Origin of the sequence: Spirillospora sp. NPDC029432, assembly GCF_040703975.1 — a bacterium.
Taxonomy (GTDB): Bacteria; Actinomycetota; Actinomycetes; order Streptosporangiales; family Streptosporangiaceae; genus Spirillospora.
The window spans coordinates 71,691-127,397 of record NZ_JBEZWH010000019.1; the positions used below are offsets into that span (position 1 = coordinate 71,691).

Below are 55,707 nucleotides of genomic sequence, written 5' to 3' on the forward strand. Positions count from 1 at the left end.
GGCGTCGGCGGCGCGCTCCTCGGCCTGGCCGAACGGCGCGCCCGCGAGGCGGGCGCCGGCGAGATCCGCCTATACACCAACGTGGCGATGACCGAGAACATCGCGTACTACGGCCGCCGCGGCTACGTGGAGACCCACCGCGAGGAGGGCGAGGGGCTGCGCCGGGTGTTCTTCGCCAAGCGGCTCGGTCAGGAGTAGAGGTAGGCGAGGACGGCCAGCACGCGGCGGTGGCCCGAGTCGGACGGCGGCAGGCCGAGCTTGGCGAACACTGCGCCGATGTGCTTGCTCACCGAACGTTCGGTGATGACCAGCGTGGTGGCGATGGTGGAGTTGTCCAGGCCCTGCGCCATGAGGCCGAGCACCTCGCGCTCGCGCGGGGTGAGGGAGCTGATCGGGTCGTGCCGGCTGGTCATGAGCTGCGCGACGACCTCGGGGTCCAGGGCGGTGCCGCCGGCGGCGACGCGCCGGAGGGCGTCCAGGAACTCCTCCACGCGCCCGACGCGGTCCTTGAGCAGGTAGCCGATGCCGCCGGCGCCGCCGGCCAGCAGCTCGGCGGCGTAGGTCTCCTCGACGTACTGCGACAGGACGAGCACCGGCAGGCCGGGGATCTCCTTGCGGGCGGCGATCGCGGCGCGCAGCCCCTCGTCGCGGAAGCCGGGCGGGAGGCGCACGTCCAGGACGGCGACGTCGGGCCGGTGCTCCAGCAGGGCGGGCAGCACGCCGGGGCCGTCCTCGGCGACCGCGGCCACCTCGTGCCCGTCGGTGGTGAGCAGCAGCACCAGCCCCTCGCGCAGCAGCGCGTTGTCCTCGGCGATCACGATCCGCACGGCAGCTCCACTTCGAGCGTCGTTCCCTGTCCGGCGGGGCTGTCGATCCGGGTCGTCCCGTCGAGCGCCGCGACGCGCCGGCGGATCCCGGCCAGGCCGCTGCCGCCGGCGGTGCCGGCACCGCCCTTCCCATCGTCCCGTACCAGGACGCGCAGGGACGAATCGGCGCGGTGCAGCACGACCTCGGCCTTCGTGGCGCCGCTGTGCCGGGCGATGTTGGTGAGCGCTTCGGCGACGACGAAGTACGCGGCGGCCTCGACGGCGGCGGGCACCCGCGCCTCGGCCTCGCCGGGCAGCTCCAGCCGTACCGGGATGTGCTGGCCGGCCGCGAGCGTGCGGATCGCGCCGGGCAGGCCGCGGTCGGACAGGATCGGCGGGTAGATGCCGCGGATGACGGCGCGGAGCTGGGTGAGCGCCTCCTCGACGCCGTCGCGCGCCTGGAGGAAGAGTTCGCGGGCGGCGTCCGGGTCGGCCTCGAACCGGCGGTCGGCCAGGCCGAGCCGCAGCGCGACGGCGACGAGCTGCGCCTGGGTGCCGTCGTGCAGGTCCCGCTCGATGCGGCGCAGCTCGGCCCCGTGGGCCTCCAGCGCCTCGGCGCGGGTCTCGGTCAGCCGCTCGACCCGTTCGGTGAGGCTGGACCGCCGCGACGGCCCGAGCAGCCACCCGGCCAGCCGGGCCTGGAAGCGCGCCAGGTGCGGCAGCAGCCAGATCAGGCAGGCGGCGTTGATCGCGGCCTGCAGGAACGGCATCGTCAGCGCCTTGGGCCAGCTGTCCAGGACGATGAACGCCGACATCGACCCCTCGGGCGCCGCCCACCACCACAGCGGCATCGACAGCGCGAACAGGATGGACGGCCACAGGCCGATCGCCAGCACGCCCATGAGGAACCCGCTGAGCCCGTGCAGCACCATCCACGCGAGGTCGCGCCAGGTGGACGGGTCCCGCAGCAGCCGGACGACCCGTTCCAGGGAGGGGCCCTCGACCGCCGGGTACGGCTCGGGGATCTCGCGGCCGAGCGCCCGCCCGGCCCGGCGCCGCTCGATCCCGGCCAGCGCGCGGACGGGCCGCAGCACGTCGGGCAGCCAGGGCACCAGGACGAACAGCATCGCGAGCAGGCCCGCGAACGGCAGCAGGTAGAGGCCCAGCATCGAGGGCAGTGCGGTGCGCAGGCCGACGACCAGGTAGACCGAGGCGGCCGCGCTGCGTCTGAGTGCTCTGTACATGTTCGCTATGAACCGTAGAGCACCCGTGGGCCGGCTCGCGGTGTAGCGGGCTACACCATCTATTCGGGAGCGCGCGCCCATGTGCCGGCGCGCCCGCGAGCCTACGTTCGACCAGGTGAGAGTCGATACCACCAAGGTGAAGTCCCGGCACGGGGTGTTCGTGGCGCTGGCGTTCGCGGCCATGCTCGCCGGGGCGTGCGGCGTGCTGCTGGAGACGGCGCTGCGCGTGCACGCGCCGGTCGAGCGGTACGCGCCCGCGGCGGCCGTGGTCAGCGCGCCGCAGAAGGTCTCGACGCGGATCGAGTCGGCGGGGTCGAAGCCGGAGACGCAGACCCGGCCGGCGGCGGAGCGCGCGCGGGTGCCGGCCGCGGCGGCCGAGCGGCTGCGCCGGGTCCCGGGCGTGCGGGACGTGGTCGCGGACGTGTCGTTCCCCGTCACGCCCGCCGGCGGGCGGCCGCTGACCGGCCACAACTGGAGCCGGCTGGCCGACCTGCGCGCGGGCCGCGCGCCCCGGGCGGCCCACGAGGTCGCGCTGCCCGGTTCCGCCGGGTTCCAGGTGGGGCGGTGGGCGCGGCTGCAGGTCGACGGCACCCCGCGCCCGTACCTGGTGACCGGGCTGGTCTCCGACGGCGGCTACTTCGCGCTGCCCCCCGCCCGCGCCGACGCGCTGCTGGTCTTCGGGACCGGGGTGGACGAGGACGCGCTGCGCGCCGCGGCACCCGGCCTGAAGGTGTCGACGGGCGACGACCGCGGGGACGTGGAGAACCTCGCCGTGCCCGCCGCCCGGCCCGGCCTCATCGAGATGACGCTGTCGTTCGGCGGTGTGGCGATCATGACGGCGCTGATCGTGGTGGGCGGGCTGATCGCCCTGTCGATCCGCGAGCGCGCCCGCGAGTTCGCGCTGCTGCGGGCGATCGGCGCGACGTCCGGGCAGGTGCGCGCCGCGATCGTCCGGGAGAACGCGCGGACGGCGGTCCGGGCCGGCCTCGTCGGCGGGCCGCTGTCGCTCGCCCTCGGCGCCGCGATGCACGCGGCGATGGTGCGCAACGGGGTCCTGCCCGAGGGCTTCGGCCTGTCACTGAGCCCCGGGCCCGCGGCGGCGGGGTTCCTGGTCGCGCTGCTGGCGGCGGTGCCGGCCGCGCTGCTGGCGTCGCTGCGGCTGGCCCGGATCCGGCCCGTCCAGGCGCTCGGCGAGGCGGCCGTCGAGCCCGCGGAGCTGCCCCGGTGGCGGCGGATCACCGGCGTGGTCTTCCTCGTGATCGGCGCGAACGCGCTGGGCGTGTCCGGCCTGACCTCCGGTTCCACCGCGGCCGCCTCCGTCGGCGGGCTGGTCCTCTCGCTGATCGCGGCGACCGCGTTCCTCGGCCCGGTGATCGCGCGCTTCGGCGCCCGCACGCTCGGCGGCGCGATCCGGCGCCTGGACCCGCGGATGGGCAGGCTGGCGGCGCGCGCCGCCGGCGCCGCCGCGATGCGGGCGGGCGCGATCCTGACGCCGGTGGCGCTGGCGGTCGCGTTCGCCGGGACGCAGCTGTTCGTGCAGTCCACGCTGGCGCGCGCCACGCAGGTGCAGGCGCGGGAGGCGACGCGGGCGGACCAGGTGCTGGTCGCGTCCGGCCCCGGGCTGCCCGCCGGCGCGGCACGGGACGTGCGCCGCACCCCGGGCGTCACGGCCGCGACCGCGGTGAAGCGGACGACGGTCGTCATGGCGGTCAGCGAGCTGGGCGACAAGCAGCTGCGGTCGCTGCCCGCGCGCGGCGTGAGCCCCGAGGGCCTGGAGCGCACCACCGACCCGGGCGCCACCGACGGCCGGCTGGCCGACCTGCGCGGCACGGCGGTCGCGCTCAGCCGGGACGTGGCCGGCGGCACCCGGGTCGGCGCGATCAAGCCGCTGTGGCTCGGCGACGGCACCCGGATCAGGCCGCGGGTGGTCGCGATCTACGAGCGCGGGCTCGGCCTCGGCGACGTGCTGCTGCCGCGCGACCTGGTCGCCGCGCACGCCACGTCCCCGCTGGACGACCACGTCCTCGTCGCGGGCACCGCCGACCTGCGGCCGGTCGCGGCCCGCTACGCCGGCGCCCGCGCGCTGCTGGCCGGGGCGCTGGACGGGCGGCTGTCGCAGGAGCTGCGGCTGCAGAGCTTCATGAGCCACATCGTCGTCGCGGCCATCGCCGGCTTCATCGTCATCGGCCTGGTCACCACGCTCGCGCTGGCGACCTCCGGGCGCGGCCGCGAGCTGACGCTGCTGCGGCTGGCGGGCGCCACCCGGCGCCAGGTCCTGCGGGCGGTGCGGCTCGAGACCGCGATCGTCCTCGGCACCGGGCTGGCGGCCGGGACGCTCATCGCCGCCGTGACGCTGATGGCGTTCGCGACGGTCGTGACCGGGCTCCCGCTGCCGTCCGTGCCCCTCGTTCCGGCGGCCCTGATCGTGCTGTTCATCGCGGGCTCGGGCACCGCCGCCACCATGCTCCCCGCGCGCCTGCTGCTGCGCCGGGGCCGTCCCACCGTCCTCTGAGTCCCACTCCTCTGAAACGACAGAAAGGCAGTCCCGTGGACAACGGCAAGCGCTGGAGCCTGTTCATCCTCCTGCTCCTGGTCAACGTCACCTTCAACGTGCTGGCGAACGGCACCTGGTACCAGATCGTGATCGGGGCGCTGACCGGCGCCGGGATGCTGGCACTGGCGGTCGAGTACCTGGTGCGGCGGCGCCGCGACGGCTGATCCGCGGGCGGCGGTCCCAACGAACCCGGCAGGACCTTCCCCCGGGCCGGGCCGTCGCCGTTAACATCTCCGGAGTGCCAAGATCCCTGTTGGCATGATCTGTACCGGAAACGGCGGGAGATGGACGATCTAGAGCTCCGGCACGGCCTGCCGGGCCACCTTCCTCAGCTGTTCGCCGACGGAGCAGCCGAGCGGACGCTGTCGGCCGAGCTGCCCGACGGGGACGTGGTGTGGCCGGACCCCGGCTACCCGCAGCACCAGCTGGTGCGGCGCCCCGCGTTCTGGGTCAGCGACGACCCGGTCGGCGGGGACCTGTGGGCCCGGCTGCGGGCCGAGCATCCGCGGTCGGGGCTGTGGCCGCTGCTGCTGGACGAGTCCGACCAGCCGTGGGCGGCCGGGCAGGTGGCGCCCGAGCCGGTCGCCGACGTCGCCAACTACGCGCCCGGCGCGTTCATGTACGAGGTGTGGGCCGACTGGTCGGAGCAGGCGTCCGAGGACGACATCGACGACCTGGCGCCGTTCGGGCTGCACTGCCCGGGCCCGGCGGCGCCCGGCCCGCCGATGCACGATCCGGAGGCGCTGGCCGACCGGCACGCGCGGGTGCTCGCCCGGCGCGGCCTGTCGCTGGGCCTGGCGGCGGTGGATCGGGGCGCCGACGCGCTGGCCGCGATGGGTTGGCAGGGCGCGCTCAACCACAACGAGTGGGCCGCCCCGCTGGCCGCGGTCGTGCGCGGCTGGGAGGAGCGGTTCGGGGCGCGCGTCATCGGCCTGGGCTTCAACACCCTGGAGCTGAGCGTGGCCTCTCCCCCGCTGACGACCCGGCACGCGGTCCACGTGGCGGCCGAGCACTGGACGTTCTGCCCCGACATCCTCTTCCAGGGGCCCGGCACGCTCGCCGGCTACGCCGAGGAGATCCGCGGCAAGACGTCGTGGTCCTTCTGGTGGGACTGACCTTCCGGTGGGCCTGAGCGGCGGCTCCTGGCCCTGGCCCTAGCCGTTGCCGGTACCGAGCATGCGCAGGGCCAGGTGCGCGTACAGCGCGCCGATCTCCTCGGGCGTGCGCGGGCCCTCGGGGCGGTACCAGCGGCAGACGTCGATGGCCAGCGAGGCCAGGGCGCGCGCGGTGCCCTCGACGTCGGCGACGTCGAACTCGCCGGCGGCGGCCCCCGCCCGGATCTCGTCGCGGAGGAGCGCCCGGACCGTACGGCGCAGCCCGGCGATCCGCTCGGCGTGCTCCGGCTCCAGCGCGCCGAGCTCGTTCTGGATCACCCGGGCGGCCAGGTGGTGGCGGGCGTGCCAGCCGGCGAAGGCGTAGACCAGGGCACGGACGCGCGGGGCGTGCCCCTCCCCGCCGGCCGCCGCCAGCGCGTCCCTGAGGGCCGCCAGGACGGACTCGTGGACGGCGAGGGCGATCTGGAAGAGCAGGTCCGCCTTGGTCCTGTAGTGGACGTACAGGGCGCCCGCGCTCATCCCGGCGGCGGCCGCGATATGGCGGGTGGACGTGCCGTGGTAGCCGACCCCGGCGAACGCGTCGACGGCGGCCGTCAGCAGCCGCCGCGGCGAGCCGGGCGGGACGGCGGCCCACATGTCTTCGGTCACGTGGAGATCCTAAGCGACCGCTCAGTAGACTGGCGCGCAATCGACTGGGAGGTTCTGGTGCGCCGTACTGTCTTCGAGCCCGATCACGAGCTGTTCAGGGAGTCCGTCCGGGAGTTCGTGGAGCGGACCCTGGTGCCGCTGGACGAGGAGATCCGGGCTGAGCGGATGCTCAGGCGCGAGGTCTGGCTGGAGGCCGGCCGGCAGGGCTTCCTGGGCATGCAGATGCCCGCGGAGTACGGCGGCCAGGACGCCGGGGACTTCCGCTTCAACGCCGTCATCGGCGAGGAGCTGGCCCGGGTCGCGGCGGCCTACAACTCGATCGTGGCCATCCACGTCGACATCTGCGCGCCGTACCTGGTGGAGCTGGCCACCGAGGAGGCCAAGAAGAAGTGGCTGCCGGGGTTCTGCACCGGCGAGCTGGTCACCGCGATCGGGATGACCGAGCCGGGCGGCGGGTCCGACCTGGCGGCGCTGAAGACCACGGCGGTCCGGGACGGCGACTCCTGGGTGATCAACGGGTCGAAGACGTTCATCACCAACGGCGGGCACGCCGACCTGGTCATCGTCGCCGCGACGACCACCCCGGAGAAGGGCGCCAAGGGCATCACGCTGTTCGGCGTCGAGGCGGGCACGCCCGGGTTCTCGCGGGGCACGAAGCTGGACAAGGTCGGGCAGCCGGAGGCCGACACCTCCGAGCTGTTCTTCGAGAACGTCCGCGTCCCGGACTCGCACGTCATCGGCGAGCTGGACCGGGGCTTCATCCACATGATGGAGCGGCTGCCGCAGGAGCGGCTGTCGTGCGCGATCGCCAACCTCGCGCACGCCCGCGGCGTCCTGGAGGAGACGCTGGAGTACGTCAAGGAGCGCAAGGCGTTCGGGCAGCCGATCGGGTCGTTCCAGAACAGCAAGTTCCTGGTCGCCGAGCTGATCACCAAGCTGGACGTGGCGCAGGCGTTCGTCGACCAGTGCCTGGCCGCGCACGTGGACCGGGAGCTGAGCACCGAGGACGCCTCCAAGGCCAAGTGGTGGACCTCCGAGGTGCAGAACGAGATCATCGACGGCTGCGTGCAGCTGTTCGGCGGCTACGGCTACATGCGCGAGTACCGGGTGGCGCGGGCCTGGATGGACGCCCGGGTGACCCGGATCTGGGCCGGCACCAACGAGATCATGAAGGAGATCATCGGCCGTTCCGCCGGGCTCTGAGTCGCGGGACCGGGTGGCGCTCATTCGTCGCCCTGTCTAATATTCGGCGAAAGATCGGCGGCGAGCCCCTCCTCGCCTCCACCGGGCACGCTGAGTCGGGACGGAGGCCTGGGTGCGTACGCGCGGGCGGGTGCTTTCGGGGGTCATCGGTGTCGCCGTGGCCGTCACGCTGGTCACCGACGTGGTGATCGTGGCGACGGGACGGCTGGACGGCCGCGAGGCGAAGGGCGTGGAGCGGCTGGTGTCGGTCGCCGGGGGCGCGGCGCCCCAGGCGCCGGTGGTGGCGCCCCTCACGAAGCGCTACACGCCCCATCTCCTCATCGCCGGCACCGGGACCATCCCCCCGGCGGCCGTGGAGCGCACGAGGCGTCTCAAGGGCGTCACGGGCGTGACCGTCGTGGACGCGGCGCGCGCCCAGGTCGGCGACCGCCGGATGGGGCTGCTGGGCGTGGACCCCTCGACGTTCCGCGCGTTCGCGCCGGCGCAGTCCGCCGAGTCCGACCAGCTGTGGCAGACGGTCGCGACAGGCGGACTCGCGGTCTCGTTCACGATGAGCCAGGACGGCTCGCTGCCGCTCGGCGGCGTGGTGCGGGCCGGGCGCAGCGACCGGCCGGGCCAGGTGCGGGTGGGCGCGTACGCGGCGATGGGCATCGGCGACGTGGACGCCGTCGTGTCCCGCAAGAAGGCGCGGGCGCTCGGGATGCCGGAGGGCAACGCCCTGGTCGTCAGCGCCCCCAAGGCGAACGCCGGGGCGCTGCAGAAGAGGCTCCGGCGGATCCTGCCGAAGGGCACCAAGATCGCCCGGCTGAACGCCGCGGCCACCACCCCCGCGCAGAACAAGGCGCGCCGGCAGCCCCGCGTCACCGGGCGGCCCGACGGGGTCCGGTCGGCGCGGTCGCCGATCACCGGCAACATGATGACCGCGACCATGCGCACGCTGGTCCTGGAGATCGACTCGATGTTCGGGCCGTTCCCGACCATCGGCTGCTTCCGCAGCGGCGCGGACGCGCAGGACCACGGGCTCGGCCGGGCGTGCGACTTCATGGAGAGCGGCGGCGGCCGGATGCCGAGCGCGGGCGCCATGCGGCACGGCGACCAGGTGGCGCAGTACGCGATCAGCAACGCCCGCCGGCTGGGCGTCTCTTACGTGATCTGGAAGCAGCACATCTGGAACGTGCGCGGCGGCGGCTGGCGGCCGATGGCCGACCGCGGCAGCATCACCCAGAACCACTACGACCACGTGCACATCTCGGTGCTGCGCTAGGGGCGCCGCCGCGGCCGGCTTCGCCTCCTCAGGGCTACGGCAGCTCCTGCTCGCACCAGACGGCCTTGCCGCCGGCGGTGCGGCGCACGCCCCAGCGCCTGGCCAGCCGGCCGACCACGTGCAGGCCGCGGCCCGTCTCGGCCAGGTCGTCGCCCTCGTCGTGGCGGATGCGGGGGCGGCCGTCGGAGGAGTCGAACACCTCGCACACCAGCCCGCCCTCGCGCACCAGCCGCACGGTGACCCGGCCGTCGGCGTGCGTGAGGGCGTTCGTCACCAGCTCGGACGCCAGCAGCTCGGTGGCCGGCGACAGCTCCGCCAGGCCCCACTGCTTCAGCCGGGCGCGGATCAGGCCCCGGGCGCGGCGGACGGCGGCCGGATGCGCGGGCAGCTCCCAGGCGACGTGGTCGTCGGCCGGGATGCGCCGCAGCCGGGCCACCAGCATCGCGATGTCGTCGCGGTGCTGGTCGTCGAACACGCCGTCCAGGGTGGCCTGGCAGAGGTCCTCCAGCGGCCGGGCCGCGGCGCCGCGCGCGAACGTGCGGCGCAGCCGGGCGAGGCCGTCGTCGATGTCGCGGGCGCGGTTCTCCACCAGGCCGTCGGTGTAGAGGAACAGCAGCGTTCCGTCCTCCACCGTGAACTCGCGGGTGACGACCGGGCCGTCGCCGACGCCCAGCGGCGGCGCGGGCGGCACGTCCAGGAACGCGGCGTCGGCGTCGGGCGGGGCCAGCAGCGGCGGCAGGTGCCCGGCGCTGGCGACCTCGCAGCGCCCGCTGACGGCGTCGTACACGACGTACGCGCACGTCGCGAAGTGCGGCTCGCGCTCGCCGAGCGTCTGCATCAGCGAGTCCAGCCGCTCCAGCGCCTCGGCGGGCGGCAGCTCCAGCTGGGCCAGCGTGTGGATGGCGGTGCGCAGCCGTCCCATCGTGACCGCGGCCCGCACGCCGTGCCCGGCGACGTCGCCGACCACCAGCGCGACCCGGCCGCCGGGCAGCGCGATCGACTCGTACCAGTCGCCGCCTACCTCGATCAGCCGGCTGCCCGGCAGGTAGCGGTGGTGGACCTCGACCGACGACGGCGCGGACAGGTCGGTGGGCAGCATGGCGCGCTGGAGGGTGAGCGCGGTGGCGCGCTCCCGCCCGTACCGGCGGGCGCTCTCGATGAAGATCGCCGCGCGGCTGGCGAACTCCATCCCGATCTCGATGTCGTAGGCGTCGAACGGGCGGTGCGCCACGTTGCGGGTGCAGACGAAGAAGCCGAGCATCGCGCCGTCGGCGAAGATCGGCAGGATCAGCATCGAGGCGCCCTTGAGCAGGTCGGCCACCGGCGGCCGGCGCCAGTTCTCGGCGATCCGGGCGGCGCCCTCGCCGCCGAGGCCGACCAGCACGGGGGCGCCGGTCTCCATGCACCGCACGTACGGCGTCCCGGGCGGGTAGGTGAACACCTCGCCGGTCGGGAACGTGGCGTCCCAGGACTGGTCGCCGTCGTCGGAGGCGACCGCCATCCGGCGCAGCGCGGGCGTGCCCTCGCCGTCCTCCGGCTGCGGCGGCGGCTCGTCGGCGTCGACGAGGCTCTCCAGCATGAGCAGGCCGCCGGAGTTGCAGAAGTGCGGGACCAGGACGCTCATCAGGCCGCGCGCCAGCAGCTCCAGGTCCAGGGTGGCGCCCAGCCGCGGCAGCGAGTCCTCCAGCAGGGCGCGCCGGATGACAGCCGGGTCCAGGAACCGGTCGGCGAGCGGGACGGGGACGCGGATGAGCGCCAGCGCCGCCAGGTCGGGCGTGCTGCCGCTCATCGGGTGCACGGTCACGACCGCGTCGTAGGACGCGCCCTGCCAGGTCTCGACCGTGAGCATGGTGGTGCGCTCGCGCTCGAACCGCAGGGCCTCGTCCAGCGGATCCTGCGCGCCGCTGATCACCTCGCCCAGGCGCGCGCCCAGCAGGTCCTCGGGATTCTCGGCCAGCACGGCCGCGGCGTTGCGGTCGAACTGCAGGATTTTGCCCGACGCATCCATGCCGAGAATGAGAATTCGGGTGGACGACTGCATCGCTCAATTATGGGACATTGCGCGTGTCTTCGAGACAGATCGGCAAAGTATGAGCATCCCGCTCGGCGTTTGCCCAGCACCGGGCCCCTAATGCACCGTTCCAAGCCATATTCGGAGCGGTTATGGCCAATCGTTGACGATCACCGCGCGGACGGGCGCCGCAGTACGCGGCCGGCGCGGGCGAGCTTGTCGGGGTTGCGGACGATGTGCAGCGCGGTGACGCGGCCGTCCGCGACGTCCGGAGCGAACACCGAGTACAGCGCGCCGTCCCGCCAGAAGACCAGGGCGGGGCTCCCGTTCACGTCCTCGATCGCGATCTCGTAGTCGGCGATGTCGCGCGCCAGGCCGAGCACGAACCGCAGCACCCGCTCGCGGCCGGTGACCGGGCGGCGCGCCGCGGTCGCCTTGCCGCCGCCGTCCGCCCAGGCGGTGACATCGGCGGCCAGCAGCTCCTCCAGGGCCGCCACGTCGCCGCGCGTGGCGGCGTCCAGGAAGCGCTCGACCAGGTTCCGCCAGCGCTCGGTTCCGGGCTCGAAGCGGCGCTCGGCGGTGCCGAGGCGCCGCCGGGCGCGGCGGTGCAGCTGGCGGCTGGCGGCCTCGCCGATCTCCAGCACGCCCGCGATCTCGCGGTGCGGGTAGCCGAACGCCTCGCGCAGCACGAACACGGCCCGCTCGGCGGGGGTGAGCGACTCCATCAGCGTCAGCAGCGCCAGCGACACCGACTCGCGCTGCTGCACGGTCTCCAGCGGCCCGAGCGCGGCGGCGCCGGCCGACACGGGCTCGGGGAGCCAGGTCCCCGGGTACGACTCGCGCCGGGCCCGCGCCGAGGCCAGCCGGGTCAGGCACAGGTTGGTGACGGCCTTGGCCAGCCACGGCCCCGGGGCCTCGATCGCCGCGCGGTCGGCGCGCTCCCAGCGCAGGAAGGCGTCCTGCACGGCGTCCTCGGCCTCCTGCACCTCGCCGAGCATCCGGTACGCGATCGCGGTCAGCCTCGGCCGGTGCTCCTCGAACGCGTCGGCCTCGGCGGCGCGCATGGCCCCCTGACCCACGGCACTGCCGACTTCCATGGCCTCATCGAACCACGGTTCACGACCGTCCGAAGACCTGCGGAGGCGGGACCGGCGCCTCGAACTCCTCGCCGTCGCGCAGCGGCGCGGCGCCGCCGCAGAATCCGCCCAGCTCGTCCCCCGACATCAGCCGCGTGCGGACGATGCCGCCCGCCGCGCGCCGGGTCAGCTCGCCCACCGGCAGCGCCTCGCCGGACGCGGCCACGATGAGGTTGCCAAACCGCCGCCCGCGCAGCACGCCCGGCTCGCCGAGCAGCAGCGTGTGCCGGAACACCGAGCGGACGGTCGCGACCACCCGCCGCGCGTACGCCAGCCGGAAGCCGTCGGCCACGTTCATCAGGTAGACGCCGCCGGGGCGCAGCACCCGCGCCGCCTCCAGCGCGAACTCGCGGGTGGCCAGCTCGGCCGGCATCGACGCCTCGGCGAACGCGTCCATCACCAGCAGGTCGTCGGCGGCGTCGGCCAGCGCGGCGGTGCCGGCCCGGCCGTCGGTGATCCGGATCTTGAGCCCGGGGACGTTCTTGACCGGCAGCCGCTCGCGGACGAGCCGGACCAGCTCGCCGTCCGGCTCGAACACCACCTGCCGCGAGCCGGGCCGGGTCGCCGCGACGTAGCGCGGCAGCGTGCAGCCGGCGCCGCCGATGTGGGCGGCGTCGAGGGCGGTGCCGGGCGGGGCCATGCAGTCCACCACGTCGCCCATCAGCCGGATGTACTCGAAGTCGAGGTACGTCGGGTCGGCGAGGTCCACGTACGACTGCGGGACACCGCCCACCATGAGCACCCAGCCGCCGTCGCGGTCGGCGTCGCGCAGCAGCTCGGCCTCGCCGCTCGCCACCGCGTGCCGGTCCGGTCCCGGCCGTGACTGCCTCGACTTGCGCGCCATGCCCCAACTCTAGGGAACCCGGCGGGAACCCAGGGCGAACGGTACGGATCAGTCGGCCTGCGGGACCCGCTCGGCCGCGAAGTGGCAGGCGCTCGGGTGGGCGGACCCGTCCCGCGCCGCCAGGGCCGGCTCCTCCTCCGCGCACACGTCCCGGGCCTTCCAGCAGCGGGTGCGGAAGCGGCAGCCGGACGGCGGGTCCAGCGGCGACGGCGGCTCGCCCTCCAGCACGATCTGCCCGTCCAGGCCCGCCCGCTCCGGGTCCGGCACGGGCACCGCCGAGAGCAGCGCCTGGGTGTACGGGTGCGTCGGATGCTCGTAGATCCGGGTCTCGTCGCCGGTCTCCACGACCTTGCCGAGGTACATGACCGCGATCCGGTCGGAGATGTGCCGGACGGCGGCCAGGTCGTGCGCGATGAAGACGTACGCCAGGCCCAGCTCGTCCTGGAGCTCCTCCAGCAGGTTCATGACCTGCGCCTGGACGGACACGTCGAGCGCGGACACCGGCTCGTCGCACACGATCACCTCGGGCCGCAGCGCCAGCGCGCGGGCGATGCCGACGCGCTGCCGCTGGCCGCCGGAGAACTGGTGCGGGTACCGGCTGACGTGGTCGGGATCGAGCCCGACCAGCTCCAGCAGCTCCTGCACGCGCGCGCGCCGCTCCCCCTTCGGCGCGACCTCCGGGTGGATCGCGAACGGCTCGCCGACGATGTCGCCGACGGTCATCCGGGGGTTGAGCGAGGAGTACGGGTCCTGCAGCACCATCTGGACCCGGCGGCGCAGCGCGCGCAGCTCGCGCCGCGGCAGCGCGAACACGTCGCGGCCGTCGAACCGCACGGTCCCCGCGGTGGGGCGCTCGGCGGCCATCAGCAGCCGGGCGAGGGTGGACTTGCCGCACCCGGACTCCCCCACGACGCCGAGCGTCTCGCCGCGGCGCAGCTCCAGGTCGACGCCGTCCACGGCCTTGATCCGGCCCACCTCGCGCTTGAACACCACGCCCTGGGCGACCGGGTAGTGCTTGACCAGCCCCTCCACCTGGAGGATCGGCTCTCCGGCCGCCTGCCCGTCAACCACGGTGGACCTCCTCGGCGAAGTGGCAGGCGGCCGCGTGGCCCGGCGCGACCTCGGCGAGCGGGGGCCGCTCCTCGGCGCAGACGGCCTCGGCGCGCGGGCACCTGGTCCGGAACGGGCAGCCGGACGGCAGCGCGGCCGGGTTGGGCGGCGTCCCCTTGATCGGGACGAGCCGGTCGCCGCTGCGGTCCAGCCGCGGCACCGAGGCCAGCAGGCCCGCGGTGTACGGGTGGGCGGGCCGCGCGTACAGCTCCCCGGCGGGGGCCGTCTCGGCGACCGAGCCCGCGTACATCACCACGATCCGGTCCGCGACCCCGGCCACCACCCCGAGGTCGTGGGTGATGAGGATCAGCCCCATCCCGGACTCGGCCTGCAGGTCGGCCAGCAGCCGCATGATCTGCGCCTGGACGGTCACGTCGAGCGCGGTGGTGGGCTCGTCCGCGATGAGCACGTCGGGCTCCAGCGCCAGCGCCATCGCGATCATGATGCGCTGGCGCATGCCGCCGGAGAACAGGTGCGGGTGGTCGCCGAGCCGCTGCCGGGCCGACGGGATCCGGACCCGCTCCATCAGCTCGACGGCCTTCGCCTTCGCCTCCTTGCGGCGCATCCCGCGGTGCACCTGGTACATCTCGGAGATCTGGTCGCCGACGGTGTAGACCGGGTTGAGCGCGGTCAGCGCGTCCTGGAAGATCATCGAGATCCGGTCGCCGCGGTACTCGCGGCGGCGCCTCTCGGGCAGGCCGAGCAGCTCCTCGCCGCGCAGCCGCACCGCGCCGCCGGTGATCCGGGCCGGCGGGCTGTCCAGGATGCCCATCACCGCCTGCGCGGCGACGCTCTTGCCCGATCCCGACTCGCCGAGGATCGCGAGCGTCTCGCCCTCGGCGAGGGTGTACGAGAGCCCGTTCACCGCCCGCACGTCCGAGCCCCGCACGCGGAACGCGACGCTCAGGTCCTCCACTTCCAGCAGCGGGGCGTTCTTCTGTGTCGTCACCGGGGCCATCACCGGAGTTTCGGGTCGAGGGCGTCGCGGACGGCGTCGCCGAGCATCAGGAAGCTCAGCACGGTCGCCGACAGGAACACCGCGGGGAACAGCAGCAGGTGCGGGTGGTCGACGAAGTAGGACTGCGCCTGGTTGAGCTGGAGGCCCCAGGAGACCTCGGGGTACTGGAGCCCGACGCCGAGGAAGTCCAGCGTGGCCTCGCCGGAGATCACGTTGCCGACGTTCAGCGTGGCCACCACGATCACCGGGGCGATCGCGTTCGGCAGGATGTGCCGGAACATGATCCGCGCGTCCGAGGCGCCCAGCAGCCGGGCGGCCTGCACGTAGTCGGCGCCGCGCACCGAGATGACCTGGGCGCGCATGATCCGGATCATCGTGGTCCAGCCGAGCAGCACCAGCACCAGCGTCATCGCGCCGACGCCGTGCCCGGGGAACGCGACCAGGATGACGGTGGCGCCGAGCACGAACGGCAGCCCGAAGAACACGTCGGTGATCCGGGCGACGAGCGTGTCCAGCAGCCCGCCGTAGTAGCCCGCCAGCATCCCGAACACCACCGCGATCAGCGCCGCGAACAGCGTCACCGCGACGCCGATCAGCAGCGTCGGGCGGGCGCCGTGCACGACGTGCGCGAAGTAGTCGCAGCCGGACAGGTCGGTGCCGAACGGGTGCCCGCCGCCCGGCGGGAGCCGGGTCAGGTTCGGGTCGCAGTTCTCGTTCTTGCCGATGCCGGTGAACAGGCCGGGCACCGCCGCCATCACCGCGACCAGCGCCAGCACCGCCGCCGCCCACCAGAACACCCAGCGGCGCCGCAGGTCGTGCCAGGCGTCGTGCCACAGCGAGGCCGGGCGGCCGACGGCGAGGTCGCCGCCGGCCTCGGCCACGGCCGCCGCGGCGGCGCCGTTCGCGGGTGCGGGGGCCCCGCCGGGGACGTCGAGCGGCTCCGGGACGTCCGCGTCGTCGATCTTCATTCGTACCGGATCCTGGGGTCGAGCACCCCGTAGAGGAGGTCCACGATCAGATTGACCAGCAGGAAGATCAGCACCAGCACGGTCACCGCGCCGACCACCACCGGCCCCTCCTTGAGCTGGATGGACTGGAACACCTGCTGGCCGATGCCGGGCAGGTTGAAGATCCCCTCGGTGACGATGGCGCCGCCCATCAGCGCGCCGAAGTCGACGCCGAGGTAGGTCACCACGGGGATCAGCGAGTTGCGCAGCGTGTGCCGGCCGACCACCCGCGCCTTGGACAGGCCCTTGGCGCGGGCGGTGCGGACGTAGTCGGCGCGCAGGTTCTCGGCCAGGCTGGTGCGGGTCAGCCGCGCCACGTACGACAGCCCGAGCGACCCCAGCACCATGCCGGGCAGCAGGTAGCTGAGCGGCCAGCCGTCGTCGGTGCCGGCGGTCGGGAAGATCTGCCACTGCACGCCGAGGACGATCTGCGCGGTGTAGCCGAGCACGAACACCGGGACGGCGATCATCAGCGTGGTGCCGCCGAGCACGAGCGTGTCGGCGAGCCTCCCGCGGCGCAGCCCCGCCCACACGCCGAGCACGATCCCGACCAGCAGCTCGAAGATCCAGGCGGTGACCGCGAGCTGGATCGTCACGGGCCACCGCCCGGCGAGCATCTCCGAGACCTTCTGGCCGGTGTAGTTCTCCCCGAGGTCGCCCTGGAGCAGCCCCAGCATGTACTTCCCGTACTGGATCAGCAGCGGGTCGTCGAGGTTGTAGCGGTCCCGCAGGGTCTTCGCCACGGACTCGGGGATCGGCTTGTCCCCGGCGAGCGCCTGGATCGGATCGCCCGGCAGGGCGAACACCATCGCGTAGATGAGCAGCGTGGTGCCGATGAAGACGGGGACCGCCTGCAGGAGCCGCCGGAGGACGTAGCGCCACATGGGTGCTTACTTCACCGTCACTTCGTGGACCAGCAGGCCGCCCGCGTACGGCGTGATGGTCACGTTGTCGACCTTGTCGGAGCGGCCGCCCTGGCCCGCCCAGGTCCACAGCGGGATCTGCGGCATCTCACGGATGGCCAGGTCCTCGGCCTGGTTGTAGAACTTGATGGCCTCCTGCTCGTCCCGGGCCGCGTTGCCCTTGGCGATGAGCGCGTCGAACTCCTTGTTCTCCTTGGCGGTCTCCCACCCCATCTTGTTGCCCTCGCTGCCCCACATGTTCTGCAGGTAGTTCTGGGCGCTGGGGTAGTCGGCCTCCCAGTTCTGCCGGTACGGGCCCTTCTCCTCGCGGCGCGACAGCATCCCGAAGTAGTCGGCGGCCGGGACGGTGCGGAACTGGATGTCGGCGATGCCGAGGTTCTGCTTCAGTGAGTTCGCGACGATCGTCATCCACTGCGCGTAGGTCGGCTGCGCGTTGGAGAAGTACAGCTCCAGCGTCCCCTTGAAGCCGCCCGCCTTGTCGAACAGCCGCTTCGCCTCGGCGGGGTTGTACGTGCACGCCTGGCCGCACGTGTTCGGGCGGTGCCCGGCGATGATGGCGGGGAGCAGCGAGTCGGCCACGATGTAGTCGCCGTTGTAGACGGCCTTGTTGATGCCGTTGCGGTCGATCGCCATGGAGAAGGCCCTGCGCAGGTCCGCGCTGGCGAACCGCTTGTCCCACATCGGGAAGCCCAGGTAGTCGATCGTCCCCATCTTGCGCGGCAGGAACCGGTCGCCCAGCAGCCGCTTGGCCTCCGGCACCTTGGCGGCGGGGATCGTCTGCTGCACGTCGACCCGGCCGGCGCGCAGGTCGGTGTAGATGGTGTCGGCGCTGGCGTAGCTCTTCCAGACCACGCCCTTGTTCTTCGGCTTGCGGGTGCCGGTGTAGCCGCTGAACGGCACCAGCTTGATCTGCTTGTTCCGCTCCCACTTGCCGCTGATCCGGTACGGCCCGTTCCCGATCGGCGCGTCCTCGTACGCCTTGAGGTCCTTGTAGGCCGCCTTCGGCATGGGAGCGAACGCCGGGTAGGTGAGCAGCTGCGGGAACTGGTTGAACGGCTCGTTCAGCGTGACCTCGAGCGTGGTGTCGTCCACGACCTTCAGCCCGGACAGCTTGTCCGTCTTCGGCTTGGCCTTCTCGTCCTCGGGGTTGAGCTCGTCGTACCCCTTGATGTGCGAGAAGTAGTCGTTGGCCTCGTACGCGTTGGGGCCGTACGCGGCGTTGCTCCAGGCGTCGGCGAAGCTGGCGGCGGTGACCGGCTCGCCGTTGTGGAACTTCTGGCCCGCCCGGATCTTGACCGTCCAGACCTTCTGGTCGTCGGACTTCACCGACTCGGCGGCCAGCGGGACGGGCTTGCCGTCCTTGCTCAGCCCCATCAGGTTCTCGAACAGCCCGCTCAGGACGTCGAACGAGTAGCTGCTGGTGGTGTTGCCGGGCACCAGGTGGTCGGGCTCGCTGTGCCCGACGGTGAACGTCCCGTCGCCCGATCCGCCGCCACCGCCGCCGCAGGCCGTCACCCCGACCGACGCCGCGAGCGCCAGCGCGGTCAGCGCCGCGGCGCTCCGGCGCGCACCCCTCAGGATGGTCATGGTCCTCCTCCAGGTCGGCTCAGACCGACTCGGCCGGGCGCCGGGCGAGGCGTCCCGGCGCGTTGCAGGCAGCGTTGTACCGTTGGCGGCGTTTGGGTACGCCGACTGGCGATTCTTCATCGGATCGAGACCATCCCGCAATGATCATGGCCGTCATGCCTGGTCAGGCCATACTGGGAATTGCAAGAATCCTTCAATAATCAATCGACGGAGGGGAAAAGACCGTTGACCGAACCGCAGCTGCTCGACCGCGGGCCGACCGCGGCCGGCGAGGTGGCGGAGCTGTGCGCCGACCTCATCCGCTTCGCGACCGTCAACCGCGGCGAGGGCGACGCCGACCCCGAGCGGCCCGCCGCCGAGTACGTCGCGGCGCTCCTCTCCGACGCCGGCGCCGAGCCCGCGATCGTGGAGTCGGCGCCCGGCCGGGCCAGCGTGCTGGTGCGGATCGCGGGCACCGACCCGTCCCACCCCGCGTTCCTCGTGCACGGCCACCTCGACGTCGTCCCGGCCGACCCCGCGGACTGGGCCGTGCACCCGTTCTCCGGCGAGGTCCGCGACGGCTGCGTGTGGGGCCGCGGCGCGGTCGACATGAAGGGCAGCCTCGCCATGACGCTCGCCGTCGTCCGGCAGCGGCTGCGCGAGGGCCGCCGCACGCGCGGCGACCTCGTCCTGGCGTTCCTGGCCGACGAGGAGTGCACCGGCGAGTTCGGCTCCCGGTACGTGGCGCGCGAGCACCGCGACCTCTTCACCGGCTGCACGGAGGCGATCAGCGAGTCCGGCGGCTTCAGCGTCCCCGCGGGCCCCGGCCGGCGGATCTACCCCATCGCGACCGGCGAGCGCGGCACGATGTGGATGCGGCTCACCGCGCGCGGCACCGCGGGCCACGGCTCCAAGCCCGCCCCCGACAACGCGGTCGCCGAGCTCGCGCACGCCGTCTCCCGGCTCGCCGCGTACGAGTGGCCGGTACGGCTCACCCCGGGCGTCCGCGCGCTCCTGGACGGGCTCGCCGCCGCCCTCGGCACCACCATCGACCACGACCGGCTGGACGAGGAGGCCCGCCGGCTGGGCGCGCCCGGCCGGCTGTTCGAGTCCACGATCCGCAACTCCGCCAACCCGACCCGGCTCGACGCCGGCTACAAGGTGAACGTCGTCCCGGGCACCGCGCACGCCCAGGTCGACGGCCGCTACCTGCCCGGCACCGGCGAGGAGTTCCTGGCGACGGTCGACCGGCTGCTCGGCCCGAGGATCACCCGCGAGTTCATCAACCACGAGGAGGCCCCCGCCGCCGACCCGGCCGGCCCGACGTTCGCCGCCCTCGCCGGCGCCCTGCTCGCCGAGGACCCGGCCGCGCGCCCCGTCCCGTACGTGATGGGCGGCGGAACCGACGCCAAGTCGTTCAACAACATCGGCATCACCAGCTTCGGCTTCGCGCCGCTGATGCTGACCCCGGACCTGGACTACTTCGGCATGTTCCACGGCGTCGACGAGCGCGTCCCGGTCGAGGGCCTGCGCTTCGGCACCCGCGTCCTCGACCGCTTCCTCGACACCCGCTGACGGAACGCCTCCGGCGGCGGCCTACTCCGCGATGGAGGTCCGGCCCGACCAGGCGAAGACCGGGAGCCGGCCCTCCGGGGTGTCGTGGTGCCGCGGCGTCGCCCTGAAGTGCTCGTACCCGCCGCGGAACGGCAGCTTGACCTCGACACCGGGCGGCGTGATCCCCACGATCCGCTCGGGCAGGTCCGCCGGTCCGCCTTCGAGGAAGGCCTTCAGCCGAGTGTCCATGCCCGGATCGTCACACAGCCGGGGCGGCCGTCCAATGCCCCCGAGGTGGTATCTGCCGTACCCGGCAGGCCGAGCAGCGACAGCAGCTCCTCGAACGCGCCGTCCGCCCGCCGGGGCTCCGGGGCGCTCAGCAGCTCGGTGATCGGCTCCGCGGCGACCGTGCGGTGCGCGTCGGCGGCCCATTCCACCAGGTGCCGCGCGGTCTCCGCCGCGGGCAGCGGGCCCGCGCCGGAGCCTCCCGGCAGCAGGGCCCTCCAGTAGCCGCTCGCTCCGCTGAAGCCCTCGACCGCGGCATGGCCGCCGTCCAGGACCGAGGCCAGCAGCGCGGGCGCGTGCGTCGCGGCGGCGAGGTCGACCAGCAGGGACACGCTGTCGGCGATGTCGGCGGCCGGGTCCAGCTCGCAGACCTGCCAGCCGTCGTCCCGGGGCCGGGTACCGGTCACCGCCGGCAGGAACTGCCGCAGTACGAAGAGATCGGGCAACGGCCTCTCGTTACGGGCCACTACGCGATAACCGCCGATTCCCTGCGACATGCCCCAGCAACCTCCCTGTCGTACTTCTCATGACAGCGTCCACAGAGGTTGAAATGTCACACGCGGGGGCGCCGCGGAGCCGGATCTGGCCCGGTGCGGGCAATCCGTCGCGCAGGCTGCCGCCGGGCGTCGTGTCCTGCCCGCTCTGCCACCCGCCCGCGTCCCGGATCGGCGAGGTCGCCGAGATCGACGAGTTCTGCGGCGTAGGCCGCAAACCGTGAGCCCCGCGATCACCAACGGGGTTACGCTGTCGTGCCGTGCGGCAGACGCGTCTCGACACGGCCAGGATCAAGGCGGCCCGCCAGGTCATCGACCCGGTCTTCCTCGACGGCCCGCTGTATCCCTGCGAGGCGCTGGAGCCCGCGCTCGGGTGCGCGGTGAGCGTCAAGCTGGAAACGGCGAACCCAATCCGCAGCTTCAAGGGCCGCGGCGCCGAACTCATCGCGAGCGGGCTCGCCGGCGGTGACCGGCGGGCCGTGGTGTGCGCCAGCGCGGGCAACCTGGGCCAGGCCCTCGCCTGGTCAGGCCGCGCCCGGGGCCTCGACGTCACCGTAGTGGCGTCCCGCTCCGCGCCCGCGGTCAAGCTCGACCGCATCCGCGCGCTGGACGCCCGGCTGGAGCTGGTGGACGGCGACTTCGACACGGCCCGCGAGCGGGCGGCGGCCATCGCCCGGCACGACGGCGCCCGGCTGGTCGAGGACAGCCTCGACATCGAGACCTGCGAGGGCGCGGCAACGATCGGCCTGGAACTGGTGGACAGGCCGGTGGGCAGGCCGGTGGGCGCCGCGCCGCCGTTCGACGCCGTCCTGATCGCCCTGGGCGGCGGGGCGATGGCCACGGGCGTGGGCCATGTGATGAAGGCGCTGGCGCCCGGCGTCGAGGTGATCTGCGTGCAGCCGCTGGGCGCGCCGGCGATGACCTGGTCGTGGCGCCGGCGGCGGGTCGTCACCACCGGCCCGACCGCCACCATCGCCGACGGCGTCGCCGGCCGCGTGCCCATCCCGGCCGTCCTGGACGACCTCCTGCTCGTCGCCGACGACGCGGTCCTGGTCCGGGAGGCGTCGATCATCGCCGGCATGCGGCTGCTCCTCGACCGCGCCGGCCTCGTCGCCGAACCGTCCGCCGCGCTCGGCATCGCGGCGATCCTGGAGGACCGCGAGCGCTTCGCCGGCCGGCACGTGGCCACCGTCATCTGCGGCGGCAACGTCGACGCCGACGCCTATCGCGGCTGGGTCGGTGCGCGATGACGGACCTCGAGCGGCTGCTGGCGCTCGTACCGCCGCCCGCGGCGCCGGCCGGGACCGGCGCCGACTGGACGCGGGCGGAGGAGGCGCTCGGGCTGCGCCTCCCCCGCGAGTTCACCGAGATCGCCCGGCGGTACGGGCGCGGCGCGTTCTGCGACGAGTTCTCCTGCCACACCCCGGAGGAGATGGTCGAGGAGAACCCTGGCCGCCTGGAGGACCTGCGGCTGCTCCTCCAGGACGATGGCGAGGACTGCCCGCATCCCGTCCATCCCGAGCCCGGCGGGCTGGTGGTGTGGGGATCGGACTCGGTCGGCGGGGCGCTGTGCTGGCTGGCCGAGCCCGCCGGCTCCCCCGAACGCTGGAGGACCGTCCGCTGGACGCGCGACGACGAGTTCGAGTACCCCGAAGGGGGCGTGGCCGCCGTCCTCACCGGGCTCATCACGGACCTGACGGCGAGGATGGGAGAGGACGGCGCGGACGTCGACGGCCCCTGGTTCCACCCCTACCGCAGGGACGTCCACGTGTACCTGCAGCTGGCGGAGGTGGAAGGCGCGCCGCCGTACGAGGAGCGGCTCCGCATCCTGCGCCGGAGCCTGGCGCCGACCAGCGCCCGCGGCGGCTTCAGGGGCGCGGGCGGCGCCCGGCAGGACCACTTCGCGGCGGCGGGCGGCCTTTGGACGCTGACGTACGAGACGGCCTACGGGCACCAGATCCGGGTCGCGTACCCGCCCGGGGCGGACGCGCGGGTACGCGACGAGCTGCTCCCCGCGATCGGCGCCATGGGCTGCCGGGTCGAGGGCGTCCTGCCGGTGCACGGCACCGCGCACTGGCCGGAGACAGGGTGACCGGAATCAGGGGGAACGGCCCCGCCGCCTAGCGCGGCGAACGGCCCAGGAAGTTCAGCAGTTCGGTGGTCTCGTCGGCGCCGGGCGGCGGAACGATCGCGGGCGCGTACATGCCGTACTCGCGCAGCGGTTCCGTCACGACCGCCCTGGCGGCGGGGAGCAGCGCGCGGGCCAGGTCGGGGGTCAGCGGGGACGCCTGGCCGGTGGCGACGGCGATGTCCCAGGCGTGGACGGCGGCGTCCAGGGCGCACGCGCCGGCTCCGAGCGCGGGCGGCAGCGCGAACGGCGGCAGCGGCACGGGAGCGCTCTCGGCGTCCGCGGGCACGCCCGCCCAGGCGGCCGCGGCCCCGGCCAGGTGTTCTTCCAGCCACTCGCGCGGGTCCTCGGGGAGCGTCCCGGACGGGGCGAACGGGTCCTCCTCGCCCTTGGGCGCGCCGGTGAGGGCGGTGGTGTACGCGAGCTGGTCCAGGGCCGCGTGCTGGAGGACCTGCGTGACGTTCCAGGCGGCGCACGGCGTCGGCCGGGCCCAGGCGTCGGCGGGCACGCCGGCGACGGCGGTCCGGAGCGCCTGGTGCGCCTCATCGAGCACGATGCGGCTGGTCGGAGCGTTCAATGCGGGTCTCCCTCATCGGCGGTGCGGGCCTCGCTTCCGGCCCGCACCACGAACACTAGGAGCCCTTTAGGCAGATTCCGTTCCTATTAAGCTCATTCGGTGGTGACCGCCCGCAGGACGTCGATGCGGGCGGCGCGGCGGCCGGGGAGGACCGCCGAGACGAAGCCGACCACGCCGGCCGCGATGACGAGGCCGAGCAGGGTCCCGGCGGGGAAGGCGAACTCGGTGATGCCCTCCTCCTCCAGGGCGTACACCAGCGTCCAGCCGAAGAAGACGCCGATGGCCAGGCCGAGGACGGCGCCCAGCACCGAGATGATCACCGCCTCCCAGCGGATCATGGCGCGGAGCTGGCCCCGGGTCATCCCGACCGCGCGCAGCAGGCCCAGCTCGCGGACGCGTTCCAGGACCGACAGGGCGAGGGTGTTGATGATCCCGATGAACGCGATGACGACCGCGAGCGCGAGCAGCACGTAGAACAGGATGAGGATCTGGTCGATCTGGGCGGCCTGGCTCCGCTTGAACTCGGCCTGGTCGCGGACCTCGACGCCGGGGAACGCGGCGGCCGCGCGGTCGACGGCCGCGCGGGAGGCGTCCAGGGGCGTTCCGGGCCTGGCCTTGACCAGGGCGATCGCGTCGAGCTGGTCGGCGTAGTGCCGCTGGTAGGTGGACAGCCCGATCAGGTAGGAGCCGTTGAGCTGGTTCTCGGCGTACACGGCCTTGATCTGGAGGCGTTCGGTGCCGCCGACCGGGAAGCGCATCGTGACGGTGTCGCCGACGCTCCAGCCGTGCCGCTCGGCGGTCTCCTCCTGGACGGCCAGCCCTCCCGAGGCGATGCCGGCGAGGTCTCCGGCGATGGTCTCGGTACGGACCGTGCGGAAGTAGGCGGGCGGGTCCACGCCCGCCAGCCCCTGGGTGCTGCCGTCGTCCAGCTTGAACGCGCCGGGCCGCACCCCGGCGGCGGACTCGATCCCGGGCTGCGACGCCAGCCGCCGGACCAGGTCGGAGCTGAACCCGGCCATGCCGCCGGACGGGCCGGTGATGACGTAGTCGGCGGCGATCGTCTCGTCCAGGACGCGGGTCACCGACGCCTTCATCGAGGCGGCCACGATCGTGACCAGGCTGACCAGCGCGAGGCCGATCATGAGCGCGGCGGCGGTGGCGGCCGTGCGGCGCGGGATGCGCATCGCGTTCTGCCGCGCCAGCTTCCCCGGCTGCCCCGCCCAGCGGGCGAACGGCCAGCCCAGCAGCCGCGACAGGGGGCGGGCGACCAGCGGGCTGAGGACGGACACGCCCAGGAAGATCGCGACCGCGCCGGCGGCGGTGAGGGACAGCTCGCCGCCGCCGGTGAACAGGCCGGCGAGCAGCAGCGCGACCCCGGCGGCCGTCAGCAGGCCGCCGAGCACGATCCGTACCGGGCCGATCCGGGCGGGCGCGGCCATCGTCGCCTCCTGCACGGCGGCGACCGGCGGGACGCGGGTGGCGCGCAGCGCGGGCAGCAGCGAGGCCAGCACGGTGACCAGCAGTCCGACGGCGAGCCCCATGGCGACCGTGCGCGGCCGGACCTGGAGGGAGGTGGTCGGCAGGTCGCCGCCGAACGCGGAGAACAGCTCGCGCAGGCCGACCGCGATGAGGATGCCCGTCCCCACGCCGACGACCGACGCGACCAGGCCGACCAGCGCGGACTCGGCCAGGACCGAGCGCAGCAGCTGCCGCCGGGAGGCGCCGAGGCAGCGCAGCAGCGCCAGCTCTCGGGCCCGCTGGGCCAGGATGATCGAGAACGTGTTGACGATGATGAACGAGCCGACGAACAGCGCCACGAACGCGAACGCCAGCAGCGCGATGTTGATGAAGTCGACGAACTGCCCGATCGCGCGGGCGTTCTCCTCGGCGTACTCGGCGCCCGTCTGCACCTGGTAGCCGGGACCGACCCGGGCCCTGACGCGGTCGCGCAGCACCTCCGGGCTCACCCCGGGGGCCGCGACGACGTCCACCTCGTCGAAGACGCCCGGCCGGTTGAGGACCTGCCGCGCGGTGCCCATCTCGAACGCCGCCAGCGTCGCCCCGGCCATGTTGTCGGCCTCGCCGAAGCCGACGACGCCGGTGACGGTGAACTCGCGCGGCGGCCCCTGGAAGAGGATCCGGATCCGGTCGCCGGCCTTGAAGCCCTCCTTCTCGGCCGTGCCGGCGTCCACCGCGACCTCGCCGGGCCCGGCGGGCAGCCGCCCGGAGCGCAGCGACACCGACCCCTGGAGTTCGGGCGTGGTGTAGACGGAGGTGCCGAGCGTGGGCGCGCCGCCGGTGGTGACGGGCCTGCCGTCCTTGCCGACGAACTGCGCGTACCCGAACACGTTGCCCTCGGCCGCCTTGACGCCCTCGACCCGCGCGATCTGGTCGCGCACCGCCTCGGGGACGGGCTGCCGCTGCTCCATGGCCTGGGTGGTGAACGACTCCTTGCCGCGCACCGCGACGTCGATGCCCTTGGTGACGTCGCTGAACAGCTGGGTGAAGGTCTTGTCGATGGTGTCGGTGAGCACGTACGTGCCCGACACGAACCCGACGCCGAGGACGACCGCGAGCCCGGTCAGCGCGAGCCGCAGCTTGTGCGCGAGCAGGCCGCGCCAGGTGAACCGCCACATGCCCCGCTCACCCCCCGATGCCCTTGAGGAAGTCCAGGACCTTCTCCGCCGTGGGCGCGTCCATCTCCTCCACGATCCGGCCGTCGGCGAGGAACAGCACCCGGTCGGCGTACGCGGCGGCGCTCGGATCGTGGGTGACCATCACGATCGTCTGGCCGAACTCGTCCACCGAGCGCCGCATGAACGTCAGCAGCTCGGCGCTGGTCCGGGAGTCGAGGTTGCCGGTGGGCTCGTCGGCGAACACGATCGTGGGCCGCGACAGCAGCGCGCGGGCGACCGCGACCCGCTGCTGCTCGCCGCCCGACAGCTCGGTGGGCCGGTGCCCGAGCCGCTTCCCGAGGCCGAGCTGCGCCACGACCCGGTCCAGCCAGCCCTTCTCCGGCCGCTCGCCCGCGATGGCCAGCGGCAGCGCGACGTTCTCCTCCGCCGTCAGCGTGGGGATCAGGTTGAACGCCTGGAACACGAAACCGACCCGTTCCCGGCGCAGCAGCGTCAGCCTGCGGTCGGAGAGCCCGCTCAGCTCGGTGTCGCCGATCCAGACCTCTCCCCCGCTGACCCGGTCGAGCCCCGCCAGGCAGTGCAGCAGCGTCGACTTCCCGGAACCGCTCGGCCCCATCACCGCCGTGAACCGGCCCGGCGGGAACGCCACCGTCACCCCGTCCAGGGCCCGGACCTCGGTGTCCCCCGCCCCGTACACCTTGCTGACGTCCACGGCCCGCGCGGCGTCCGCCGGGCCCGTCCCGGCGGCCGCCGTCTCCTCTTGGTCCATGAGCTCCTTCGCCCTTCCGCCGCCCACCTGAGACTGTCCGCCGGTACGCGCGATCGGGCAAGGCCTCAATCCCGGGGCCTGATCCTCCTGATCCTCCTGATCCGCCTAATGCAGGAGAGCGGCGGCCAACTCGCGCCACTCGGGCAGCGGGAGGGCGGCCGGGTCGGCGGTGAGCACCTGGAGGCAGACGTGGTCGGCGCCCGCGTCCAGGTGCTCCCGCACGCGCCGGCGGATCACCTCGGCGTCCCCGTACGCGACGATCTCGTCCACCAGCCGGTCGCCCGGCCCGCCCGCGAGGTCGGCGTCGCCGTAGCCGAGCCGCCGCAGGTTGGCCACCTGGTGCGGCGCCTGGAGGTAGCCGGCGACGTGGGCCCGCGCCACCTCGCGCGCCCGGCCCGGGTCGGTGTCCAGCACCACCGCCTGCTCGACCGCCAGGAACGCCTCCGTCCGCACCCCCGCCTCGATCCGCCCCGGCCCCATGATCTCCCTGGCCCGCGCGGTGTGGCGGACCGGCACGAAGTACGGGTGGGCTCCCCACGCGCGGCGCCCGGCCAGCTCCAGCATCTTCGGGCCGAGGGCCGCGAGGACGCGGCGCGGCGGGACCGCGGGCGGCACCGAGTGGACAGGCAGCGCGTCCATCCGGTCCAGGTAGCCGGTCATGGTCCGCACGGCGCGGCCCAGCGACGGCATCGTGTAGCCGTCCAGCACGCCGGGGGTGTCGTCGACGCGGTGGCCGCCCAGGCCCAGCACGTACCGGCCGGGGAACGCCTCGGCCAGCGTGCGCTCGGCGGTGGCCATCGCGATCGGGTCCCGCAGCGCGATGTTCGCGATGCCGGACGCCGCGACCAGGCGGCGCGTCGCCGACAGCAGCAGCCACGCCTGCCCGGCCGTGTCGCGGCCGAACGCCTCGCCGAACCAGACGGCCCCGTACCCCAGCTCCTCGATCTCCGCCGCCGCCTCGCGGACCCGCCCGGCCGGCTGGCCGTCGAACGCGAACGTCCACAGCCCCACGCGGCCCAGGTCGCGGTGCCCCATATCGGTCATCGTCGCTCCTCACGAGAAGCAACCGGAGAGGTTCTCCGGTTGCCGTCCGGTACAATACGGAGAACTTCTCCGTTTGGCCAGCCGGAAAGGACGTTGCCCATGGCGGCGGCGATGCGCGCGGACGCGGCGCGCAACCGGGAGCGGATCGTCGAGGCCGCCCGGGAGGTCTTCGGCACCGAGGGTCCCGAGGCGTCCCTGAACGAGATCGCGCGGCGCGCCGGGATCGGCCCCGGGACCCTCTACCGGCACTTCCCCACCCGGGCTGCGCTCCAGGCGGCGGTGCTGGCCGGCCGCATCGAGCGGCTGCGGGACCGGGCCGCCGAGCTGCGCCGCACCCTGCCGCCGGACGAGGCGCTGGCCGCCTGGCTGCGCGCGTTCCTGGCGCACGCCGGCACCGACCACGGCCTCGCCGGGCACCTGATCGCGCAGGAGACCGCCGCGCTCGGGATCGACTGCCACCAGGTCATCCGGGACGCCGCGGCCGAGCTCCTCGACGGCGCCCGGCGCGCGGGAACGGTCCGCGCCGACGTCACCGCGCAGGACGCGATCGACCTCGTCGTCGGGGTCGCGCTGGCGACCGGCGGGGCGGAGGGCGCCGGAGCCGGACGGGCGGAACGGCTGCTAGGGCTCGTGCTGGACGCGCTGCGCGGGTAGTAACCGGGCGTGGACCTCACCAGTGCCGCCCAGGAGCTGTACGGGGCCGCCCCGGACGACTTCATGGACACGCGCAGGCGGCTCGTCCAGGAGGCGAGGCAGGGCGGCGACGCCGCGCTCGCCAAGGAGATCGGGGCGCTGCGCCGCCCGACGCTGCCCGCGTGGGCGGTGAACCTGCTGTCCCGGTCCGCCGCCGATGAGCTGGAGCGGCTGCTGGACGTGGGGGCGCGCATGCGCGAGGCGTGGTCGTCGGGCGGGGACATCGCCGGGCTGGAGCAGCGGCGCGGTGAGCTGGTGGCGTCGCTGGTGCGCCGGGCGCTCGAACTGGCCGACGAGGGCGGCCACCCGTTGCGCGACGCCGCCGTACGGGAGGTGGAGGACACGCTCCAGGCGGCGACCGTGGACGCGGATGTCGCCGGGGAGGTCGAGCAGGGGCGCCTCACCAGGCCGCGCAGCCACACCGGGTTCGTACCGGCGGCCGGTTTCGCGGCGGCCGCGCCGCCGCCGAAAAAGGCGAGGGAGCCCGGGAAGCAGCAGGGCGCGCAGGAGCGGGAAGAGAGGCCGCGCAGGTCCCGCGCCGCGGCCGAACGGGCGCGCGAGCGGGCCGAGGAGGCGGAACGGGAGCTGGCGGAGCGCGAGCGGGAGGTCGCCGAGGCGCGGGACGAGCGGGACGCGGCCGACACCGAGGCCGGGCGGCTGCGCCGGGAGCTGGACCGAGCGGTCCGCCGCCAGGAGGCCGCCGAGGAGCATCTGGAGAAGGCCGAGCACCGGCGCGACAAGGCCGCCGAGGCGGCTGAGCAGGCGCGCCGCAGGGTCGGAGCGGACTGAGGCGCCGCCATCCGGGACCCCCGGTACAAAGTGGAAACATCCATGAAGTACCGTTCGCCCCGAACTTGATTCTAAAAAAATGAGGGGGGCGCGCGGTGGCGGTACCGGCCTTGGAGCAACCGGCGGACTGGACCGAGCCGGGGGCCCACCCGGTGGCGCCCGGGGTGCACCGGATCCCCCTCGAACTGCCGATCCCGTCGCTGCACTCGGTCAACGTGTACGTGATCGAGGACCCCGAGGGGCCGGTGCTGGTGGACCCCGGCTGGGCCATGCCCGACAGCCGCGCCGCGCTCGGCGCCGCCCTGCGCACGCTCGGCCACCGGCTGGAGGACGTCGGCCAGTTCCTGGTGACGCACGCGCACAGCGACCACTACTCGCAGGCCATCGCGCTGCGCTCGGCGTTCGGGACCAGGGTCAGGATCGGCCGCGGCGAGCGCCACTCCATCGAGGCCGCGCTGGCGGCAGGCGGGCACACCCACGCCGGGCAGGCCGCGCTGCTGCGCCGCTGCGGCGCCGCCGAGCTGGCCGACGAGGTGCAGGGCTGGGACCGCGGGGAGCGTCCCGACTGGCCCGACAACACCCCGGACCGCTGGCTGGACGACGGCGAGCGGGTCGAGCTCGCGCGCCGCGGGCTGGACGTGTTCGCCACGCCGGGCCACACGCGCGGCCACATCGTGCTCCGCGACGCGGCCGCCGGCCTGCTGTTCTCCGGCGACCACGTGCTGCCGCACATCTCCCCCTCGATCGGGCTGGAGACCTCGCCCGAGCCCAAGCCGCTGCGCAGCTACCTGGACTCGCTGCGGCTCGTCCGGGACATGCCCGACACGCTGCTGCTGCCCGCGCACGGCCCGGTCACCGCCAGCGCGCACACCCGGATCGACGAGCTGCTCGCCCACCACGAGGCCCGGCTGGACACCGCCGCGGCCCAGGTCAGGGCGGGCCACACCACGGCGTACGAGGTCGCGCGGGCGATGCCGTGGACCCGCCGCCGCCGGAAGCTGGACGACCTGGACTCCTTCAGCCGGATGCTGGCCGTCCTGGAGATCGACGCCCACCTCGACGTGCTGGTCGACCAGGGCGTGCTGGACTCCGCCGAGTCCGGCGGAGTCCGCACCTACGCGGTGCGGGCCTGACCGTACGCGGGGTCCCGGCCGAGGTAGGCGACCAGCCGGCCGCCGGGTGAGGAGCCCGGCGGCGCCGCGAGCGGCGGGCCGAACAGTCCGGCACGGGCGTGCCCGGGCACCAGCAGCGGCGTGACCCGCAGCAGCCGCTCCGCGAGCGGGCCGGGGACGTCGGCGTCGCGGCCGCGCGCCCGCGCGACGTCCCAGGCGTGCACCGCCAGCTCGACCGCGCCGGTGGCCGCGACGATCCCGGCGCTCATGGGGCAGCCCGCCACCGTGACCGTCCGGTCCTCTCCGGTCCCGCCGGGGTCCCGCCACGCCTCCAGCAGCCGTACGGCGCTCGCGCGCACCCCCGCCACCGGGTCGCCGCCGTCCGGGCTTCCCGCGGGCGGGTAGAGCGCCACCGAGCCCCCGCTCACCGCCTCGTGCAGCGCGGCCAGGGAGTCGTCCATGTGCCGCAGCAGCGTCCCCAGGTCCCAGCCCGCGCAGGGCGTCGGCCGGGCCAGGTCGCGCGGGGCGACCGGCGGCGGCGCGTCCAGGGTCTCCAGCGCGAACGCCGCCGCCCGCTCCAGCAGGCGCGATCCGTACCTCCGCAGCGCCGCCGCGTCCGCCTCGCTCATCGTCATGGGGGGCTCCCTTCTCGCGGTTAATGACCTGATCAAGGCGGGGAACTCATCGGGCGGCGCCGCTCGAAAGGATTTTCGGTTCCGGCGATGAGTTCCGGCGAGGCGGGCGGTCCGTACCTGGTGACGGGCCGGAGGGGGCACCGGCTGTGACATGTAGGGCACCTGGAGGTAAGGATCCCGACTGCCCGGGAGCCGTCCAGGAAAGGAGCAGTACGTGCAGCGCGAGTGCGACGACTCGGACGAGCGGACTACTGGGAGCGGGTGACTCTGGTGGGCGACGCCGCCGTGCTCTTCCTCACGGGCGCCGGGACCGGGCTGCTGGCCGGGGGCGCCTCCTGCGCGGCGGTCCAGCTGGGGCTGCTGGCCGGGGCGGTGCGCGGGACCGCGCGGCCCGCCGTCCCGGTCGCGGCCTTCCTGGCCGCGAAGCTGGCCGCGCACACCGCGCTCGGCGCCCTGCTCGGGCTCGCCGGAGCCGCCGTGCAGCCCGGCCCCCGGGTGCGGGCGGCGCTGCTGCTGGCCGCGGCGGCCGTGCTGATCGTCTTCGCGCTGGACCTGCTCGGCTTCGCGCCCGCCCGGCGCCTGGTCCGCCGGTCCGGCGGAGCCGGCGCCGAGCACTGCCCCGCCGCTCCCCCGCGCGTCCGCGGACCCGCGCTGCTGGGCGCCGCCACGGTCCTGGTGCCGTGCGGCGTCACGCTGTCCGCGGAGCTGCTGGCGGTCACGTCCCGTTCGCCGGTGGCCGGGGCCGCCGTGATGGCGGGCTTCGTCCTCGGCACGGTGCCGGTCGCGGCCCTGGTCGGGCTGGGCGTCGGGCGCGGCATGGCGGTCCTGCGGGGCCGCCTCACCGCGGCCGTCGGCGTGGCCCTGGTCGCCGTCGCCGGCTGGACGGTCCTGTCCGGGCTGCGCCTGGGCGGCTGGCTGCCCGAGCCCGCGGGCGCGGCCACCGCCGGAAACGTCACGGCCGGCCCCGGCGGCACCCAGGTGATCACGATCGGCGCCGCCGACCGGGGCTACCGGCCGGCGCTGGTCGCCGCCCGGTCCGGGGTGCGCACGGTCCTGGTGGTCCGCACCCACGGGAACCGCGGCTGCACGCGGGCGTTCACGATCCCCGCCCGGGGCCTGGAACGCACGCTCCCCGAGACCGGCGACACCCGCCTCGACCTCGGCGTGCCCGTTCCGGGACGGCTCCGCTTCACCTGCGCGTCCGGCCACTATCCGGGAACGATCACGTTCCGCTGAGCGGGCGCGCGCACGACTTCGGACAGGGGAGAGATCATGAGGAAGCTGACGGTGACCGCGTTCGTCTCGGTCGACGGGGTCATGCAGGGGCCCGGCGCGCCGGAGGAGGACACCGACGGGGACTTCCGGTTCGGGGGCTGGACGGTGCCGCACTTCGACGACGAGGTGGGCCGGTTCGTGAGCGGGACGTTCGAGCGCGCCACCGGATTCGTGCTCGGGCGGCGGACGTACGAGATCTTCGCGGCGTACTGGCCGCACCACCGCGGCGACCCGGTCGCGGACGGGCTCAACACGCTGCCGAAGTACGTGGCGTCGCGGACGCTCGGCTCGGTCGGCTGGGAGGGGGCCGTGCTCCTCGAAGGGGACGCCGCCGATGCCGTGCGGGAGCTGAAGGAGGCGGGCGACGGGGAGCTCCAGGTCCACGGCAGCGCGGGGCTCGTCCAGTCGCTGCATCCGCTCGTGGACGAGTACAACCTGATCGTGTTCCCGGTCGTCCTCGGCACCGGCAAGCGGCTGTTCGAGAACGGCGCCGCGCCCGGCGAGCTGAGCCTGGCCGGGGCCACGACCACCGGGAGCGTCACGATCAACGTCTACCGGCGGGAGGGCGACGTCCCGCAGGGCACGTTCCTCGACCCCTGAGGCCCCGCCGCCGCTAGCAGTCCGGGGTGCAGACGCGGCGGGACATCGCCTCCAGCAGGAGGCGCTGGGCCTCCTGCGGCGTGCGGGCGTTCTGGACGATGCCGCGGGTCGCCGCGGCGAGCCGCTCCAGCTCGCCGACCGCGACCTCGTCGCCGTACCCCTGGATGATCACCTGGACGGGGCGCGCGGGATCGTACTCCGCGCGCAGGCCGGCCAGGGCGGCGGCGAAGGACGGGCCGTTCTCGTCCCGGTCGCGGCCGTCGGTGAAGACCAGGACGGTGTTGACCATCTCCGGCCGGTGGGTGCGCTTCATCATCCGGAACGCGGCCAGCAGCGACTCGTACAGGCCGGTGCCGCCGTCCTCCTTGACGCGCAGCCGGCCGAGCTCGGAGAGGATGCGCTGGCGGTGGGTGACCGAGCCGATCCGCTCGCCGAGCGGCCCCATCGGCACCTGCTCCACCCAGTCCTGATCGCCGGCGAGTTCGGTGGAGAACGCCCAGACGCCGAGTTCGCTGTCGTTGGCGAGCAGCTGGAGACCGCTCTGCGCGACGTGCGCGGTCGCCTGGAGGCGGTTCACGCCCGGCGCGACCTTTTCTCCCATGGACGCCGAGATGTCGAACAGCACCAGCAATCGGGTGGGCAGGGAAAGGCGCGCATAAGACTGCATGAGGCGCCGCACATCGGTCGGTACGGGCAGCGCCCGGGGCGGTTCTTTCCGGTCATCGCGGAATCCGCGGGAGCGGAACTCCGCCTTGGCGGCGGGGCCGCGGAGCGCCGTTTCGAAATGGCGGGCGGCGCGCCGCCGGGACGCGTCGCCGGTGGTGACCGTGAACGGGTAGTCGAGCCAGATCGTCCCTTCCCGGGGATGGACCGCGGCGGCCTGCCGCGTCCGCACCCGGCGGTTGTGGTCGAGGACGGCCTGCTCGGTCGCGACGACGGGCCCGCCGCCGTCGGCGAACGCGGCGTTCACTGTCGGGATGCCGCTCTCGCGGATGGCGCGGACCAGGCTGGTGAACGCGGGCACCCGATCCGGGGCGCCGGCCAGCAGGCGTTCGGCGATCGCCAGGACGGCCATGCCGGCGGCGCTGCGGGAGGGGTCGGGCAGCCGCCGCCGTTCGGATTCGGCGAGCGGCCTGAGCAGCACGTCCCAGGAGTCGGCGCCGGGCTTGGCCATGCCGAGGACGACCGGCGTGTACGCGACGGCGGTGGGCCGGACCTCCATCGGGCGGCCGCCCTGGGCGGAGTCGCGGACGAGGGAGGTCCAGAGGGTGGAGTCGGGGATCCAGACGTCGGGGCGGGGCGGGGTCCGGCTCTCGCCCCTGAGCGTCCTGGCCATCGCGGCGGGGTCGGCGGCGCGCACCCGGACGCGGACGCAGTCGCCGTTCACGCGCTCGCGCTCGCCGCCGAACCGCGCCCCGGCGGCGGCCACGGCGGGGGCGATGTCGGGGGACGCCGCGACGTCGAGCGTCAGCGCGCCATAGGCCGCGCATCCGGCGATCCGGGAGGACGCGTACGCTCCCACGGCGGAAAGCACGGCCAGGCCGGTGATGGCGGCGGCGAGGGTGACCAGGGGACGTTCGCGCATCGGATCCTCGCTGTGCGGAGCGATGTGCCGCTTCGCATTAAGTCGGAGGTCCGAGAGGCTGTCAAGAATTCCGGCGGTTTCTTTATGCCATTGCCTTGACTTCGCGGTTGGAAACGGACGATCGCCGCCGGATCCGGCGGCGATCGTCCACTCTCGGTCAGTTCTCCGGGGAGAGCTGTTCCAGCGTGCGGCCGCGGGTCTCCACGGCGAACAGCGCCGCGAGGGCCCCGGCCAGCGCGACCGCGCCGAGGACGGCGAAGACGGTGGCGGCGCTGGCGCCCGCCCCGACCAGGTGGCCGACCACGATCGGGCCGATGATCACGCCGAGCCGGTTGAACACGCCGCCCATGGAGCAGCCGAGGGCGCGGCTGCGGGTCGGGTACAGCTCGGGCGTGTAGAGGTAGAGCGCGACGTTGGTGGCGAAGACGAAGAAGGCCGCCACCGACGCCCACACCGCGACCTGGCCGCCGGAGACGGCGCCCAGGGCGGCCAGCGTCATCAGCGAGGCCGCCGCGCCCGCCAGCCCGAACGCCAGGGCGATCCGGCGGCCGACCTTGTCGACCAGGAGCGCCACGGTGAGGCAGCCCAGGAACCCGGCGGCGTTGGTCCACAGGTTGTAGTGCAGCGCCGTGTCCAGGGGGACGTGGAAGACCTTGGTGTAGAGGGTCGGCAGCCAGGCGGTGATGCCGTAGTTGACGAAGTAGCCGAAGAACCAGAGGGCCGAGACGACAGTGGTGCGGCGCAGGTAGACGCCGGTCACCAGGTCGCGGACGGTCGTCCGGGGCGCCGCGGCCCCTTCCGCGGCCCCCGCGGCGGTGCCGCCGGCGGCGGGCGTGGCCGCGGGCTCGGGGAGCGTCCCCCGGGTACGGGAGACGGCGGTCTCGATGCCGGTCAGGACGCGGTCGGCCTCGCCCAGCCGCCCCTTGGAGGCCAGCCAGCGGGGCGACTCGGGCACGCCGCGCTGCATGAACGCGATGGCCAGCGCCGGGATGCCCCCGATGATGAACAGGGCCCGCCAGCCCCAGTTGGGCACCACCCAGGCCGCGACGACCGTGGCGGTGAACAGGCCCGCCGGGAAGACCAGCTCGTAGAGCAGGACGAACCGGCCCCGGTGCCTGGCCTTGGCGATCTCGCTGACGTAGGTGGCGGCGACCGGGACCTCGCCGCCGATGCCCAGTCCCTGGACGAAGCGCAGGACGACCAGCCACAGGAAGCTCGGCGCGAACGCGATGGCCAGGCTGGACAGGCCGGTGATCAGGACGCCGAGCGCGACCATCCGGACCCGGCCGACGCGGTCGGCCAGCCAGCCCGAGACCAGGGCGCCCAGCAGCATGCCGACCGAGCCGGCGGTGATGGCCAGCGTGACCTGGCCGGTGCTCAGCCCCCACTCCTTGATCAGCAGCGGCATCGCCGAGGCCACCAGCAGCTGGTCGAAGGCCTCGAAGAAGGTGACCGCGCCGATGAGGGTCCGCACCTTCAGATGCCAGCGCGAGGTGGGGAGCCGCTCCAGCCGGGCGGCGATGGACGCCACCGTGGGCGTGCTCGAGACGACGGTCATACGTGCTCCATCCTGCCTCATGACGGCGGGTGACCCGGGATCCGATGGAGAACGGCGAACGACTGAAGTCCCAGGTCGGCGGCCATCGAGGCCGCCAGTGCCCGCGTTTTGGAGAGACTAAGCGGCAAGAATCTTAGGGGTCAATAGCTTGGTACTAACCAATTGGTCTCGCCGACCGTTTCCGGTCTCAGGCGCCGCCCAGGAAGGCCGCGATACGCCCCCACAGCGCCGGATCGAGCCCCTCCCGGTAGAACCCGTGAGGGGCACCCGGAATGGTTACCACGGCCCCCTCGGGCGCCACCGCGAGCGCCTGAGGGTCCCGCTCCCCGACCACCCCGAGCCAAGGGGCGCGGACCTCGGGCAGCAGCTTCTCCAGGGGCGGGAGGCCGTCCCAGGGCGCCGCGCCCGCACCGGACGGGCTCACCGCCACGGCGGCGGCCACGTCCAGGTGGGCCGCCGCCCACGTGGCCAGGTAGCCGCCCATGCTGAAGCCGACGACCGCCACCCAGGAGACGCCCCTGCCCTTGAGGTAGGAGACCGCCCCGTCGATGTCGGCGGCCAGGTCCTCGCCCCTGAGGCGCTCCATCTCCCGGCGCGCCACCGCCAGCTCGGCGGTGTCGAAGGCCGGGCCGCCGTGCTCGTAGTACAGGTACGGGGAGACCGCGAGCCGGCCGTCCCGGGCCAGCCGCCGGCAGGCGTCCTCGGCGAGGTCGGTGACGCCGAGGACGTCGTGCAGGACCACGACCCCGCCGCGCACGTCCACCCCGTTCCAGGGCTCCCGGACGAACAGCGGCGCGGCCGTCTGCAGCACCCGGCGGCCCCGGTTGGCGGGGCCGTGCGACAGGTGCCCCATCAGCCCTCCTCGGGGATGGGCACCGGCGGGACGAAGGGCACCGGCGTGGGCCCGACCGAGGTCACGTCCACCTCCAGCACGTACGGCTCGCGCGCGGCGACGGCCTTGGCGAACGCCTCGTCGAAGGCCCCCGCGTCCTGGACCAGGGCGTACGGCATCGCCATCGAGCGGGCGAGCGCCCCGAAGTCGGGCGTGAAGAGATCGACGCCGGAGCGCCGCCCCATGTGGGCGTCCTGCATGTTGCGCAGCACGCCGTAGCCCCCGTCGTTGAAGACCAGGAGCACCAGCCAGGGCCGCTCCTGCGCCAGCGTGGCCAGCTCGCCCAGGTGGACGGCCAGCCCGCCGTCCCCGGCGATCACCAGCGCCGGCACGTCCGGGCGGGCGGCCGCGGCGCCGATGCCCATCGCCAGCCCCTGCCCGATCCCGCCGCCCAGGGGGAACACGTTGGTGGCCGGGTCCAGGATCGGCAGCAGCCGGTTGCCCCACTGGCTGGAGGGGATGGTCACGTCGCGCGCGATCGGCGACGCCGGGTCCAGGTGCTCGCGGAGGGCGTCGCAGATGCCCGCGTACGGCCCGATGTCGGCGCGCAGCCTCGCGCGGGCCTCCCGGCGGGCCTCCACCGCCCGCGCCCGCCACCCCGGCTCGGCCGCCGCGGCCCCGGCGGGCAGCGCGGCGAGGAGGCCGTCCAGGACGCGGGACGCCTCCCCGCACAGCCCGTGCGTGATCGGGTAGGCGCGGCCCAGCGCGGCCGGGTCCACGTCGATCTGCACGTGCCGTTCCGGGAGGGCGAGCTTGTAGTGCCGGGTCTCGTTCGACCGGAAGTGGGTGCCCACGCTGATCAGCAGGTCCGCGCCGGCCAGCAGGGCCTGCCCGGCGGGCTGGGCGGCGAAGTTGCCGATCACCAGCTCGTGGTCCTCGGGCACGGTGCCGCGCCCGGCGTTGGAGGTGAGGACGGGCGCGCCGAGGCGTTCGGCCAGCTCCCTGACCTGCTCCCCGGCCGTGCGGGCTCCGCCGCCGGCCCAGATCACCGGGCGCCGCGCCGCCGCCAGCTCCCGCGCTGCCGCCGCCGGATCCCCGCTGGTCGCCGGGGCGGCGGGCTCCCGGACGGCGGGCAGGCCGTCCAGGCGCTGGGCCGCGTACTGGAGGTCGATCGGCCACTCCACGCTGGCCGGCCCCTGCGGCAGCGCCAGGGCCGCCGCGGCGGCCTCGAACAGGACCTCCGCCGCCTCCGCCGCGGACGGGACGGCGGCGGCGTGCTTGGAGACCGCCGCCAGCATCCCGAGCTGGTCCTTCGTCTCGTGGATGACGCCGCGCCCCTGCCCGAGGAACGCGCTGTCGATGTTGCCCGTCACGTGCAGCACCCGGCTGCCGGCCGACAGCGCCTCGATCAGCGACCCGGCGGCGTTGCCGGCGCCCGTCCCGGTGCTGGTCAGCGCGCAGCCGAGGCCGCCGGAGACGCGGGCGTGGGCGTCGGCGGCGTTCACCGCGGCCGCCTCGTGCCGGACGGCCACGAACCTCAGGTCGCGCTCCACCGCCTCCACGAGCGGCAGGTTATGGACGCTGACCACGCCGAAGACGGTGTCGACGCCGTGCGCGCGCAGGACGCGGACCAGCAGGTCGCCGCCATTGAACCGTTCAGACATACCTGGCGACTCCTCCGCCGACGTCGATGGACGAACCGGTGATGTAGGACGCGCGCGGCGACAGCAGCGCGACGATGGGATGGGCGACCTCCTCGGCCCGGCCGAGGCGGCCGAGCGCGACGCCCCGGTCGGCGGCCAGCGCGGCGCTCCACTCCTCGTACGATTCGCCCGTGCCGGACGCCTCGTAGCGGCGGCGCCACTGGCCGGTGTCGATCAGGCCGAGGCAGACCGAGTTGACCCGGACCGGGACCAGGTCGGCCGCGAGCGTCCGGGTGAGGTTGAGCAGCGCCGCGCGGGCGGCCGAGGTGGCGCCCAGGCGGCTCTCGGGCTGGCGCGCCAGGATCGCGTTCACGTTGACGATCGCGGGCGCGTCCGAGCGGCGCAGGTACGGCTCCGCGGCGCGGACGGTGTTCAGCACGCTGAAGATCTTCAGCTCGAACTCCTCGCGCCACTGGTCCGCGGTGGTCTCCGCGACCGGCGCCAGCAGCGACCGGCCCGCGTTGTTGACCACCCCGTCGAGGCCGCCCAGCTCCTCCGCCGCGCCGTCGACGAAGGCGCGCACCGCGTCCCCGTCGAGCACGTCGCAGGACCGCGCGTACACGCGGGCCCCCGCCGCGCGCGGCAGCGGTTCCAGGGCGGCGGCCAGCCGGCCGGCGTCGCGGGCGCAGGCGGCCACGTGGGCGCCGTCGGCGAGCAGCAGCGCCGCCGTGGCCAGCCCGACGCCCGAGCTCGCGCCGGTCACGGCGTACGTGCGCCCGGCCAATCCGAGGTCCATGAGACTCCTTGTTGACAGGCCCTAGTTGAAAACGAAGCCGCCGTCGACGACGAGCGTCTGGCCGGTGATGTACCCGGCGGCGTCCGACAGCAGGAACAGCACCGCGCCGGTGAGGTCGCCGGGCTCCTGGGGACGGGTGAGGGCGCGGTTGAGCCGGTACAGCTCGTGCCGCTCCGCCGGGATGCGGCCGGCGGCCTCCCCGAGCGTGAGGCCGGGGGCGACGGCGTTGACGGTGACGTCGTGGGGGCCGGCGTCGCGCGCCATCGCCCGGGTCATCCCGACGATGGCGCTCTTGGACGTCACGTAGTGCGCCAGCCGCGGCGACCCGTAGAACGCCGCGTCCGAGGCCAGGTTGACGATCCGGCCGGGGCGGGCGAGCAGCGGCCACAGCGCCCGCGACACCAGCCAGGTGCCGCGCACGTTGACGGTGAGCACCGCGTCCCACTGGGCCGGGTCGATCTCGAAGAACGGCCTCCCGCCCACGCCGTCGGCCAGCGCGGCGTTGTTGACCAGCCCGTGCACCGGCCCGAGCGGGGCGACCGCCGCGGCGAGCCGCGCCACCGACGCCTCGTCGGCGACGTCGGTGTCGACGCGGTGCGCCTCGATCCCGGCGCCGGCCAGGTCCGCCTCGGCCGCCGCGGCCCGGTCGCCGTCGCGTTCGGCGACGACGATCCGGGCGCCGGCCGCGCCGGCGGCGCGGGCGATCTCCAGCCCGAGGCCGCGCCCGGCGCCGGTGACGACGACGAGCCTGCCCTCCAGGCTCACTTCTCCCACCAGCCGCCCGGGTCGGGGACGCCGGCCATGTGCGAGCGGACGTCCTTGGACGGCGGGCCGGCCGTCCCCCACAGGTCCGACAGCTCCGGCACGCGCCGCCACACCCGGCACAGCCAGGCGTCCTCCTCGACCTGCTCGACCTCGGAGGTGTACTCGCAGACGAGCCCGGCCGGGTCGGCGAAGTAGGAGAAGGTGTTGTTGCCCGGCCCGTGCCGTCCCGGGCCCCACAGCGGCGTGACGCCCTGGTGCTTCAGCCGGCCGATGCCGCGCATGAAGTGGTCGATCGACGGCATCTCGTACGCCATGTGGTTCACCGAGGTCCACTCGGCCTGGTTGAACGCGATGACGTGGTGGTCGGCGTTGCAGCGCAGGAACGCCATCTGGTGCTCGGACCAGTCGGAGACCCGCATGCCCAGCACCTCGGTGTAGAACGCGCAGGCCGCGTCGATGTCGACGGTGTTGAGCACGACGTGGGCGAGCTTGCGGGGCACCGCCTCGCGGCCGTCGGGGTCCTTCGGGACGACGGCCTCGACCTCGGTGGACAGCTCGACGAGCCGGTTCTCGGGGTCGGCGAACCGCAGCCCGTACCCGCCGCCGGCCTGGTCCAGCCGGCCGGGCTCGGCGACCAGCGGGACGCCGGCCGCCTCCAGCCGCCGCGCCGCCTCGTCCACCTCGCGGGGCGTGCCGACCGAGAACGCGATCTTGCCGAGCGCGTTCCGGTCGGCCTCGCGGACCTCCAGGATGTGGTGCTCCTGCCCGGTGCCGCGCAGCCACGCCACGTCCCCGTCTTCCTCGACGGTGTCCAGGCCCCACACGTCCTGGTAGAACTCGGCGGCCTTCTTGGCGTCGGGCGTGCGCAGCGCGACCGAGCGCAGCGAGCGCAGCCGCGCGACCGGCTCCCGCGGCGTCATGCCCGCACCGCCGTCCCGGCCGGGGCCGCGGGTTCGGAGGCGGGCGCGGGGGCGCGCTCCTCGCGGGCGCGGATCTGCTTGCGCGCCTCGTTGCGGAGCAGGCGGCGCAGCCGGACGAGCGCGAGGTCGTGCTGGTAGAGGTTCTCCCGGTCCCAGGCGTCGAGGGGCATGGCCTCCTCCATCCGGCGGTCCTGCTCCAGGACGGCCCAGTGCCGCTCCTCCAGCCGCGTCTTGTAGAGGAAGCGCCACACGTCGCGCTCCCAGCCCTGGACCTTGCGGCAGCGCCAGAAGAACGCGGCGTGCTGGTTCTCGTTGATCGGCGTGGCCGTGCACACGATCCGGAACGGGCCGCCCGGGCCGGCGGTGGCCGGATACGGGATCTCCAGCCGCACCCACTGCATCGCGGTGTCGATCCATTCCGACCAGTCGAAGTTGACCCCGGCCTGGTCGGTCTTCTCGAACACGAAGCCGGTGTCGGTGTCGCGGATCTGGAAGACCGCCTCGCGCTTGCCGCCCGCCATCGTGTGCGACTTGCGGTGCAGGAACGCGCCGTGCATCGGGTCCATCAGGTTGTCGAGCGAGTACACCCAGGGGGCGTCCCACTCCACGTACGCCAGGAACTGGTCCCACTCGCCGCCGATGCCCTCGGGCAGCACGAACGGGGCGGGCTCGCCGCCCTCGGGGTCGCCGAACCAGGCGAAGACCGCGTCGGCGTGCTCGACGGCCGGGAACGTGCGCAGGCTCCGCCTGCCCTCCAGCGCGCAGCCGGGGCTGCCGGGCACGGACACGACCACGCCGTCGGCGTCGACCTGGACGCCGTGGTACTCGCAGGCGATCCGGTCGCCCATGTGCACGCCGCGCGACAGGCGGGCGCCGCGGTGCGGGCAGCGGTCCTCCTGGACGTGGACGGTCCCGGCGGCGTCGCGCCACAGCAGCAGCTCCTCGCCGGCCCGCTCCAGGCGGGTCAGCTGGCCGCGGCGGACCTCCTCGGAGCGGCACAGCGCGTACCAGCGGTCGCGCAGCCCGAGCCGGACGAGGCCGTCGGCGGTGTCGAGCGCCGCGTTGCCCGAGGGGTGCCGCCCGCCGCCCTTCCGGGCGGTGCGCTCCCCGGCGGGCCCGGTGGGCTCTGCGGGGAACGGGACGTGCTCCTTCTCGCCGAGCCGGGCCATCTCGGCGGCGAACGACTCCGCCGTCCAATCGGCGCCGTCGGCGGGCCGCAGGCCGGTCTCGTTCAGCGCGGCCACCAGGCCGGGCAGGTCGTGCACGCCCGTGCCGAAGATCGCCTCCAGCTCGTCGGCGAGCGCGTTCTCATAGCTGGTGGGCTCGTGGTCGCGGGACTGTACGGGCCGCAGTCTCAGGGCCATGGCGCGGAGCTCCCTTTCAGACGGGGTCAGAGGTCGAGGACGAGTTCGGGGCCGCGGGAGCGGGAGACGCAGAGCATCATCGACTCCCCCGCGGCGCGCTCGTCGTCGGTGAGCAGGTGGTCGCGGTGGTCGGGCTCGCCCGCCAGCACGCGGGTCTCGCAGGTGCCGCAGACGCCCTCCTCGCAGGACGAGGGCACCTGGAGGCCGCCCTCGCGGAGGGTGTCGAGGATGGACGCGCCGGGCCGGACGGTGAACCGGCGGCCGCCGCAGACCACGTCGAACGGGGCGTCGGCGGCCGTGCCGGCCGCCGGGGCCTGCGGGGCGCGGAACCGCTCCACCCGCAGCCGGGCCGGGTCGTCGATCGCGGCCTCGACGGCGGCCAGCAGCGGCTCGGGGCCGCAGCAGTAGACCAGCGCGCCGTCGGGCAGGTCGGCGAGGACCTTGTCCAGGTCGGGTGGGCCGCCGCACTCGTCGTCGGCGTGCAGCGTGACGGTGCCGCCGGCGAGCCGTTCCAGGGTGCCGGTGAACGCCATGCCCGCCCTGGACCGGCCGCAGTAGAACAGCCGCCAGTCGCCGCCGCGCTCCGCCAGCGCCTCGGCCATCGCCTTGACGGGCGTGACGCCGATGCCGCCGGCGATGAGGACGTGCGCGGGGGCGTCCTCCAGCGCGAAGTTGTTCTTGGGGCCGTCCACCTCGATGGTCTCGCCGACCCGCAGCCGGTCGTGCACGCACGCGCTGCCGCCCCGGGACGCGGCGTCGCGCTGGACGGCGACGGCGTACCGGTACCGGTCGGCGGGGTCGCCGCACAGCGAGTACTCGCGGGCCTGCCCGTTCGGCAGGTGGAGCGTGAGGTGGGCGCCGGGCTTCCAGGCCGGCAGCTCGGCGCCGGCCGGGTCGGCGAACTCCAGCTGGACGACGCCCTCGGCCAGCCAGGTGGAGCGGATGAGCCGCAGCCTCGCCATCGGTCAGTCCCGGGTGATGCCGTGCATCGGGGAGGTCGGCGGGTAGGTCGGCAGCTGCGGCTTCTGCGCACCGATCACCACGCAGAACAGCGCGTCGGTGTCGCCGATGTTGCGCAGGCTGCGCGGCACCCCCGCCGGCACCCGGATCAGGTCCCGGTACCCCAGCACCCGCGAAGCCGTCCTGGTGCCGTCCTCCACATCATGGACGGTGACCTCCAGCTCGCCCTCCAGCACGAAGAACACCTCCTCCACGTCATGGTGGGTGTGCTCCGGCCCGATCGCCCCCGCCGGCAGCCGCATGTTGGAGAACGTGAAGTGCTCCGACGGCAGGATCCGGTTGTCGCTCTCATGGTCGCCGGTCGCGCCCGAGCCGATGTAGCGGATCTGCGCCCGCTTGAACTCCTCACCGGCCTTGGCCTGGAACCCCAGGGTGTCCCAGTCCTCCAGGCGGCTGTCCCTGCTGGCGATGCAGCCGTCGATCAGCTGCTCCAGATCGGTCATGGCGGTGTCGCTCCTTTGCTGATCTGCGGAAAATAGTTAAGCGCCAAGATGTATGGGGATGTTTTAGCACTCAGTTACTTACCGGCGCAATACCCCGCCCCACCGCGGCCGGGCGGCACTAGGATCTGTCTTGGCACTCAGACATGTGGGAGCACGTCGGAAACGGGGGCGAGATGGCGCGCAAGGCCGCGGACCGGGCCGACACCGTCGATCTGATCATCGAGCAGTGGCAGCGGGAACGGCCCGACGTCGACGTCTCCGGGCTCGCCGTCTTCGGCCGCATGCACCGCGGCTTCCTGCGCTACTCGATGCTGCTCGGCGAGGTCTTCGACCGGCACGGCATCAACATGGCCGCCTTCGACGTGCTGGCGACCCTGCTGCGCAGCGGCCCCCCGTACCGCAAGACCGCCGGCGAGCTGGCCGGCATCTCCCTGGTCAGCACGGGCGGCGTGACGCTGCGGCTGGACCGGCTGGAGAAGGCCGGGCTGGTCGTGCGCGAGCGCGACCCGGACGACCGCCGCGTGGTGTACGCCCGGCTGACCGAGCGCGGCCTGGAGCTCACCAACGCGGTGGTGTCCGACCACTTCGCCAACGAGCGCCGGATGCTGGCCGGGCTGTCGGAGACCGAGCAGCGCCAGCTCGCCCGCCTCCTCAGCCGCCTCGAACGCTCCCTGGAGATGGCCGAGACGGCCGAGGCGGCCGCGCGGGACGACACCGCCAAGCCCGGCGAGGCCACCCCGGCCTGAGCCGGCCCGGGCCTCCGGGCCTCTGGGCCGGGCCCCTGCCGCTCAGTTCGCCCAGGGCAGCGGGTTCTCGTCCAGGCCCCAGTAGAGGCTCTTCTGGCGCATGTACGCCCGGATGCCCTCGCGGCCCTTCTCCCGGCCCAGGCCGCTCTCCTTGAAGCCGCCGAACGGGGTCGAGATACTGAACTGCTTGTAGGTGTTGATCCAGACGGTGCCCGCGTCGATCCGGCGCGCGATCCGCCACGCCCGCCGGTAGTCGCCGGTCCAGATCCCGCACGCCAGCCCGTACACCGTGTCGTTGGCCTGGGCGACCAGGTCGTCCTCGTCCTCGAACGGCAGCGCCACCAGCACCGGCCCGAAGATCTCCTCCTGGCAGATCGCGGCGTCGTTGGGCACGCCGTCCAGGATCGTGGGCAGGTAGTAGGCGCCGTCCGCGTACTCCCCGCCCTCGGGGATCCGCCCGCCGCAGCGCAGCCGCGCGCCGTCGGCCACGGCCCGATCGACCATCGCGGCCACCTTGTCGCGGTGGGCGTGCGCGACCATCGGCGCGACCTGCGTCGCCGGGTCGGTGCCGGGCCCCACGCGCAGCTTCGCGGTACGGGCGACCAGCTCGTCCAGCACCTCGTCGTAGATCGACGCGTGGACGAAGACGCGCGAGCCGGCGATGCAGCTCTGCCCGGACGAGGAGAAGATCCCGAACAGCAGCCCGGCGAGCGCCTGCTCCCGGTCGGCGTCCGGGAACACGATCGTCGGCGACTTCCCGCCCAGCTCCAGCGACACCGGCATGATCTTCTCGGCCGCGGCGGCGCCGATGGTCCGGCCGGTGGAGGTGCCGCCGGTGAACGACACCTTGCCCACGCCCGGATGGCGCACGATCGCGTCCCCGACGATCCGGCCCGGCCCGGCGAGCACCGACAGCAGGCCGGGCGGCAGGCCGGCGTCGCAGATCAGCCGGCCCAGCGCCAGCGAGACCAGCGGCGTCCACTCGGCGGGCTTGAGCACGACCGCGTTCCCGGCCGCCAGCGCGGGCGCGATCTTCTGCGCGTCGCTGGCGATCGGCGAGTTCCACGGGGTGATCGCGCCGACCACGCCGATCGGCTCGTGCACGCTCATCGTCAGGTACCGCCCGCGCGGCGGGGTGAGGGCGTCCTCCAGCGTCTCCAGCGCGCCGGCGAAGTAGCGGAACGTGCCCTGCGCGCTGGCCACCAGCGCACGGGTCTCGTTGATCGACTTGCCGGTGTCGGCGGTCTGCAGCGCGGCCAGCGCGTCCGCACGCTCGGCGATCAGGTCGGCGATCCGGACCAGGTACCGGGCCCGCTCGTGCGGCGGCAGGTCCCGCCAGGCCGGGTCGGCCGCGGCGGCGGCGCCGGCCCGCACGGCCTCGTCCACGTCGGCCGGGCCGGCGCCGCGCAGCCGGGCCAGCACCTCGCCGGTGGCGGGGCTCCGGGTCTCCACGACCGCGCCGGAGCCGGGCCGCCAGCGGCCGCCCACCAGGATCTCGTCGGCGAACCCCTCAAGCACCGCCGCCTCACCTCCATACGTATGTAGCAGCACAAAAAACCTTGGCCCTAAGATTTATCGGGCCCCGCGGCCCGCTGTCCAGCCCCGGCTCCGATAGCCTGGCGCCCCCGAGCGCGGGAGGTTCCCGGTGACCCTGTCGTACGAGACCGCCAAGATCACGGAAATCACCTCGGAGGCCGAGCTGCGGGAGCTGCTCGGCGCCCCCATGCCCCGGGCGCTGGCGAAGGAGCGGGTCCGGCTGCACGAGCGCGACCGCGAGTGGCTGTCGCTCTCCCCGTTCTGCCTGATCGCCACCAGCGACGCCGAGGGGAACTGCGACGCCTCCCCCAAGGGCGACCCGCCCGGCTTCACGAAGGTCCTGGACGACACCACCATCGCCGTCCCGGAGCGGCCCGGGAACCGGCGGGCCGACGGCTACCGCAACGTCCTCGCCAACCCCCACGTGGGACTGATCTACCTGATCCCCGGCCGCGGCGAGACGCTGCGGATCAACGGGCGCGCCCGGCTCGTCCGGGAGGCGCCGTTCTTCGACGACATGGTGGTCAAGGGGCACCGGCCGATCCTGGCCCTGGTGGTGGAGATCGAGCAGATCTTCTTCCACTGCGCCAAGGCGCTGATGCGCTCCTCGCTCTGGAAGCCCGAGACCTGGGACCCGGACGCGCTGCCGTCGCACGCCCGCCTGGTCAAGGAGGTCCAGAAGGCCGAGGAGAGCGTCGAGGAGCTGGAGCGCTACTACGGCGAGGTGTACAAGGAGAAGCTCTACAAGGCCTGACGGCGAGAACGGCCCCCGCTTCCCGGGGACGCGGGGGCCGTTCCGCGGAGTCCTCCGTCAGCCGCTCTTGCGGCGGAACTGGCGCTGGTGGTCGGCGCGCTCGTGCGTCCCGCGGACCTTCGAGGAGTTCTTGCCGCCGCCCCCCGCGTTCTTGTCCCGGGCGGCATCGCGCTTGCGGTCCAGGGCCTCCCTGAACCTGCGCTTCACGTCGTCCTCGGTGCCTTCCGGTTCTCCAGCCGAGTCGGCCATGTCAACCTCCCGCTCTCCTTGGGACATTCTCTAGCGTCGCACGCCGGGCCCGGCCCGAACATCATGATCTTCGTGGGATCGCCCCCTTATTCGATCACGGGCCGGCGGCCGCTTCGTCCCGGATCCGCCGCCAGGCGTCCCGGACGTGCGAGTCCCGGGTGGCCGGGGCGCCGATCGCCATCCGCAGCAGGACGCGGCCGCCCGCCCTGGTGTGGGTGAGGTAGAGCGCGCCGGAGGCGTTGAGGCGCTCCATCAGCCGCAGCGTCGCCGCGTCCGCCTCGTCCGGCGGCAGTCCCTCCCAGCGCGGCCGGAAGCACACCAGGCCGAACGGATGGTGCTCGCGGACCTCGAAGGCGGGGTCCTCCCCGATCCACGACGCCAGCTCCCGGGCCAGCCGCACGCCTGTGCGGACGTGCTCGCGCAGGCCCTCCGCCCCGTACCAGCGGATGACCGACCACAGCTTGAGCGCCCGGAACCGCCGCCCCAGCGGGATCTGCCAGTCGCGGTAGTCGATGACCTCGCCGGACGCGGTCGCCGTGTTCCGCAGGAACTCCGGCAGGATCGACAGCGCCCCGATCATCGGCTCCGGGTCGGCCAGGTAGAGCAGGTTGCAGTCGAAATTGGTCAGCAGCCACTTGTGCGGGTTGGTGGAGTAGGAGTCGGCGTGCTCGCCCAGCCCGTCGTTGATCCACCGCAGCTCGGGGCAGACCGCCGCCACCCCCGCGTACGCGGCGTCCACGTGCAGCCAGACGCCGTGGCGGGCGCACACCTCGCCGATCGCCCGGACCGGGTCGACGGCGGTCGTGGAGGTGGTCCCGATCGTCGCGCACGCCAGCACCGGCACGGCGCCGGCCGCGACGTCCTCGGCGATCAGCGCGTCCAGGTGCGCGGGGTCCATGGCCAGGGTGTCCGGGTCGACGTCCACGAGCCGGACGTTGCCGGCGCCGATCCCGGTGATCCGGGCGGCCTTCTCCACGGCCGAGTGGGTCTGGGAGCTGATGTAGACCGTATGCCGCCGTCCCCCGAACCCGGCCTGGGCGGGCGGCGCGCCGCCGCCGGCCCGGTGCAGCGCGGCCAGCAGCGCCACCAGGCACGCGCCGGACGCCGAGTCCTGGATGACACCGTTGCCGCGGAATTTGGCGGGGAGGCCGAGCAGCTCGGCGAGCCAGTCGGCGACCCGGGTCTCCAGCTCGGTGCACGCCGGGCTCGTCGCCCAGAGCATCCCCTGCACGCCCAAGCCCGCCGACAGCAGGTCGCCCAGGATCGCCGGCCCGGACGCGTTGGCCGGGAAGTAGGCGAAGAACCCCGGGTGCTGCCAGTGCGTGACACCGGGCATGATCACCTGATCGAGGTCGGCCAGCACGGCCTCGAACCCCGCGCCGGTCTCTGGCGGATGCTCGGGCAGCCCCGCCAGCACCTCGCCCGGCGCGACCCGGGACAGCACCGGGTACGACTCGATCCTCTCCTGGTAGTCGGCGATCCAGTCGACCACCTGCCTGCCGTAGCGCCGGAACTCCTCCGGGGTCATATGCCCGCCCACACCGTCTCCCCTGCTCGCCGCCGGACGATCACCGATTCTTCCCGATCGTCACGTGCGCGACGACCGGGTAGTGATCGGAGGGGTAGCGGCCCTCCTCCTGGTACGGCGCAATCTCGCTCCAGGTGGTGGTCACGGCGCCGCGGGCCAGGATCCAGTCGATCCGCCAGCCGCCGGGCACCGGCCTCCGCCACCCGCCGTAGGTGTTGCAGACCGGGCCGTGCGCCCGCGCCGCGGTCCAGGTGTCGGTGAACGCTCCCGGGGCGGTGAGGACGCGGTACGCGTCGCCGCCGCCCGCCGGGGTGTTGAAGTCGCCGGTGAGCAGCACCGGGACCCCCGGCCGGAAGGCCCGCGCCCGGTTCAGGATCATCCGCGCGCTCCGCACCCGCGAGTACCCGGAGTGGTTGTCGAGGTGGGTGTTGAGGTGGTAGACGAGCCCGCCGCCGCGCCGGTCGCGGAACAGCGCCCAGGTCACCATGCGCGGGTAGGTGTTCCCCCAGGTGATCGAGCCGGGCACGGTGGGGGTGGACGACAGCCAGAAGTGCCCGGACTCGCGGAGTTCGAGGCGGTCCTCCCGGTAGAGGATCGCCGTGGCCTCGTCGCGGGTGCCGCCCCTGCGCCCCATGCCGACGACGCCGTACCCGCCCAGTGCCTCGCCGAGTTCGCCGTCCAGGTCTCGGACCTGCCGCCACAGCGCCTCCTGGACGCCCAGCAGGTCGGGGGCGTGCCGGCGCAGCTGGCGGATCATCACGGGCAGCCGGGTCTCCCAGTCCCGGGGCGGCGCGTCCATGTCCTCGCGGATGTTGTACGTCACCACCCGCAGGGCGGCCGGGTCGCCGGACGCCCGCACGGTCTCGGGCCCGCCCGACCTCGCGAGCGCGCCGGACACCGCGACCGCCGCGACCGCCAGGACGGCCGCCGCCGCCAGCGCCGTGCCGCGCCGGCCGGGGAGACCGGGGAGACCAGGAAGAGCGGAGCGGTTCCGCGCCAACGGCTGCCTCCTCACGCGGGCCCGGGCCCGTCCCGCTCCCGTTTATCCTCCGCCGCTCGGGAACGACCACACCGCAAGGGGGAGAGATGGACACGGAAGGGGGAGACATGGACCAGGAACGAAGCGACAAGCACGGGCCCAAGGTAGACGACGAACTGGGTCACGAGACGAAGGGCATGGTCCAGGGCGGTCATTCCACGCACGCGCAGGAGTGGAAGGAGGCCGAGCCCACCACCGACGAGCCGGTCTGGGACCCGGCGGCGGCCGCGGGCGGCGGCCGGGAGGGCTCGCCGCCCGGGATGAGCGCCGGGGACGTCGACGAGCGCAGCGCGCTGGCCCGGTCGCTGGCGGGCGTGCGCTATCCCGCCCGGCCGAACGAGCTGATCGAGCACCTGGCCGGCGGGGAGGCCCCCGACTCGGCCGTCTCGGCGCTGGAGAGCCTGCCCGACCGCGCGTACGAGAACCTCGCCGACGTGGCCGAGGAGCTCGGCTACGGCCGGGAGGAGCGCCGCTACTGACGAGCATTCCCGCGGTCCCCTCTCAGGCCCTTCTCTCGTGGGTGGGGAACTCGGCCGGCGCGCCGCACCAGCGGGTGAGGGCCTCCCGGATCGCCGCGGCCCGCCGGTCGGGGGCGGTCTCGTCGGTCGCCCACGCGATGTAGCCGTCGGGGCGCACCAGCGCGGTCGTCCGGGTGGCGCCGCCGGCCACGGCGCAGCGCACCCGGTCGGCCCAGCGCTTGGTCGCCAGGTAGGTGACGGCGCGGTCGTTGGCCGCCACGACCAGCACGAACCTCCCGTCCCGCAGCGCCTCGTACAGCCGGCCCCGCTCGCCCGCCAGCGGCACGTCCGGCGCCCGCCGGCCGGCCAGCCGGTGCGCGCCGGGCGGCGCCGGGTAGCGGATGTCGATCCCGGAGACGGCGCCCGCGAGCCGCCGCGCGACCGGCCGGAACCCGGCCGCCAGCCGGGCGATCGGCACCTGGGCGGCGCGCAGCGCGCGCGGTTCGACGAGCGCGGCCCGCAGCGCCGCGCCGCTGCCGCGCAGCACCGCCCGGCCGACCGGGTGGCGCTCGTCGTGGTAGCTGTCCAGCAGCCCCGGCGGCGCCCAGCCGTGCAGCTCGGCGGCCAGCTTCCAGCCGAGGTTGGCCGCGTCCTGGACGCCGAGGTTCATGCCCTGCCCGCCCACCGGCGAGTGCACGTGGGCGGCGTCGCCCGCCAGCAGCACCCGGCCCCGCCGGTACGCGGGGACCTGCCGCTCGTCGCTATGGAAGCGGGAGGTCCAGCGCGGGTCGTGCATGCCGAAGTCGGTGCCGAGCGCGCGCCGCGCGGTCTCGCGGAGCTCGTCCATGCGCACCGGCTCGGAGTCGGGCGCCTGGTGGTGCCGGTTCCAGGCGACCACCCGGTACCAGCCGTCGCCGAACGGCACCACGAGCGCCAGCGCGTCGCCGACGGCGCCGACCGCGGGGGCCTCCCGGGGCGGGGCGGTCAGCCGCACGTCGGCCAGCATCATCGAGCGCACGGCCGCGTGCCCGGGGAACGGCATGCCCAGCAGCCGCCGCACCGTGCTGCGCGCCCCGTCCGCGCCGACGAGGTACGCGGCGCGCAGCGTGCGCTCGCCGCCGCCGGCGTCCCTGACCCGCACGTCGACACCGGCCGCGTCCTGCTCCAGGCCGGTCAGCTCGGTGCCCCAGGAGATCCGCGCGCCGGCCGCCAGCGCGCGCTCCGCCAGCACCCGCTCGGTCTCGTACTGCGGCGTGATCAGCACGTACGGGAAGCGGCCCGGCAGCACCGACAGGTCGAACGACACCGAGCGCAGCAGCCGCAGGGACCGTACGCGCCGCCCCGTGCGGACCAGCTCCTCCGCCACGCCGCGCGCGTCGAGCAACTCCAGCGTGCGGGCGTGCACGCCGAACGCGCGGGTGAGGTTCAGCTCGCCGGCGCGGCGTTCCAGCACCGTGCAGCGGACCCCCGCCGCGGCGAGGTCTCCGGCCAGCATGAGCCCGGTGGGCCCCGCCCCCGCGATCAGCACGTCACCGGCGGGCGCCATGTCGCTCTCCCTTCCGACGGCCATGGTCGGATCCCTTCCCACGAAGCGGTGTCCCGCACCTGCCCGGCGGCCGCGCCGGCGCCCCGGATCAGCCCTGGACGCGGCGCTCCCGGCCGCCCCACTCGCGCTCCCGGAGCTGGAACTTCTGGATCTTCCCGGTGGAGGTCCTGGGCAGCTCGGCGACGAACTCGATCTCGTCGGGGACCTTGAACCCGGCCAGCCGCTCGCGCACGTGCCCGGCCAGCTCCTCCAGGCCCACGGCCGCGCCCTCGCGCAGCACGACGAACGCCTTGGGCCGCTCGCCCCACCGCTCGTTCGGCACGGCCACGACCGCCGCCTCCAGCACGGCCGGATGGGCGTCCAGGACCCGCTCGACCTCGACCGTCGAGATGTTCTCGCCGCCGGAGATGATGATGTCCTTGGCCCGGTCGCGCAGCTCCACGTACCCGTCGGGGTGCCGGACGCCCAGGTCGCCGGAGTGGAACCAGCCGCCCCGGAACGCGTGCGCGGTGACCCCCGGGTCGGCGTGGTAGCCGGCCATCACGTTGTTGCCGCGCATCACGATCTCGCCCAGCGTCTCGCCGTCGGCCGGGACGTCCGCCATGTCCTCGCCGACGACCCGCAGCCCGTCGGTCTGGAGCATCCCGACGCCCTGCCGGGCCAGCAGCCGGGCGCGGTCGCCGGCGGCCAGGTCCGGCCAGCCGGGCTGCTCCTCGCACACCGAGTACGGGCCGTACGTCTCGGTCAGCCCGTACACGTGCACGATCCGCGCGCCCAGGTCCTCCATCCGGCCGATGATCGTCGGGCTGGGCGGCGCGGCGGCCGTGGTGACGACGAGCGGCCGCGCGAGCGGGTGCGCGCCCTCCGCGTCCGCGATCATCCGCAGCACGGCCGGGGCGCCGTTGAGGTGGGTCACGCCCTCGGCGTCGATCAGCTCCCAGACCCGGCCGGCGTCCACGGCGCGCAGGCACACCTGCGTCCCGCCGATCGCGGCGAGCGCCCAGCCGGTGCACCAGCCGTTGCAGTGGAACATCGGCAGCGTCCAGAGGTAGACGCTCTCCGGCGTGTGCCGCGAGTGCGTGATCTCGCCGAGCGCGTTGAGGTACGCGCCGCGGTGGGTGTAGACCACGCCCTTGGGCCGGCCGGTGGTGCCGGAGGTGTAGTTGAGCGAGATGGGCGCGTTCTCGTCGGCGACCTCCCAGGGCAGGGGGTCTCCGGCGCCGCGTTCGAGCAGCTCCTCGTACGCGATGCCGCCCACGGCCGGGTCGGGCGCCGTCCCGGCGGCGGGGTCGGTGATCGTCACGATCTCCTTCACCGTCGCCAGATCCGCGGCGACCGGTGCGACGGTAGGGTGCAGGCCGGCGTCCACGACCAGCACCTTCGCCCCCGAGTGGTCGCAGATGTAGCGGACCTCCTCGGCCGCCAGCCGGGTGTTGATCGCGACCAGCACGGCGCCGGCGAGCGGCACCGCGAACTGCGCGACCAGCGCCTCGGGGACGTTGGGCGCCAGGTACGCCACCCGGTCGCCGGGCCCGACGCCGAGCGAGCGCAGCGCGTGCGCGACCCGGGTCGCCTCGGCCGCGAACTCCTCGTATGTGGTGCGCCGGGCGCCGTACGCGATCGCCGTCTTGCCGGGGAACACCTCCGCCGACCGCTTGAGGAACGCCAGTGGGGTCAGCGGCGTGTGGCCGGGGCCAGGGCCGGTGCCGGTAACGCCGGTCGAGGGGTCCATCGAAGGCCTCCATTGCCCTCAGGGCCGATGTGACTCGCGGTCTCAATCTTCCCCGCGAACCCCGTTCCGCAACGCCTCCGCCGCGCCGTCACCCGTCAGTCCGCGCGGCCGGCGAGGCCGTGGGCGAGCAGCCGGGTGAGGGTCTCGACGATCTCGGCGTCGGTCGCCGCCGGACCGTCCTCGCCGGCGGTCAGCGCCGCGTAGCCGAGCATCGAGACCATCGCGCCGATCGCCGCGGCGAGCAGCGCGGGGTCGCCGGGCAGCGCGCGGCCCTGCTCGCGCGCGTACTCCAGGTGGCCGCGGAACACCTCGGTCTCCCCCGCCAGCGTCCGCCACGCCCGGCCGGACCCGGGGTCCTCGGCCATCATCGCCTGCATCTGCGCGACCACGACCGGCAGGTGGTCGCGGTAGACGTTCCAGGCCACCGCGAGGTGCTCGCGGAGCTGGCCGGGGTCGGTGAGGTCGTGCTCGCGCGGGTGCGCGGCGGCCGCCTCGCCGATCTCGGCGTCGGCCTGCGCGCCCATATCCGCCATCAGGGCCTGGAGCAGCTCCTCCTTGCCCGCGAAATGGTCGTAGAACGAGCCGGTGGCGCGGCCGGCGGCGGCCGTGATGTCGGTGATCTTGGTGTTCAGGTAGCCGCGCTCCATGAACAGCCGCCGGGCCGCCTCCTTGAGCGCCTCCCGCGTCTCGGCCGCCCGCGCCTTCCGTACCCCCACGCCGCTCCTCTCGCTTGACGTACGCCCGCCGGGACATCATAGTGAAGCCCCGTTCGCCGAATAGAGATTCGGTGAATGAGGATTCAGGGAGGTTGTCATGCGGGTCATCGTGGCGGGCGGCGGCGTGGCCGGGACGGCGAGCGCGATCGCGCTGCGCCGGATCGGCGCGGAGGTGACGGTGTACGAGGCGTACGCCGACCCCGCGGGAACGGTGGGCTCGTTCGTGAGCCTGGCCGCCAACGGGCTGCGCGGGCTGGCGGCGCTGGGCTGCCTGGACCGGGTCCGGGACGCGGGCTTCGAGGTGCCGCGGCAGCGGCTGTGGTCGTCCACCGGCAGGCGGCTCGGCGACATGCCGCGCGGCCGGCTCGGCGGCGACCCGACGCACAGCGTCACGCTGATGCGGGCACGGCTGGTGGAGGAGCTGCGCGCGGAGGCCGTCCGGGCCGGCGCCCGCGTCGTCACGGGCGAGCGCTTGGTGGACGCCCATGAGGACGCGGATGGCGAGAAGGTCCGGGCGGTATTCGAGAGCGGGCGTACCGACGAGGCGGACCTGCTCGTCGGCGCGGACGGCCTCTGGTCCGCGGCCCGCACGATCCTGGACCCGGGCGCGCCCCGGCCCGCCTACGCCGGCCAGTACACGTTCTCGGGCCTCGCCTCAGGCGTCCGCCACGATCCGGGGACGTTCGACATGGTGTTCGCGCGGGCGGGCGCGTTCATCACGATCGGCGCACCGGACGGGACCGTCTGGTGGGCGGCGCAGGTCTCGGCGCCGCGGGAGCCCGACCTGGCCGCGATCGGCCTCGACCGCCTGGCGGAGCTCTACCGGCACGAGGAGCGCCCGTCCACCGTGCTGGCCGAGGTCACCGAGCTGCACCGACCCACGCTCCAGCACGTCCTCCAGCCCGTACGGGTGTGGCGCGGCGACCGGATCGTCCTCGCCGGCGACGCCGTGCACCCGGTGGGCGCGGGGCAGGGCGCCGCGATGGCCGTCGAGGACGCGGTCGTCCTCGCGCACGCGCTCGCGGCGGCGCCCGTCCCCGCGGCGCTGGCCCGCTACGAGGAGGAGCGCCGCGCCCGCACCGCCAAGCTGATCAAGATGGCGGCCGCGAACCGCGACGCCAAGACCGCCGGCCCGGTCGCCCGCCGGGCCCGGGACGTCTTCATGCCCCTCGGCACACGCCTGTTCTACGAGCGGGCGACGGCATGGCTCTACACCCACCCGCTCCCGGAACTGCCCCGCGCGGGCACTCTCAGCGCGGGCGGAGCGTGAGCCCGAGGTCCTGGAACTGCTCCACCGGCCGGTGGTAGCCCCGCTCGATGTGCTGGACGCCGCGCAGCGTCGAGGGCCCCTCGGCGACCGCGGCGGCCAGGACCGCCGAGAACCCGGCCCGGATGTCGGGCATCGTCACGTCCCCGCCGCGCAGCTTGGACACGCCGCGCACCACGGCCGAGTGCAGCGCGCTCGTGTCGTGGTAGCGGCAGGCAGGGCCGCCCAGG

The 55,707-nt window shown here is 74.3% G+C and carries 55 protein-coding genes (2 of these 55 running past the window's edge); 19 read left to right on the forward strand and 36 right to left on the reverse strand.

From position 1 onward, the window contains the following. A protein-coding gene (locus tag AB0881_RS17765; protein ID WP_366617994.1) for a GNAT family N-acetyltransferase crosses the window boundary here: on the forward strand, positions 1–198 show its end. It extends 258 nt beyond the left edge of the window; the window shows 198 of its 456 coding nt (coding positions 259–456); its start codon lies beyond the left edge, outside the window; its stop codon occupies positions 196–198. Here the strand turns inward: AB0881_RS17765 and AB0881_RS17770 are convergent. Both AB0881_RS17770 and AB0881_RS17775 read right to left on the reverse strand, forming a co-directional pair. Then, a complete protein-coding gene (locus AB0881_RS17770) occupies positions 189–827 on the reverse strand; it encodes a response regulator transcription factor (RefSeq protein WP_366617995.1) in 639 nt (212 codons plus the stop codon). The genes AB0881_RS17765 and AB0881_RS17770 overlap by 10 nt on opposite strands. Further along, positions 815–2,050, reverse strand: coding sequence for a sensor domain-containing protein (locus tag AB0881_RS17775; RefSeq protein ID WP_366617996.1), 1,236 nt, complete (start codon positions 2,048–2,050; stop codon positions 815–817). Before AB0881_RS17775 ends, AB0881_RS17770 begins: the two co-directional genes overlap by 13 nt. Before the next feature lie 115 nt (positions 2,051–2,165). On the opposite strand from AB0881_RS17775, the gene AB0881_RS17780 reads away from it, so the two are divergent. The 3 genes from AB0881_RS17780 (at position 2,166) to AB0881_RS17790 (ending at position 5,719) form a co-directional block, all read left to right on the forward strand. After that, a complete protein-coding gene (locus AB0881_RS17780; protein ID WP_366617997.1) occupies positions 2,166–4,562 on the forward strand; it encodes an FtsX-like permease family protein in 2,397 nt (798 codons plus the stop codon). A gap of 35 nt (positions 4,563–4,597) precedes the next feature. After that, on the forward strand, positions 4,598–4,768 hold the full coding sequence (locus tag AB0881_RS17785; RefSeq protein WP_366617998.1) for a hypothetical protein: 171 nt from the start codon (positions 4,598–4,600) through the stop codon (positions 4,766–4,768). Between the two features lie 120 nt (positions 4,769–4,888). Next, complete coding sequence (locus AB0881_RS17790; RefSeq protein ID WP_366617999.1) at positions 4,889–5,719, forward strand: DUF4253 domain-containing protein; 831 nt, start codon at positions 4,889–4,891, stop codon at positions 5,717–5,719. Positions 5,720–5,758: 39 nt separating this feature from the next. Here the strand turns inward: AB0881_RS17790 and AB0881_RS17795 are convergent, their stop codons facing one another. Next, positions 5,759–6,367, reverse strand: coding sequence for a TetR family transcriptional regulator (locus AB0881_RS17795; protein ID WP_366618000.1), 609 nt, complete (start codon positions 6,365–6,367; stop codon positions 5,759–5,761). Positions 6,368–6,424: 57 nt separating this feature from the next. Here AB0881_RS17795 and AB0881_RS17800 point away from each other — a divergent pair, with 57 nt between their 5' ends. Together AB0881_RS17800 and AB0881_RS17805 are read left to right on the forward strand one after the other, a co-directional pair. Further along, entirely contained in the window at positions 6,425–7,570 is a 1,146-nt protein-coding gene (locus AB0881_RS17800; RefSeq protein WP_366618001.1) for an acyl-CoA dehydrogenase family protein, read from the forward strand. Positions 7,571–7,682: 112 nt separating this feature from the next. Continuing rightward, positions 7,683–8,834 (forward strand): hypothetical protein, encoded by a 1,152-nt coding sequence (locus AB0881_RS17805; RefSeq protein ID WP_366618002.1) that lies wholly within the window; start codon positions 7,683–7,685, stop codon positions 8,832–8,834. 34 nt (positions 8,835–8,868) lie between these two features. Here the strand turns inward: AB0881_RS17805 and AB0881_RS17810 are convergent, their stop codons facing one another. From AB0881_RS17810 to AB0881_RS17845, 8 genes are all read right to left on the reverse strand, one after another. Then, positions 8,869–10,842, reverse strand: a complete 1,974-nt coding sequence (locus AB0881_RS17810) for a SpoIIE family protein phosphatase (protein ID WP_366618003.1) — start codon at positions 10,840–10,842, stop codon at positions 8,869–8,871. Between the two features lie 173 nt (positions 10,843–11,015). Beyond that, complete coding sequence (locus AB0881_RS17815) at positions 11,016–11,942, reverse strand: RNA polymerase sigma-70 factor (RefSeq protein ID WP_366618004.1); 927 nt, start codon at positions 11,940–11,942, stop codon at positions 11,016–11,018. 19 nt (positions 11,943–11,961) lie between these two features. Beyond that, positions 11,962–12,825, reverse strand: a complete 864-nt coding sequence (locus AB0881_RS17820) for a fused MFS/spermidine synthase (protein WP_366618005.1) — start codon at positions 12,823–12,825, stop codon at positions 11,962–11,964. A 48-nt stretch (positions 12,826–12,873) separates the two neighbouring features. Further along, positions 12,874–13,896, reverse strand: a complete 1,023-nt coding sequence (locus AB0881_RS17825) for a dipeptide ABC transporter ATP-binding protein (protein WP_366618006.1) — start codon at positions 13,894–13,896, stop codon at positions 12,874–12,876. Beyond that, positions 13,889–14,893 (reverse strand): ABC transporter ATP-binding protein, encoded by a 1,005-nt coding sequence (locus AB0881_RS17830; protein ID WP_366618007.1) that lies wholly within the window; start codon positions 14,891–14,893, stop codon positions 13,889–13,891. Before AB0881_RS17830 ends, AB0881_RS17825 begins: the two co-directional genes overlap by 8 nt. Next, a complete protein-coding gene (locus AB0881_RS17835; protein WP_366618008.1) occupies positions 14,893–15,861 on the reverse strand; it encodes an ABC transporter permease in 969 nt (322 codons plus the stop codon). Before AB0881_RS17835 ends, AB0881_RS17830 begins: the two co-directional genes overlap by 1 nt. Beyond that, positions 15,858–16,784, reverse strand: coding sequence for an ABC transporter permease (locus tag AB0881_RS17840; RefSeq protein WP_366618009.1), 927 nt, complete (start codon positions 16,782–16,784; stop codon positions 15,858–15,860). Before AB0881_RS17840 ends, AB0881_RS17835 begins: the two co-directional genes overlap by 4 nt. Before the next feature lie 6 nt (positions 16,785–16,790). Beyond that, on the reverse strand, positions 16,791–18,410 hold the full coding sequence (locus AB0881_RS17845; RefSeq protein ID WP_366618010.1) for an ABC transporter substrate-binding protein: 1,620 nt from the start codon (positions 18,408–18,410) through the stop codon (positions 16,791–16,793). 225 nt (positions 18,411–18,635) lie between these two features. Between AB0881_RS17845 and AB0881_RS17850 the strand changes: the two genes are divergently transcribed. After that, entirely contained in the window at positions 18,636–19,964 is a 1,329-nt protein-coding gene (locus AB0881_RS17850; RefSeq protein WP_366618011.1) for a M20/M25/M40 family metallo-hydrolase, read from the forward strand. A 21-nt stretch (positions 19,965–19,985) separates the two neighbouring features. Here AB0881_RS17850 and AB0881_RS17855 read toward each other — a convergent pair whose 3' ends face one another. Both AB0881_RS17855 and AB0881_RS17860 read right to left on the reverse strand, forming a co-directional pair. After that, positions 19,986–20,192, reverse strand: a complete 207-nt coding sequence (locus tag AB0881_RS17855) for a DUF5988 family protein (RefSeq protein ID WP_366618012.1) — start codon at positions 20,190–20,192, stop codon at positions 19,986–19,988. After that, positions 20,177–20,674 (reverse strand): hypothetical protein, encoded by a 498-nt coding sequence (locus tag AB0881_RS17860; RefSeq protein ID WP_366618013.1) that lies wholly within the window; start codon positions 20,672–20,674, stop codon positions 20,177–20,179. The genes AB0881_RS17855 and AB0881_RS17860 overlap by 16 nt, the downstream gene beginning before the upstream one ends. Before the next feature lie 104 nt (positions 20,675–20,778). Here AB0881_RS17860 and AB0881_RS17865 point away from each other — a divergent pair, with 104 nt between their 5' ends. The 3 genes from AB0881_RS17865 to AB0881_RS17875 are packed head-to-tail and all read left to right on the forward strand — an operon-like array spanning position 20,779 to position 22,814. After that, complete coding sequence (locus AB0881_RS17865; RefSeq protein ID WP_366618014.1) at positions 20,779–20,946, forward strand: hypothetical protein; 168 nt, start codon at positions 20,779–20,781, stop codon at positions 20,944–20,946. Between the two features lie 36 nt (positions 20,947–20,982). Next, positions 20,983–21,972 carry a pyridoxal-phosphate dependent enzyme gene (locus AB0881_RS17870; protein ID WP_366618015.1) on the forward strand — a complete coding sequence of 330 codons (990 nt, stop codon included), beginning with the start codon at positions 20,983–20,985 and terminating at the stop codon, positions 21,970–21,972. Continuing rightward, positions 21,969–22,814 carry an SMI1/KNR4 family protein gene (locus AB0881_RS17875; RefSeq protein WP_366618016.1) on the forward strand — a complete coding sequence of 282 codons (846 nt, stop codon included), beginning with the start codon at positions 21,969–21,971 and terminating at the stop codon, positions 22,812–22,814. The genes AB0881_RS17870 and AB0881_RS17875 overlap by 4 nt, the downstream gene beginning before the upstream one ends. Positions 22,815–22,842: 28 nt before the next feature. Here the strand turns inward: AB0881_RS17875 and AB0881_RS17880 are convergent, their stop codons facing one another. From AB0881_RS17880 to AB0881_RS17895, 4 genes are all read right to left on the reverse strand, one after another. After that, positions 22,843–23,427: a TIGR03086 family metal-binding protein gene (locus AB0881_RS17880; protein ID WP_366618017.1), complete on the reverse strand. Its 585-nt coding sequence runs from the start codon at positions 23,425–23,427 to the stop codon at positions 22,843–22,845. A 92-nt stretch (positions 23,428–23,519) separates the two neighbouring features. Beyond that, a complete protein-coding gene (locus tag AB0881_RS17885; protein WP_366618018.1) occupies positions 23,520–26,063 on the reverse strand; it encodes an FtsX-like permease family protein in 2,544 nt (847 codons plus the stop codon). 7 nt (positions 26,064–26,070) lie between these two features. Then, entirely contained in the window at positions 26,071–26,832 is a 762-nt protein-coding gene (locus AB0881_RS17890; protein ID WP_366618019.1) for an ABC transporter ATP-binding protein, read from the reverse strand. Positions 26,833–26,937: 105 nt separating this feature from the next. Then, the gene (locus AB0881_RS17895; protein WP_366618020.1) at positions 26,938–27,876 is read right to left on the reverse strand and encodes a TIGR03620 family F420-dependent LLM class oxidoreductase; all 939 of its coding nucleotides are present in this window, start codon (positions 27,874–27,876) and stop codon (positions 26,938–26,940) included. Positions 27,877–27,975: 99 nt separating this feature from the next. On the opposite strand from AB0881_RS17895, the gene AB0881_RS17900 reads away from it, so the two are divergent. The 3 genes from AB0881_RS17900 (at position 27,976) to AB0881_RS17910 (ending at position 30,491) form a co-directional block, all read left to right on the forward strand. Continuing rightward, positions 27,976–28,530 carry a helix-turn-helix domain-containing protein gene (locus AB0881_RS17900; protein WP_366618021.1) on the forward strand — a complete coding sequence of 185 codons (555 nt, stop codon included), beginning with the start codon at positions 27,976–27,978 and terminating at the stop codon, positions 28,528–28,530. Between the two features lie 9 nt (positions 28,531–28,539). Then, a complete protein-coding gene (locus tag AB0881_RS17905; RefSeq protein ID WP_366618022.1) occupies positions 28,540–29,358 on the forward strand; it encodes a hypothetical protein in 819 nt (272 codons plus the stop codon). Positions 29,359–29,468: 110 nt separating this feature from the next. Next, positions 29,469–30,491, forward strand: coding sequence for an MBL fold metallo-hydrolase (locus AB0881_RS17910; protein ID WP_366618023.1), 1,023 nt, complete (start codon positions 29,469–29,471; stop codon positions 30,489–30,491). On the opposite strand, the gene AB0881_RS17915 is transcribed toward AB0881_RS17910, so the two are convergent. Beyond that, positions 30,473–31,105, reverse strand: coding sequence for a TIGR03086 family metal-binding protein (locus AB0881_RS17915; protein WP_366618024.1), 633 nt, complete (start codon positions 31,103–31,105; stop codon positions 30,473–30,475). The genes AB0881_RS17910 and AB0881_RS17915 overlap by 19 nt on opposite strands. Before the next feature lie 261 nt (positions 31,106–31,366). Between AB0881_RS17915 and AB0881_RS17920 the strand changes: the two genes are divergently transcribed. Continuing rightward, positions 31,367–32,341 carry a sulfite exporter TauE/SafE family protein gene (locus tag AB0881_RS17920; protein WP_366618025.1) on the forward strand — a complete coding sequence of 325 codons (975 nt, stop codon included), beginning with the start codon at positions 31,367–31,369 and terminating at the stop codon, positions 32,339–32,341. Between the two features lie 36 nt (positions 32,342–32,377). Then, the gene (locus AB0881_RS17925; protein WP_366618026.1) at positions 32,378–32,980 is read left to right on the forward strand and encodes a dihydrofolate reductase family protein; all 603 of its coding nucleotides are present in this window, start codon (positions 32,378–32,380) and stop codon (positions 32,978–32,980) included. Between the two features lie 13 nt (positions 32,981–32,993). Here AB0881_RS17925 and AB0881_RS17930 read toward each other — a convergent pair whose 3' ends face one another. The 10 genes from AB0881_RS17930 to AB0881_RS17975 form a co-directional block, all read right to left on the reverse strand. After that, a complete protein-coding gene (locus AB0881_RS17930) occupies positions 32,994–34,565 on the reverse strand; it encodes a substrate-binding and VWA domain-containing protein (RefSeq protein WP_366618027.1) in 1,572 nt (523 codons plus the stop codon). 157 nt (positions 34,566–34,722) lie between these two features. Further along, complete coding sequence (locus AB0881_RS17935; RefSeq protein ID WP_366618028.1) at positions 34,723–36,123, reverse strand: MFS transporter; 1,401 nt, start codon at positions 36,121–36,123, stop codon at positions 34,723–34,725. A 187-nt stretch (positions 36,124–36,310) separates the two neighbouring features. Then, entirely contained in the window at positions 36,311–36,976 is a 666-nt protein-coding gene (locus AB0881_RS17940; protein WP_366618029.1) for a dienelactone hydrolase family protein, read from the reverse strand. Further along, on the reverse strand, positions 36,976–38,619 hold the full coding sequence (locus tag AB0881_RS17945) for a thiamine pyrophosphate-binding protein (RefSeq protein ID WP_366618030.1): 1,644 nt from the start codon (positions 38,617–38,619) through the stop codon (positions 36,976–36,978). The genes AB0881_RS17940 and AB0881_RS17945 overlap by 1 nt, the downstream gene beginning before the upstream one ends. Continuing rightward, positions 38,612–39,394 (reverse strand): SDR family oxidoreductase, encoded by a 783-nt coding sequence (locus AB0881_RS17950; RefSeq protein WP_366618031.1) that lies wholly within the window; start codon positions 39,392–39,394, stop codon positions 38,612–38,614. Before AB0881_RS17950 ends, AB0881_RS17945 begins: the two co-directional genes overlap by 8 nt. A gap of 21 nt (positions 39,395–39,415) precedes the next feature. Continuing rightward, complete coding sequence (locus AB0881_RS17955; protein ID WP_366618032.1) at positions 39,416–40,168, reverse strand: SDR family oxidoreductase; 753 nt, start codon at positions 40,166–40,168, stop codon at positions 39,416–39,418. Then, on the reverse strand, positions 40,156–41,079 hold the full coding sequence (locus AB0881_RS17960) for a VOC family protein (RefSeq protein WP_366618033.1): 924 nt from the start codon (positions 41,077–41,079) through the stop codon (positions 40,156–40,158). The genes AB0881_RS17955 and AB0881_RS17960 overlap by 13 nt, the downstream gene beginning before the upstream one ends. Beyond that, on the reverse strand, positions 41,076–42,443 hold the full coding sequence (locus AB0881_RS17965; RefSeq protein ID WP_366618034.1) for an aromatic ring-hydroxylating dioxygenase subunit alpha: 1,368 nt from the start codon (positions 42,441–42,443) through the stop codon (positions 41,076–41,078). The genes AB0881_RS17960 and AB0881_RS17965 overlap by 4 nt, the downstream gene beginning before the upstream one ends. A 26-nt stretch (positions 42,444–42,469) precedes the next feature. After that, complete coding sequence (locus AB0881_RS17970) at positions 42,470–43,405, reverse strand: PDR/VanB family oxidoreductase (protein ID WP_366618035.1); 936 nt, start codon at positions 43,403–43,405, stop codon at positions 42,470–42,472. 3 nt (positions 43,406–43,408) lie between these two features. Further along, positions 43,409–43,906, reverse strand: coding sequence for a cupin domain-containing protein (locus tag AB0881_RS17975; protein WP_366618036.1), 498 nt, complete (start codon positions 43,904–43,906; stop codon positions 43,409–43,411). A gap of 173 nt (positions 43,907–44,079) precedes the next feature. On the opposite strand from AB0881_RS17975, the gene AB0881_RS17980 reads away from it, so the two are divergent. Then, complete coding sequence (locus AB0881_RS17980) at positions 44,080–44,652, forward strand: MarR family transcriptional regulator (RefSeq protein ID WP_366618037.1); 573 nt, start codon at positions 44,080–44,082, stop codon at positions 44,650–44,652. Positions 44,653–44,694: 42 nt separating this feature from the next. Here the strand turns inward: AB0881_RS17980 and AB0881_RS17985 are convergent, their stop codons facing one another. Further along, complete coding sequence (locus tag AB0881_RS17985; protein WP_366618038.1) at positions 44,695–46,170, reverse strand: aldehyde dehydrogenase; 1,476 nt, start codon at positions 46,168–46,170, stop codon at positions 44,695–44,697. A gap of 133 nt (positions 46,171–46,303) precedes the next feature. Here AB0881_RS17985 and AB0881_RS17990 point away from each other — a divergent pair, with 133 nt between their 5' ends. Next, the gene (locus tag AB0881_RS17990; RefSeq protein ID WP_366618052.1) at positions 46,304–46,942 is read left to right on the forward strand and encodes a pyridoxamine 5'-phosphate oxidase family protein; all 639 of its coding nucleotides are present in this window, start codon (positions 46,304–46,306) and stop codon (positions 46,940–46,942) included. Positions 46,943–46,999: 57 nt separating this feature from the next. Here AB0881_RS17990 and AB0881_RS17995 read toward each other — a convergent pair whose 3' ends face one another. The 3 genes from AB0881_RS17995 to AB0881_RS18005 form a co-directional block, all read right to left on the reverse strand. Continuing rightward, complete coding sequence (locus AB0881_RS17995) at positions 47,000–47,191, reverse strand: DUF5302 domain-containing protein (RefSeq protein ID WP_366618039.1); 192 nt, start codon at positions 47,189–47,191, stop codon at positions 47,000–47,002. Between the two features lie 94 nt (positions 47,192–47,285). After that, positions 47,286–48,731 carry an aminotransferase class I/II-fold pyridoxal phosphate-dependent enzyme gene (locus AB0881_RS18000; protein ID WP_366618040.1) on the reverse strand — a complete coding sequence of 482 codons (1,446 nt, stop codon included), beginning with the start codon at positions 48,729–48,731 and terminating at the stop codon, positions 47,286–47,288. Between the two features lie 28 nt (positions 48,732–48,759). Beyond that, a complete protein-coding gene (locus tag AB0881_RS18005) occupies positions 48,760–49,719 on the reverse strand; it encodes an endonuclease/exonuclease/phosphatase family protein (RefSeq protein WP_366618041.1) in 960 nt (319 codons plus the stop codon). Positions 49,720–49,826: 107 nt separating this feature from the next. Here AB0881_RS18005 and AB0881_RS18010 point away from each other — a divergent pair, with 107 nt between their 5' ends. Beyond that, complete coding sequence (locus tag AB0881_RS18010) at positions 49,827–50,237, forward strand: DUF2795 domain-containing protein (protein WP_366618042.1); 411 nt, start codon at positions 49,827–49,829, stop codon at positions 50,235–50,237. A 22-nt stretch (positions 50,238–50,259) separates the two neighbouring features. Here AB0881_RS18010 and AB0881_RS18015 read toward each other — a convergent pair whose 3' ends face one another. From AB0881_RS18015 to AB0881_RS18025, 3 genes are all read right to left on the reverse strand, one after another. Further along, a complete protein-coding gene (locus AB0881_RS18015; protein ID WP_366618043.1) occupies positions 50,260–51,786 on the reverse strand; it encodes an FAD-dependent monooxygenase in 1,527 nt (508 codons plus the stop codon). A gap of 64 nt (positions 51,787–51,850) precedes the next feature. After that, on the reverse strand, positions 51,851–53,494 hold the full coding sequence (locus tag AB0881_RS18020) for a long-chain-fatty-acid--CoA ligase (RefSeq protein ID WP_366618044.1): 1,644 nt from the start codon (positions 53,492–53,494) through the stop codon (positions 51,851–51,853). A 95-nt stretch (positions 53,495–53,589) separates the two neighbouring features. Further along, the gene (locus tag AB0881_RS18025) at positions 53,590–54,210 is read right to left on the reverse strand and encodes a TetR family transcriptional regulator (RefSeq protein ID WP_366618045.1); all 621 of its coding nucleotides are present in this window, start codon (positions 54,208–54,210) and stop codon (positions 53,590–53,592) included. 97 nt (positions 54,211–54,307) lie between these two features. Here AB0881_RS18025 and AB0881_RS18030 point away from each other — a divergent pair, with 97 nt between their 5' ends. Next, complete coding sequence (locus AB0881_RS18030; protein WP_366618046.1) at positions 54,308–55,480, forward strand: NAD(P)/FAD-dependent oxidoreductase; 1,173 nt, start codon at positions 54,308–54,310, stop codon at positions 55,478–55,480. On the opposite strand, the gene murA is transcribed toward AB0881_RS18030, so the two are convergent. Then, positions 55,461–55,707: the 3' end of a UDP-N-acetylglucosamine 1-carboxyvinyltransferase gene (gene murA, locus AB0881_RS18035; protein ID WP_366618047.1), read on the reverse strand. 1,055 nt of this gene lie beyond the right edge of the window; 247 of the gene's 1,302 nt are visible here — the last part of the coding sequence; its start codon lies off the right edge, out of view; its stop codon occupies positions 55,461–55,463. The genes AB0881_RS18030 and murA overlap by 20 nt on opposite strands.

Excerpts from the sequence above, each read along its gene's own strand:
- AB0881_RS17810 (WP_366618003.1), bottom strand. The coding sequence starts at position 10,842 with ATGGATGCGTCGGGCAAAATCCTGCAGTTCGACCGCAACGCCGCGGCC.
- AB0881_RS17915 (WP_366618024.1), bottom strand. The coding sequence starts at position 31,105 with ATGACGATGAGCGAGGCGGACGCGGCGGCGCTGCGGAGGTACGGATCG.
- AB0881_RS17840 (WP_366618009.1), bottom strand. The coding sequence starts at position 16,784 with ATGTGGCGCTACGTCCTCCGGCGGCTCCTGCAGGCGGTCCCCGTCTTC.
- AB0881_RS17900 (WP_366618021.1), top strand. The coding sequence starts at position 27,976 with ATGGCGGCGGCGATGCGCGCGGACGCGGCGCGCAACCGGGAGCGGATC.
- AB0881_RS17940 (WP_366618029.1), bottom strand. The coding sequence starts at position 36,976 with ATGGGGCACCTGTCGCACGGCCCCGCCAACCGGGGCCGCCGGGTGCTG.
- AB0881_RS17815 (WP_366618004.1), bottom strand. The coding sequence starts at position 11,942 with ATGGAAGTCGGCAGTGCCGTGGGTCAGGGGGCCATGCGCGCCGCCGAG.
- AB0881_RS17855 (WP_366618012.1), bottom strand. The coding sequence starts at position 20,192 with ATGGACACTCGGCTGAAGGCCTTCCTCGAAGGCGGACCGGCGGACCTG.
- AB0881_RS17875 (WP_366618016.1), top strand. The coding sequence starts at position 21,969 with ATGACGGACCTCGAGCGGCTGCTGGCGCTCGTACCGCCGCCCGCGGCG.
- AB0881_RS18010 (WP_366618042.1), top strand. The coding sequence starts at position 49,827 with ATGGACCAGGAACGAAGCGACAAGCACGGGCCCAAGGTAGACGACGAA.
- AB0881_RS17830 (WP_366618007.1), bottom strand. The coding sequence starts at position 14,893 with ATGGCCCCGGTGACGACACAGAAGAACGCCCCGCTGCTGGAAGTGGAG.
- AB0881_RS17950 (WP_366618031.1), bottom strand. The coding sequence starts at position 39,394 with ATGGACCTCGGATTGGCCGGGCGCACGTACGCCGTGACCGGCGCGAGC.
- AB0881_RS17885 (WP_366618018.1), bottom strand. The coding sequence starts at position 26,063 with ATGTGGCGGTTCACCTGGCGCGGCCTGCTCGCGCACAAGCTGCGGCTC.
- AB0881_RS17890 (WP_366618019.1), bottom strand. The coding sequence starts at position 26,832 with ATGGACCAAGAGGAGACGGCGGCCGCCGGGACGGGCCCGGCGGACGCC.
- AB0881_RS17775 (WP_366617996.1), bottom strand. The coding sequence starts at position 2,050 with ATGTACAGAGCACTCAGACGCAGCGCGGCCGCCTCGGTCTACCTGGTC.
- AB0881_RS17935 (WP_366618028.1), bottom strand. The coding sequence starts at position 36,123 with ATGACCGTCGTCTCGAGCACGCCCACGGTGGCGTCCATCGCCGCCCGG.
- AB0881_RS17975 (WP_366618036.1), bottom strand. The coding sequence starts at position 43,906 with ATGACCGATCTGGAGCAGCTGATCGACGGCTGCATCGCCAGCAGGGAC.
- AB0881_RS17845 (WP_366618010.1), bottom strand. The coding sequence starts at position 18,410 with ATGACCATCCTGAGGGGTGCGCGCCGGAGCGCCGCGGCGCTGACCGCG.
- AB0881_RS17865 (WP_366618014.1), top strand. The coding sequence starts at position 20,779 with ATGTCACACGCGGGGGCGCCGCGGAGCCGGATCTGGCCCGGTGCGGGC.
- AB0881_RS17995 (WP_366618039.1), bottom strand. The coding sequence starts at position 47,191 with ATGGCCGACTCGGCTGGAGAACCGGAAGGCACCGAGGACGACGTGAAG.
- AB0881_RS17820 (WP_366618005.1), bottom strand. The coding sequence starts at position 12,825 with ATGGCGCGCAAGTCGAGGCAGTCACGGCCGGGACCGGACCGGCACGCG.
- AB0881_RS17790 (WP_366617999.1), top strand. The coding sequence starts at position 4,889 with ATGGACGATCTAGAGCTCCGGCACGGCCTGCCGGGCCACCTTCCTCAG.
- AB0881_RS17925 (WP_366618026.1), top strand. The coding sequence starts at position 32,378 with ATGAGGAAGCTGACGGTGACCGCGTTCGTCTCGGTCGACGGGGTCATG.
- AB0881_RS18030 (WP_366618046.1), top strand. The coding sequence starts at position 54,308 with ATGCGGGTCATCGTGGCGGGCGGCGGCGTGGCCGGGACGGCGAGCGCG.
- AB0881_RS18020 (WP_366618044.1), bottom strand. The coding sequence starts at position 53,494 with ATGGACCCCTCGACCGGCGTTACCGGCACCGGCCCTGGCCCCGGCCAC.
- AB0881_RS17835 (WP_366618008.1), bottom strand. The coding sequence starts at position 15,861 with ATGAAGATCGACGACGCGGACGTCCCGGAGCCGCTCGACGTCCCCGGC.
- AB0881_RS17930 (WP_366618027.1), bottom strand. The coding sequence starts at position 34,565 with ATGCGCGAACGTCCCCTGGTCACCCTCGCCGCCGCCATCACCGGCCTG.
- AB0881_RS18015 (WP_366618043.1), bottom strand. The coding sequence starts at position 51,786 with ATGGCCGTCGGAAGGGAGAGCGACATGGCGCCCGCCGGTGACGTGCTG.
- AB0881_RS17945 (WP_366618030.1), bottom strand. The coding sequence starts at position 38,619 with ATGTCTGAACGGTTCAATGGCGGCGACCTGCTGGTCCGCGTCCTGCGC.
- AB0881_RS17980 (WP_366618037.1), top strand. The coding sequence starts at position 44,080 with ATGGCGCGCAAGGCCGCGGACCGGGCCGACACCGTCGATCTGATCATC.
- AB0881_RS17960 (WP_366618033.1), bottom strand. The coding sequence starts at position 41,079 with ATGACGCCGCGGGAGCCGGTCGCGCGGCTGCGCTCGCTGCGCTCGGTC.
- AB0881_RS17895 (WP_366618020.1), bottom strand. The coding sequence starts at position 27,876 with ATGACCGATATGGGGCACCGCGACCTGGGCCGCGTGGGGCTGTGGACG.
- AB0881_RS17970 (WP_366618035.1), bottom strand. The coding sequence starts at position 43,405 with ATGGCGAGGCTGCGGCTCATCCGCTCCACCTGGCTGGCCGAGGGCGTC.
- AB0881_RS17965 (WP_366618034.1), bottom strand. The coding sequence starts at position 42,443 with ATGGCCCTGAGACTGCGGCCCGTACAGTCCCGCGACCACGAGCCCACC.